43 protein-coding genes, 3 pseudogenes and 1 riboswitch are annotated in these 43,545 nt (G+C 46.4%); of the genes and pseudogenes, 29 read left to right on the top strand and 17 right to left on the bottom strand.

Annotation, left to right across the window (positions count from 1 at the left end; translation table 11 throughout):
- The first annotated feature begins 136 nt into the window (after positions 1 to 136).
- The 4 genes from OCV68_RS10495 (at position 137) to OCV68_RS10480 (ending at position 4,282) form a co-directional block, all read left to right on the top strand.
- A complete protein-coding gene (locus tag OCV68_RS10495; protein WP_262572496.1) occupies positions 137 to 502 on the top strand; it encodes a hypothetical protein in 366 nt (121 codons plus the stop codon).
- Positions 503 to 520: 18 nt separating this feature from the next.
- Complete coding sequence (locus OCV68_RS10490) at positions 521 to 1,108, top strand: alpha/beta fold hydrolase (RefSeq protein WP_262572494.1); 588 nt, start codon at positions 521 to 523, stop codon at positions 1,106 to 1,108.
- A gap of 12 nt (positions 1,109 to 1,120) precedes the next feature.
- Positions 1,121 to 1,717, top strand: coding sequence for a hypothetical protein (locus OCV68_RS10485; protein ID WP_262572492.1), 597 nt, complete (start codon positions 1,121 to 1,123; stop codon positions 1,715 to 1,717).
- 81 nt (positions 1,718 to 1,798) lie between these two features.
- A complete protein-coding gene (locus OCV68_RS10480) occupies positions 1,799 to 4,282 on the top strand; it encodes an excinuclease ABC subunit UvrA (protein ID WP_262572489.1) in 2,484 nt (827 codons plus the stop codon).
- A 43-nt stretch (positions 4,283 to 4,325) separates the two neighbouring features.
- Here OCV68_RS10480 and OCV68_RS10475 read toward each other — a convergent pair whose 3' ends face one another.
- Entirely contained in the window at positions 4,326 to 5,363 is a 1,038-nt protein-coding gene (locus tag OCV68_RS10475; RefSeq protein ID WP_262572487.1) for a hypothetical protein, read from the bottom strand.
- A 156-nt stretch (positions 5,364 to 5,519) separates the two neighbouring features.
- On the opposite strand from OCV68_RS10475, the gene OCV68_RS10470 reads away from it, so the two are divergent.
- From OCV68_RS10470 to OCV68_RS10455, 4 genes are all read left to right on the top strand, one after another.
- Positions 5,520 to 5,681, top strand: a complete 162-nt coding sequence (locus OCV68_RS10470) for a hypothetical protein (protein WP_022473884.1) — start codon at positions 5,520 to 5,522, stop codon at positions 5,679 to 5,681.
- Between the two features lie 155 nt (positions 5,682 to 5,836).
- The gene (locus tag OCV68_RS10465) at positions 5,837 to 6,829 is read left to right on the top strand and encodes a TAXI family TRAP transporter solute-binding subunit (RefSeq protein ID WP_262572485.1); all 993 of its coding nucleotides are present in this window, start codon (positions 5,837 to 5,839) and stop codon (positions 6,827 to 6,829) included.
- Positions 6,830 to 6,865: 36 nt separating this feature from the next.
- Positions 6,866 to 8,038 (top strand): sodium/glutamate symporter, encoded by a 1,173-nt coding sequence (gene gltS, locus OCV68_RS10460; RefSeq protein ID WP_262572508.1) that lies wholly within the window; start codon positions 6,866 to 6,868, stop codon positions 8,036 to 8,038.
- Between the two features lie 18 nt (positions 8,039 to 8,056).
- Positions 8,057 to 8,242, top strand: coding sequence for a hypothetical protein (locus OCV68_RS10455; protein ID WP_262572482.1), 186 nt, complete (start codon positions 8,057 to 8,059; stop codon positions 8,240 to 8,242).
- A gap of 51 nt (positions 8,243 to 8,293) precedes the next feature.
- Here OCV68_RS10455 and OCV68_RS10450 read toward each other — a convergent pair whose 3' ends face one another.
- A complete protein-coding gene (locus OCV68_RS10450) occupies positions 8,294 to 8,497 on the bottom strand; it encodes a hypothetical protein (protein WP_262572479.1) in 204 nt (67 codons plus the stop codon).
- Entirely contained in the window at positions 8,497 to 9,681 is a 1,185-nt protein-coding gene (locus tag OCV68_RS10445; protein ID WP_317259212.1) for a glycoside hydrolase family 27 protein, read from the bottom strand. The genes OCV68_RS10450 and OCV68_RS10445 overlap by 1 nt, the downstream gene beginning before the upstream one ends.
- Before the next feature lie 229 nt (positions 9,682 to 9,910).
- Between OCV68_RS10445 and OCV68_RS10440 the strand changes: the two genes are divergently transcribed.
- The gene (locus OCV68_RS10440; RefSeq protein ID WP_147621559.1) at positions 9,911 to 10,750 is read left to right on the top strand and encodes an AraC family transcriptional regulator; all 840 of its coding nucleotides are present in this window, start codon (positions 9,911 to 9,913) and stop codon (positions 10,748 to 10,750) included.
- Positions 10,751 to 10,799: 49 nt separating this feature from the next.
- On the opposite strand, the gene OCV68_RS10435 is transcribed toward OCV68_RS10440, so the two are convergent.
- The gene (locus OCV68_RS10435; protein ID WP_262572477.1) at positions 10,800 to 12,422 is read right to left on the bottom strand and encodes an EAL domain-containing protein; all 1,623 of its coding nucleotides are present in this window, start codon (positions 12,420 to 12,422) and stop codon (positions 10,800 to 10,802) included.
- A gap of 528 nt (positions 12,423 to 12,950) precedes the next feature.
- Positions 12,951 to 13,341, bottom strand: a pseudogene (locus OCV68_RS10430) (ABC transporter ATP-binding protein); the annotation flags it as partial.
- A gap of 86 nt (positions 13,342 to 13,427) precedes the next feature.
- Positions 13,428 to 13,624: riboswitch (cobalamin riboswitch) on the top strand.
- 98 nt (positions 13,625 to 13,722) lie between these two features.
- Here OCV68_RS10430 and OCV68_RS10425 point away from each other — a divergent pair.
- The 12 genes from OCV68_RS10425 to OCV68_RS10370 are packed head-to-tail and all read left to right on the top strand — an operon-like array spanning position 13,723 to position 24,750.
- Positions 13,723 to 14,394: a precorrin-8X methylmutase gene (locus OCV68_RS10425; protein WP_262572475.1), complete on the top strand. Its 672-nt coding sequence runs from the start codon at positions 13,723 to 13,725 to the stop codon at positions 14,392 to 14,394.
- Positions 14,387 to 15,526 (top strand): cobalt-precorrin-5B (C(1))-methyltransferase CbiD, encoded by a 1,140-nt coding sequence (gene cbiD / locus OCV68_RS10420; protein WP_147621562.1) that lies wholly within the window; start codon positions 14,387 to 14,389, stop codon positions 15,524 to 15,526. Before OCV68_RS10425 ends, cbiD begins: the two co-directional genes overlap by 8 nt.
- A complete protein-coding gene (gene cobM, locus OCV68_RS10415) occupies positions 15,519 to 16,274 on the top strand; it encodes a precorrin-4 C(11)-methyltransferase (protein ID WP_022473895.1) in 756 nt (251 codons plus the stop codon). The genes cbiD and cobM overlap by 8 nt, the downstream gene beginning before the upstream one ends.
- A gap of 31 nt (positions 16,275 to 16,305) precedes the next feature.
- Complete coding sequence (locus OCV68_RS10410; protein ID WP_262572471.1) at positions 16,306 to 17,325, top strand: cobalt-precorrin 5A hydrolase; 1,020 nt, start codon at positions 16,306 to 16,308, stop codon at positions 17,323 to 17,325.
- The gene (cobJ, locus tag OCV68_RS10405; RefSeq protein ID WP_178086033.1) at positions 17,322 to 18,050 is read left to right on the top strand and encodes a precorrin-3B C(17)-methyltransferase; all 729 of its coding nucleotides are present in this window, start codon (positions 17,322 to 17,324) and stop codon (positions 18,048 to 18,050) included. Before OCV68_RS10410 ends, cobJ begins: the two co-directional genes overlap by 4 nt.
- On the top strand, positions 18,043 to 18,801 hold the full coding sequence (gene cobK, locus OCV68_RS10400) for a precorrin-6A reductase (protein WP_022473898.1): 759 nt from the start codon (positions 18,043 to 18,045) through the stop codon (positions 18,799 to 18,801). The genes cobJ and cobK overlap by 8 nt, the downstream gene beginning before the upstream one ends.
- Positions 18,794 to 19,987 (top strand): precorrin-6y C5,15-methyltransferase (decarboxylating) subunit CbiE, encoded by a 1,194-nt coding sequence (gene cbiE / locus OCV68_RS10395; RefSeq protein WP_262572467.1) that lies wholly within the window; start codon positions 18,794 to 18,796, stop codon positions 19,985 to 19,987. The genes cobK and cbiE overlap by 8 nt, the downstream gene beginning before the upstream one ends.
- The gene (locus OCV68_RS10390; RefSeq protein WP_262572464.1) at positions 19,984 to 21,339 is read left to right on the top strand and encodes a cobyrinate a,c-diamide synthase; all 1,356 of its coding nucleotides are present in this window, start codon (positions 19,984 to 19,986) and stop codon (positions 21,337 to 21,339) included. Before cbiE ends, OCV68_RS10390 begins: the two co-directional genes overlap by 4 nt.
- Positions 21,336 to 22,226: an ABC transporter substrate-binding protein gene (locus tag OCV68_RS10385; protein WP_262572462.1), complete on the top strand. Its 891-nt coding sequence runs from the start codon at positions 21,336 to 21,338 to the stop codon at positions 22,224 to 22,226. Before OCV68_RS10390 ends, OCV68_RS10385 begins: the two co-directional genes overlap by 4 nt.
- A complete protein-coding gene (locus OCV68_RS10380) occupies positions 22,216 to 23,217 on the top strand; it encodes a FecCD family ABC transporter permease (RefSeq protein WP_262572460.1) in 1,002 nt (333 codons plus the stop codon). Before OCV68_RS10385 ends, OCV68_RS10380 begins: the two co-directional genes overlap by 11 nt.
- A 1-nt stretch (position 23,218) precedes the next feature.
- Positions 23,219 to 23,989 carry an ABC transporter ATP-binding protein gene (locus tag OCV68_RS10375; protein WP_262572505.1) on the top strand — a complete coding sequence of 257 codons (771 nt, stop codon included), beginning with the start codon at positions 23,219 to 23,221 and terminating at the stop codon, positions 23,987 to 23,989.
- A complete protein-coding gene (locus tag OCV68_RS10370; protein WP_262572458.1) occupies positions 23,986 to 24,750 on the top strand; it encodes a sirohydrochlorin cobaltochelatase in 765 nt (254 codons plus the stop codon). The genes OCV68_RS10375 and OCV68_RS10370 overlap by 4 nt, the downstream gene beginning before the upstream one ends.
- Positions 24,751 to 24,916: 166 nt before the next feature.
- Here the strand turns inward: OCV68_RS10370 and OCV68_RS10365 are convergent, their stop codons facing one another.
- From OCV68_RS10365 to OCV68_RS10350, 4 genes are all read right to left on the bottom strand, one after another.
- Complete coding sequence (locus OCV68_RS10365; protein WP_262572501.1) at positions 24,917 to 25,882, bottom strand: IS5 family transposase; 966 nt, start codon at positions 25,880 to 25,882, stop codon at positions 24,917 to 24,919.
- Between the two features lie 214 nt (positions 25,883 to 26,096).
- Entirely contained in the window at positions 26,097 to 27,446 is a 1,350-nt protein-coding gene (locus tag OCV68_RS10360) for an MATE family efflux transporter (protein WP_262572456.1), read from the bottom strand.
- A gap of 211 nt (positions 27,447 to 27,657) precedes the next feature.
- Positions 27,658 to 28,308, bottom strand: coding sequence for a cupin domain-containing protein (locus tag OCV68_RS10355; RefSeq protein WP_262572454.1), 651 nt, complete (start codon positions 28,306 to 28,308; stop codon positions 27,658 to 27,660).
- A gap of 120 nt (positions 28,309 to 28,428) precedes the next feature.
- A complete protein-coding gene (locus OCV68_RS10350) occupies positions 28,429 to 29,328 on the bottom strand; it encodes a Fic family protein (RefSeq protein ID WP_147621572.1) in 900 nt (299 codons plus the stop codon).
- Between the two features lie 267 nt (positions 29,329 to 29,595).
- Here OCV68_RS10350 and OCV68_RS10345 point away from each other — a divergent pair, with 267 nt between their 5' ends.
- Positions 29,596 to 31,128, top strand: coding sequence for a CoA-transferase (locus tag OCV68_RS10345; RefSeq protein ID WP_262572451.1), 1,533 nt, complete (start codon positions 29,596 to 29,598; stop codon positions 31,126 to 31,128).
- 223 nt (positions 31,129 to 31,351) lie between these two features.
- Here OCV68_RS10345 and OCV68_RS10340 read toward each other — a convergent pair whose 3' ends face one another.
- The 3 genes from OCV68_RS10340 to OCV68_RS10330 form a co-directional block, all read right to left on the bottom strand.
- Positions 31,352 to 31,996 (bottom strand): L-2-amino-thiazoline-4-carboxylic acid hydrolase, encoded by a 645-nt coding sequence (locus tag OCV68_RS10340; protein ID WP_022474591.1) that lies wholly within the window; start codon positions 31,994 to 31,996, stop codon positions 31,352 to 31,354.
- Between the two features lie 2 nt (positions 31,997 to 31,998).
- Positions 31,999 to 33,189, bottom strand: a complete 1,191-nt coding sequence (locus OCV68_RS10335) for an alpha/beta hydrolase (protein ID WP_262572448.1) — start codon at positions 33,187 to 33,189, stop codon at positions 31,999 to 32,001.
- Positions 33,190 to 33,257: 68 nt separating this feature from the next.
- Positions 33,258 to 33,980, bottom strand: a complete 723-nt coding sequence (locus OCV68_RS10330; RefSeq protein ID WP_262572446.1) for a helix-turn-helix domain-containing protein — start codon at positions 33,978 to 33,980, stop codon at positions 33,258 to 33,260.
- 175 nt (positions 33,981 to 34,155) lie between these two features.
- Between OCV68_RS10330 and OCV68_RS10325 the strand changes: the two genes are divergently transcribed.
- Positions 34,156 to 35,004, top strand: coding sequence for an AraC family transcriptional regulator (locus OCV68_RS10325; protein ID WP_262572443.1), 849 nt, complete (start codon positions 34,156 to 34,158; stop codon positions 35,002 to 35,004).
- Between the two features lie 105 nt (positions 35,005 to 35,109).
- Entirely contained in the window at positions 35,110 to 35,955 is an 846-nt protein-coding gene (locus OCV68_RS10320) for a hypothetical protein (protein ID WP_262572441.1), read from the top strand.
- A 76-nt stretch (positions 35,956 to 36,031) separates the two neighbouring features.
- On the opposite strand, the gene OCV68_RS10315 is transcribed toward OCV68_RS10320, so the two are convergent.
- From OCV68_RS10315 to OCV68_RS10305, 3 genes are all read right to left on the bottom strand, one after another.
- The gene (locus OCV68_RS10315; protein ID WP_022474585.1) at positions 36,032 to 36,301 is read right to left on the bottom strand and encodes an acylphosphatase; all 270 of its coding nucleotides are present in this window, start codon (positions 36,299 to 36,301) and stop codon (positions 36,032 to 36,034) included.
- A 16-nt stretch (positions 36,302 to 36,317) separates the two neighbouring features.
- Positions 36,318 to 37,388 (bottom strand): HipA domain-containing protein, encoded by a 1,071-nt coding sequence (locus OCV68_RS10310; protein WP_262572439.1) that lies wholly within the window; start codon positions 37,386 to 37,388, stop codon positions 36,318 to 36,320.
- A gap of 92 nt (positions 37,389 to 37,480) precedes the next feature.
- The gene (locus tag OCV68_RS10305) at positions 37,481 to 37,867 is read right to left on the bottom strand and encodes a VOC family protein (RefSeq protein ID WP_022474583.1); all 387 of its coding nucleotides are present in this window, start codon (positions 37,865 to 37,867) and stop codon (positions 37,481 to 37,483) included.
- A 125-nt stretch (positions 37,868 to 37,992) separates the two neighbouring features.
- Here OCV68_RS10305 and OCV68_RS10300 point away from each other — a divergent pair, with 125 nt between their 5' ends.
- Complete coding sequence (locus OCV68_RS10300) at positions 37,993 to 39,297, top strand: glycoside hydrolase family 32 protein (RefSeq protein WP_262572435.1); 1,305 nt, start codon at positions 37,993 to 37,995, stop codon at positions 39,295 to 39,297.
- A 44-nt stretch (positions 39,298 to 39,341) separates the two neighbouring features.
- Here the strand turns inward: OCV68_RS10300 and OCV68_RS10295 are convergent, their stop codons facing one another.
- Positions 39,342 to 41,318, bottom strand: coding sequence for a glycoside hydrolase family 31 protein (locus tag OCV68_RS10295; protein WP_262572433.1), 1,977 nt, complete (start codon positions 41,316 to 41,318; stop codon positions 39,342 to 39,344).
- Positions 41,319 to 41,447: 129 nt separating this feature from the next.
- Between OCV68_RS10295 and OCV68_RS10290 the strand changes: the two genes are divergently transcribed.
- Entirely contained in the window at positions 41,448 to 42,317 is an 870-nt protein-coding gene (locus OCV68_RS10290) for a helix-turn-helix domain-containing protein (protein ID WP_262572431.1), read from the top strand.
- Positions 42,318 to 42,344: 27 nt separating this feature from the next.
- Here OCV68_RS10290 and OCV68_RS10285 read toward each other — a convergent pair.
- Positions 42,345 to 42,482, bottom strand: a pseudogene (locus OCV68_RS10285) (sporulation transcriptional regulator SpoIIID); the annotation flags it as partial.
- A 191-nt stretch (positions 42,483 to 42,673) separates the two neighbouring features.
- On the opposite strand from OCV68_RS10285, the gene OCV68_RS10280 reads away from it, so the two are divergent.
- The 3 genes and pseudogenes from OCV68_RS10280 to OCV68_RS10270 form a co-directional block, all read left to right on the top strand.
- On the top strand, positions 42,674 to 42,877 hold the full coding sequence (locus OCV68_RS10280) for a hypothetical protein (protein WP_262572429.1): 204 nt from the start codon (positions 42,674 to 42,676) through the stop codon (positions 42,875 to 42,877).
- 4 nt (positions 42,878 to 42,881) lie between these two features.
- Complete coding sequence (locus tag OCV68_RS10275; protein WP_262572427.1) at positions 42,882 to 43,196, top strand: hypothetical protein; 315 nt, start codon at positions 42,882 to 42,884, stop codon at positions 43,194 to 43,196.
- Positions 43,197 to 43,357: 161 nt separating this feature from the next.
- A pseudogene (locus OCV68_RS10270) lies at positions 43,358 to 43,545 on the top strand (ABC transporter ATP-binding protein); the annotation flags it as partial.

Raw genomic sequence — 43,545 nt, 5'->3', positions numbered from 1 at the left:
GTGGAAAGGGAAAGCGGTATAGTACGCAACATACTATACCGCAAAACCTAAATCTTAAAAACATCCTTACCAAACCCTCACATTCCCTCTCTATAGGAAGTATGTCGAAAAGCTTAAATTTGAAAAGCTGAAAAGTATGCTTATCACATCAGTGCAGAGGTATTTCAGAAATGAGACCGAAGAGGAAAAAGCCTACGGAACATCGTTCCTTGAATGTGTGGGTTCTGACGAGAAATTCCGCTGTTCGTTTATTCGTGCATTGAAAGCAACTATGGATATTTTCAGCATGAAGCACTTTGATAAAAAGGATTTTGCTTATCTTAACGGAAAGGTTCTTGTGCTTATCCCCGAAAACGATATGTTTGAAAAGGAAGATTCAAAGAAGCTTGTGGATATATTCACATCTCCCACAGTAAAAACCACCTACGGCGGACATCTGGGACTTGTTATGCGTCCCGAGCCTTACATAAACGATATGAAAGAATTTCTCAAAACTCTTTGATCTGAAAGGCGAACTGCTATGGAAAAATATGATATCACTAAGCCTATCAAACTGCCTGTGGGAATGCACAAGCTCAATGATGATGCAGGCATCAGCTTCCAGCTGAACCGTCTGGTTAACCTTGACGGATGCGACCCTGAGGTTGCCCGTGAAATAGGCCCTACAATTAAAAACACAGGCGAATTTTACAGCGTTCTGAAAAATCGTGCTGACAAGGAGTTAGCCGAGGGTCACTTAAAGAATGCGTCTGCACTTTATCGTATGGCTGAGTTTTACACCGACTGGGAAGACCCTGACGGACTTGCAGCATGGAAAAAGGCAAGAGAGCTTTTTCATCAGTATTATGCAGATTTTTTCAGCGCCGACTCCCCTCATGTAGAGCTTATAAACGTGCCGTATGAGGGCTATACCATGCCCACGCTTAAATTCAATCCCGAAAATTCTAAGGGTGTTATCGTTATGCACGGCGGATTTGACTCAAGCTATGAGGAATTTTTCGCCGAATGTGAGTATCTCCGTGAGCATGGATATACGGTATATCTTTTTGAAGGCCCAGGACAGGGCGAATGCCTGAGAATAAACGGCGCTCCCCTGATAGTTGAGTGAGAAAAGCCTGTTATGGCAATAACAAAGTATTTTGATCTTCACGATGTTATCCTTGTAGGTCAGTCCCTCGGTGGATTTTTCGCTCCCAGAGCTTCTGCTTTTGATGACAGGGTGACAAAATGTGTCAGCATGGCACAGTTCGGTGCGCTAAAAATGAACTTTGCGGATAACGGTGCTGTGAACGGACTTATTATCGGGCTGCTGAATGTAATACTGTACGGCTTCGGCTGGCTCATAAACATTATCTATGCGGCCAAAAAAGGCAAGGAAATGGCTTTCTTCCGCACATATTTTCACAGAATGGGAACCACAAATACCTGTAAGCTGGCAAAATTTCTGTGGAGAATTGATCTTCGTCCTGTTGCCGACAAGCTTACAAAGGATTATCTTATCATAGGCGGCAGCAAGGACACCATGGCGTGCCGTGCGGCAATAGGCAGGCATATGCTCGTGCTGAAAAATGCAAAATCTGTTGCTGCCCGTGAGATAACCGAAAAGGAGCAGGTCGCTGACCATTGCAGCTGCGGCAATCAGAAGCTTGCTATGGACACTATCCTGCTGTGGCTCGAAAGCCTGAAGCTCAGAGACGAAACCCTGGAGGAATTATAAAAATTCACCCGTATGCACTTGAATTTCATATTCATTTGTATTATGCTGTACTGTGTAACTACAATACAGTAAGGTGATCTTATGACTGATAAAATTCTTGTGAGAGGCGCAAGGGTACATAATCTTAAAAATGTAGATGTTGATGTGCCTCTCAATAAAATAGTTGCGGTGGCGGGCGTTTCGGGCTCGGGCAAATCCTCTCTTGCGCTGGGCGTGCTGTATTCGGAGGGGTCAAGGCGGTATCTTGATGCGCTTTCCACCTACACACGGCGGCGTATGACGCAGGCGGCAAAGGCTCAGGTCGATGAAGTGTTATATGTTCCTGCGGCACTGGCTCTTCATCAGCGTCCGGGCGTTCCGGGGATACGTTCCACCTTCGGAACGGGAACAGAGCTGCTTAACAGTCTGAGGCTCATGTTTTCTCGTCTGGCGGAGCACTGCTGTCCCAACGGGCATTATCATGCGCCTACTCTTGACGTTGCAGCGGGGCATGACCTTGTATGCCCGCAGTGCGGCGAGCATTTCTATGCTCCCTCTGCCGAGGAGCTGGCATTCAACAGTCAGGGTGCCTGCCGAAGATGCGGCGGAACGGGAATGGTTCGCACAGTGGATATCACAACGCTGGTTCCCGATGACTCTCTTTCCATTGATGAGGGTGCGGTAGCTCCGTGGAACAGCCTGATGTGGTCGCTTATGACAGATGTATGCCGTGAAATGGGCGTGCGGACAGATGTTCCTTTCCGTGAGCTTACCGACAGGGAAAAGGACATAGTATATAACGGCCCTGCGGAAAAGAAGCATATACTTTACAAGGCGAAAAAGTCAAATCAGGCGGGAGAGCTGGATTTTACCTATTACAATGCAGTTTATACTGTAGAAAATGCTCTTGCCAAGGTCAAGGACGAAAAGGGCATGAAGCGTGTGGAAAAATTCCTGAAAGAAGAGGTCTGCCCCGAATGTCATGGCACAAGGCTTTCGGAAAAGGCAAGAAAGCCGAAGCTTTGCAATATAACGCTGGACGAAGCCTGCAAAATGAGCCTTGAAGAGCTGGTTGACTGGGTGGCAGCTGTCCCCTGTTCGCTTCCCGCTGAAATGAGACCGATGGCGGAAAGCATCTGCGAGTCATTTGAAACTGCCGCAAAGCGCCTTATGGATCTGGGACTGGGGTATCTCACCCTTGACAGAGCCGCTTCCACCCTGTCAACAGGTGAACGCCAGCGTATGCAGCTTGCCCGTGCAGTGAGAAACCGCACAACAGGCGTGCTGTATGTGCTTGATGAGCCGTCCATCGGGCTTCACCCCTCAAATATCACGGGACTTAACGGTGTTATGCACGACCTTATAGCTGACGGAAATTCCGTTCTGCTGGTAGATCATGACACACAGATACTTAAAGAAGCGGACTGGCTTATAGAAATGGGGCCAAGGGCAGGCAAAAACGGCGGATATGTCATCGCCGAGGGAACGCTTGAAGATATCTGTAAAAACGAAAAGTCGCAGATAGGGCCGTTTATTTCGGGAAAGGCAAAGTCTGTAATTCGCCCTCAGGCGGAAAGCGGCGAAATGTTTGATATTGGCAGGATACATCTTGCCACATCGCAGGTACACACGGTAAAGCCCCTTGAAACCGATATACCAAAGGGACGGCTCACAGTTGTTACGGGAGTATCGGGTTCGGGAAAGACCACGCTTGTGCTTGAAAGTCTTGTGCCTGCCCTGCAGGCTCTGACTGAGGGAAAAGCGATGCCGGTGCATATAAAAGACATTACAGCGGAGGGCATCAGCCACGTTAAGCTCATAGACGCAACGCCTATCGGAATAAATGTCCGCTCCACTATTGCCACTTATGCCAATGTGCATGATGAGCTGCGAAAGATATTTGCTGCCACTGCCGATGCAAAAAGCCGAAAGCTCAAAGCAGGCGAATTTTCCTATAATACAGGCAGTCTGCGGTGCCCTGTATGCGACGGAACGGGAACTATCAGCCTTGATGTTCAGTTTCTGCCCGATGTAACAGTCCCCTGTACCGAATGTCACGGTTCACGCTACAGCAAGGACGCATTGGCTGTAAAGCTTACGACTGCAGCAGGTGTTACAATATCGCTGCCTGAGCTTATGGATATGGACGTGGATTCAGCCCTTGATGTTTGCAAAGATATGAAGACAGTATATCAGCGGCTGAAAGTACTGCAGGAGCTGGGACTTGGCTACCTTACACTTGGCGAGGAAACTCCCAGCCTTTCGGGCGGAGAGGCTCAGAGACTGAAGCTTGCCAGCGAAATGGGCAGATTGCAGTCCGACTCGGTATTTGTGTTCGATGAGCCTACCATCGGACTGCACCCGCTGGACGTCCGCACTCTTCTTGGTGTGTTCCAAACTCTTATTGACAACGGTGCGACTGTTGTTGTTATTGAGCATGATCTTGACGTTATCCGCAATGCTGACTACATCATTGACATGGGCCCGGGCGGCGGAGAAGCGGGCGGCAGGATAGTAGCATCGGGCACGCCTTCTGAGATAATAAATGACAAAAACAGCATTACGGGAAAATATATAAGCCTATAACAAAACAGGAGTTGTTCCGATATGGAGCACTCCTGTTTTTATGTTATTCGTTTGTATCGTGGGAATAATCAAGCAGAGACTGACAATAGGGGCAGCGCTTGTCCCTGCCCGGTACATAGCTGCCGCCGCAGTATGGGCAGCTTTCTTCATGAGCGGCAGGTGCGGGGGGCTGAACAGTTTGTTCAGTCTGTACAGAACGTGACTGAGCTCCGACAGGTGCATTTTCGGGGCAAACCTCTGCATTTCTGTACTTTCTTGACGGATCGTGAAATACCATAAAATAAGCATGGATAAGGATAAATCCGCCGAAAAACAGGAACGGAAACAGCATTGACGTATCCACCGATTTTTTCATTATCTTAGGTGTCAGGTTATCAAAAGCACGGCTTATGGCATCGGCAACGGATATGGATTTATCCGTAAGATATCGCTGCAGGTCGGAATTGAACCCGTCTGCCTTGGCGGAGGTGAGTATGTCCGATGTGTCATCGCCCTGCATACCCTCCCAGTACCAGTCGTTAAAGTTCTCATCAGGCTCTTGGGGCTGGGAATATACTATCAGCCAGTGCTTTTCATCGTCAAAAGCGTTTACATAAAGGTCGTATGAATAGTTCTCCAGCGAGCTGTAATTATCCTGCCAGTCCTCGTTATAAACGGTGAAAACTGCGGGCGTTATGCCTGTTTCATCATAAAAAGCCATCATTGAATTTTCGAGAGCTTTCGTGTCGCCGAGCACATTTATGTAGTCTGATATGACGAGCGATGTATCATAATCTGTTGAAAGCCTTTGGGGCACTCTGAACGTTTCGCTTGCCATGCCTACAATGGCAATGAAAAACGGGATATAAAATAGCAACATAAGCAGGCGCAGAGGGCTGCGGCCTTTCCTGATATCATAATTGGCATAGACATATCTTGGCTTATGCCTGTGGTAATACCTGTAGCGTGTTGCACCGGGAAAATATCCTGTGCGTATGCGTCTTGATGGGCCTGATCCTGATGATCTGTGTGACGATCTGTGTGATGAACTGCTGTGGTGAGATCCTCCGCCGTGGGAGCCTCCTCCTGATGAATGTGGCATATCTGCACTTCCTTTTCATGTTATAATAAGATAGTAACACAAAAGGAAATAAATTGCAAGAAGAATTTGAGAAGCAGAGTTTGACCGCATAATATCCGTCAGCAGGGAATATATATGAAATGCTTTCAAAAATATATTCCGCAAAAGGAGACTCCTATGGATATGAGGCTTGACATTACCTTTCACGACCCCAACACTCCGGAAGATACATACAAAATGGTGACAAAAGTATTCAGCGAGGCGTGGGTGAAACGGCTGATCGATGATATGAAAAGCGGAAAAGAACAGGATTTGAGCGACCGGCAAACAGATACATAATTGTGGCTGACTTATCGATCTGATAGGTCAGTTTTTTTGTGATATCTCCCCTGCATCACAAAATTAATAGCCATTTGACAGTTTATTTAATTATATCCGCTATAAAGTCTGATAAAATATATGTATGGGCAAAATGAACCGAAGGGCGGAATTTAATGAATATCAGGAAATTATTATCAGCCGCTGCTGCCTCAGTCATGGCAATGTCACTGCTGTGCTCCTGCGGGCAGTCAGGAGTGCTGAGACTTGGAACAGGCAACACGGGCGGCAACTACTATTCTTACGGAACTTTGCTGCATGAGCTTGATGAAAACGGCATTGAAGTCAAGAAAACCGCAGGCTCTCAGGCAAATCTGCGCCTGATGAATGAGGGCTTTATTGATATGGCAATAGTTCAGAGCGATGTGCTTTCCGAAGCGGTCAACGGCGTGGGTGACTTTGAAAATGAGCCTGTTTCGGGCGTGAGAGCTGTTGCGGGACTTTATGACGAGGCTTTTCAGATAGTCGTCCGCAGTAAGTCGGATATAAACAGCATAGCTGACCTTAAAGGCAAGAAGATATCTGTCGGCGATGAAGGCTCAGGCGTTGCGAAGAATGCCGAATATCTGCTGCTGTCGGCAGGTGTGGCTTTTTCATCGGTGGAGCCTGTTTATATGTCCTACAGCGACTCGGCTGCGGCACTTGAAAGCGGCGATATAGATGCCTTTTTCGCTATAATCGGCACTCCTGCCACTGTTGTGAGTGAGCTTGCCGAAAGCACAGATATACGCATTATTGCTCCCGACAGCCGCACTATTGAATATATGCTGAACATATACAAGGGTTACAGCGAGATAACCATACCTGCGGGAACATATCACGGTCAGGACGAGGATATCCCAACTATTGGCGTAAAAGCTGTGCTTGTTGCCGACTCCGACACTGACCGTCAGCAGATAAAGGACATAACTGCTCTGCTCTTTGGCAAAAGCAGCAGCATAAAATATTCCGTAGCCGTTCCCGAGCCTGATACCGAATTTGCTGTGTCGGATATCCCCTGCAGCTTTCATCAGGGGGCTGCCGATTACTACGCATCTGTCGGCATAACGGTAAGCACCGATCCCGAAAATGACGGAAACAGCTTTATTTTCGGTGCTCAGGATAATTAAGGGAGGCTCATTGTATTGCACACACTGAATATTGATATGTACCAAACTCTTGCGGTCGCCGTGGGAGTGCTGTATCTGGGCGGATTTCTAAAAAAGAAGGTCCGCTTTCTGGAGACATTCTGTATCCCTGCTCCTGTTGTGGGCGGAATAATATTTGCGGTTGTCTCCTGTTTGCTGTATGTTTTCGGCATAGTGGAATTTACATTTGATGAAACGCTGAAAAATGTCTGCATGGTAATGTTCTTTACATCTGTTGGTTTTCAGGCAAATATAAAGGTGCTGCGTGCAGGCGGAGTAAGTCTGGTGGTCTTTCTGTTCTGCCTTTGCGTGCTGATAATCACGCAAAATCTGGCGGCTGTGGGACTGTCCGAGCTGCTGGGTATCAGTCCGCTGATCGGTATGTGTACAGGCTCTATCCCCATGGTGGGCGGTCACGGAACATCGGGCGCATTCGGCGGAGTGCTGGAAGATTTCGGCATCGGGGGAGCTACCACCTTCTGCACCGCAGCAGCCACATTCGGACTTATCATCGGTTCTCTTATGGGCGGCCCTGTTGCACGCAGGCTTATAATAAAGCATGACCTGCTCAAGGGAGTTTCCGCTGAGGACGCTTCCATTCTTGAGGAAGAGGAGCACAAGCATCACCGTTCAGTAAGTATGTACGCTCCTGCGGCTTATCAGATTGCTATTGCAATGGGAATAGGCACTGTAGTTTCATGGGCGCTTTCTCTTACGGGAATGACATTCCCCGTGTATATCGGCTCAATGATCGTCGCAGCGTTTATGAGAAACATTGACGAATTTACAGGCAAGCTCCATATCCATATGGGCGAGATAAACGACATCGGCGGCATATGCCTGTCGCTGTTTCTGGGAATTGCCATGATAACCCTGAAGTTATGGCAGCTGGCAGAGCTGGCGCTTCCGCTTATAGTCCTGCTGCTGGCGCAGGTGATACTAATGGCACTGTTTTCCTACTTTGTGGTGTTCAACGCCATGGGACGTGACTATGACGCAGCGGTGCTGTCCGCAGGAGTATGCGGCTTCGGAATGGGCGCTACGCCAAATGCCATGGCAAATATGCAGGCGATAACCGAAAAATATGCGCCGTCAGTCAAGGCATATCTGCTTGTTCCCATAGTGGGCAGTATGTTTGCAGACTTTATAAACAGCCTTGTGATCACATTTTTTATCAATATAATCAACTGATAAAACGGGGGTAATTGTATGAAAGATAAGAAGCATAAGATCGATTATTTTTCCGAAAATCTGGCAGTGCCCGAAATTCATGTGGACTCTGCCGATGAAGCATCGGATAACAACATTGATGATAATGACAGCGGTGATGAAATGGTGTTTGATAATCTTGCGATACCCGAAATAAAGATCAGGCACAAGAAAAATAAGCAGTAACACTGTTAACGAAAACGAGCAGGCATTAAGTATTGCCTGCTCGTTTCTATTTTATCTGAATAATGTGCATTTCCCGCTTTCACGGTAATATGCTATAAGCTCTTCAACATCTTTTCTGGTGCAGCCGAAATGCTCCGCAAGGCAGTCGATGCAGAGAAATTCTTCTGCATTCCTGCTTATAAGCTTGCAGTGAATAGCAATATCGTCTGCCAGAAGCTCCGAGCCGCATTTTTTGCACGTCTTGTAGTTTGCCATTAAAGCTTTACTACCTTTGCACGGAACATCAGGCAGTCATGTGACTCGATCTGTGCCGCATATCTTTCGGAAAATGTGCCAATGACGGAATGGGAGTAGCAGTCGTAAAGCTCCAGTCCCCTGCCCGATGCCGCAGGCAGACCGATATCATAGAACTGGAGAGACATCTCGTTTTTCTTGTCGCTGAAATTGAACATACCTACGGCATAATCACCTCCGCTGAGAGGCTTTATAAGCGAGAACACGTTCTCGGGATTGTTCCACTGCCTGATGCAGTAAGGGCCTCTGCACTCAATATCCTGATTGATGGCGATAACGTCCTTGTTGGTGAGTATCCCCTTAGCAGCTTCGGACATCTTTCTTACATCGCAGCCTATCATAAGAGGAGAGTTCATTATCGACCAGAGGGCAAAATGGGTCTTGTACTCGGTGTCGGTGCAGCCGCCTACTACCTTGCCCAGCACCTCGGCGTTGTCACCGCAGCCGTGCATACCGACTACCAGCATATCCATATCGTTATGGCAGTAAACTCCGCCATATGCTTCCCTGCCTATCTGAGATTCTGCAATGCTCTTTATTGACTGCCAGTTATCCTGGATATCGCCTGTGGAGCGGAACATTTGTGCGCCGGATTCCCTTATCCAGCTGTAAACATCGTCATTTCCCCAGTTGCAGGCGGAGAAAAGGATATCTCTGCCGCAGTTTCTCAGAGCCATTGCCATACGTTTGTAGAGGTTCTCGCCGTCAGCGGATTTGGGCTTGTAGCAGTAGTCGTACTTTAAGTAATCAACGCCCCACTCCGCAAAGGTCTCAGCGTCCTGAAATTCATGCTCAAAGCTGCCCGGGTGACCTGCACAGGTGTGTGTGCCCGCACAGGAGTACATACCGAATTTCAGTCCCTTGGAATGGATATAGTCGGCAACGGGCTTGATACCGTTGGGGAACTTATACTTGTCGGGAACCAGCCTGCCGTTTTCGTCACGCTGCTTTTCGCTCCAGCAGTCGTCGATAACGATATACTCGTAGCCTGCGTCTTTCAGTCCGCTTTCAACGAAAAAGTCAGCGGTGGTCTTTATAAGTTCCTCGCTGATATTCCAGCCGAAAGTGTTCCAGGAGTTCCAGCCCATGGGCGGTGTATGTGCAAGAGGTGTGTTCATAATATCTTCCTTTCGATAAACACTCAGTGTTCATGTTTGATGATTATATATTATCACTGTTTACAGCTCACGTCAATTTAAGATTATGAATATCTTTAAAGAGATAATGTTCAAAATGTTAAAGTGCAGGCTGATACACATTTCACATAATGGCATATGCAGAAGATTTTATATTCAAAAAGTAAAATACACTCTTGACATCTTCGCAATACGGAGCTATAATAAATCAGATGTTTTTATCGAAAGGAACAGCATTATGGCAGTAAACCAGAGCATATACCCTACATTTGCACAGGTAAAGGAGCTTCCCTTTTATCTTACGGGAATAGGCGGCAGCGAATATCAGGGGCAGATATCACGCCCTGAGGGATATCTGTGGCACCAGATACTTTACAGCGCAAAGGGCACGGGAGAGCTGCGCTTTAATGACCAGACCCTTACCGTATCCGAGGGCAGATGGTTCTTCCTGCCTGCGGACTATCCCCATGAGTATTATCCCCTGACCGCCTGCTGGGACGTAAGGTGGGCAGCCTTTGACGGAAGCGCCTGCAAGGCTCTGCTTGAAGAGCTGGAAATGACAAAGCCCTGCGTTATCCGTCCCGAAAGCACCGAAAGCCTGTGCAATCTATATAACAAGATGTTCATTGAGCAGAAATCGGATAAGATATACGGAAATTACATCTGTTCGGGGCTGATATATCAGTATATCCTTGAATTTTACCACACTGCCAAATCAACGGAAGAGGGCAAGGACAGAAGCAGCCTGCTCATGCCTGTGCTGAACTACATCGACGATAATTACAGCAAGGATTTCCCCATGACCGTGCTTGCGGAGCTGGCAGGCATAACGCCACAGCACCTGTGTCGGGTGTTCAAGGAAACCATGCATATGCGCCCAAACGAATATCTTATGATGTGCAGGCTAAGCGAGGCAAAGCGTCTGCTTAAATTTTCGGATATCCCCGTGGCGGAGATAGGCAGGCAGATGGGCTTTTCCGATGCTGGCTATTTCAGCACGGTTTTCAGGCGGCATGAAAAAATATCCCCTGCTGAGTACAGAAAAAGAAACAGGGAGTTTTATACCAATAAAACATAATAATACCTGCATGGCTCTTGCATTTGTAAAAGCCATGCAGGTATTTGTTTTATTTCTCCGTCGGCATATCGACGACCTGAGTTGCGGAACCGTAAGCTTTGTATGGATGGCCGTTTTCGTCAAATTCGGCGGTGTAACGGACATGGAAAGGTATCCTGTTGACTGTCAGAGGGATTATGGCTTCAAGATGCTCTGCTCCCTCTGCCAGCTGCTTGTGCCAGTCACGGTACATATCGGCGTAATCGGGCGGGAAAAGTCCTGATTCGATTACAGGCTCGGGATAATTTTCCAGCAGAGGCGGAAGCCCCAGGTCACGCATACATCTGAAGCATGGGCGCATTTCCTTGGTATCGATGGTGTATTCCCAGCAGTAGATGTTTGCCTGCTCGCCTGCTGTTCTGAACTTTTTCTCGCTGTCATACAGCTTCATGTACATTTTCTTTTCATGGGTAATGTTGCGGATAAGCACATACAGCAGATACTGACCCTCGGCACGGCCTATCACACGCATAGTGCTTTCGATGCACAGGGAATCCTCGCCGCAGCACTGGGAAAACACCTCACGCCAGGTCTCACAGGTCTCATAATCGTTGGAAACTATGGCACGGTTGATGGTATCTATGTATATCTGCTTGTTTTTCTCGTCAAAATTAAGATTTTTCTGGTTGAGAATGATATCCTGCTGGTTCATATTCATGCCCAGCTCTTTAAGATACCTTTCGTTCACTCGGAGGGTCTCTATCTCGTCATCTTTGAATGAAATGACCGCAGCTCCGCCTACAAAGTTATTGAACACAAGGGTCTCAAAGCTTTCGGGGCTCCAGAATTTTTCGGCATCAAGCTTGTCTATAAGCTTCATTCCGGGAGCAAGCACATCGGATTTTAAGTTTCTCAGCATATTCACATATTCATTTTCGGGGACAGGCTTTGAGAACAGGAAGCCCTGGATATATATGCAGCCGATGCTTTTGAGATATTCCGCCTGCTCGGGAGTTTCCACGCCCTCGGCAATAACAGGAGTGCCCAGCCAGTTTGCCATTCGGATAATGGAGCTTATGATTATACCCCCACGCTTGGTGAGATTTCCACGCATGAACGCCATATCCAGTTTGATGATATCCACTTCGATATCCTTGAGGACATTGAGGGAAGAATATCCGCTGCCGAAATCGTCCATTTCAACCACGTAGCCCAGAGACTGAAACTTATTCACTATCTTAGCCATATGGTCATTTCCGCCGATCATGGAGCTTTCGGTTATCTCGGTACGCAGATTTGTGACAGGAATATCGTATTTTTTGCGGATCTCCTCTATACGCTCAATAAAATCGCCGCTGATAACATCATATCTTGATACGTTGAATGAAATGGGAACTATTTTTATATCAGTACCTCTGCACCTGCTGATAAAGCTGCATATCTCCTCAAAGACGTAAAGGTCAAGACGGGTAATAAGTCCGTTTTCCTCAAAAACAGGGATAAAATCCCCGGGAGACTGCATTCCGTATTCTGGGTGTATCCACCTGATCAGTGCCTCTGCACCTACTATTCTGCCGCTCATATAGTTGTACTGCGGCTGATAATATACGCAGAACTGCTTTTCCTCAAATGCTTTTTCGGCATTGGCGAGAAGCTCGTTCTTATTCATAAAGTACCTGTTATTTTCGCTCATATACACCATCCTTTGCAAGCTTATTGTTTGTTACAGTTAATTATAGCACATTTATACAAATAAATCAATAATCAGTAAATGATTTTATTTTGCTTTAACAAATTAACTGCCTTTTCCATATACAAAAGGCTCCTGCGACCGAAAAAGCCGCAGGAGCGATATAATACTAATCACCAATAAAACTATAGACAAAAAATCATCGCATAATCCATATACGCAAGATTATGCTCAATTTTTTGTATAGTTTTTAATTGGTGCTTAGTATAAGTGATCGTTATTCGGTTCTGAGTGCCTCAACGGGGTCCTTTTTGGAAGCAACTCTTGAGGGGATAAGGCCTGCAATAAGTGTAAGCACCATGCTGATAGCTACAAGCACCGCTGCTGCCTGAGGAGGCAGGAATGCTTTAAGTCCCTCAATGCCTGTAAGGTTATAAACTATTGCATTGATGGGGATTATTGCAAGGTAGGATATTCCTACGCCGATAAGTCCCGATGCGGGAGTGTAGGGATTACTGTCCCCTGTCAGCGTTCCGTCCTTTATCCTGACTATACGGTTGGCATACTGCTCCGCAAGCTCGGGGTTGTGAGTTACCATTATAACAAGCTTGTCCTTGGCAATTTCCTTGAGCAGCTCCATTACCTGAATGCTGGTCTCACTGTCAAGTGCGCCTGTAGGCTCATCGGCAAGGAGTATATCCGGGTTATTGATAAGGGCACGGGCAATGGCAACTCGCTGCATCTGACCGCCTGACATCTGGTTGGGCTTTTTGTGTAGCTGATTTCCCAGCCCCACCTTTTCCAGAGCTTCCACGGCTCTCTTCCTGCGCTCCGACTTGGAAACGCCTGAGATGGTCAGTGCAAGCTCAACGTTGGCAAGAACTGTCTGGTGAGGAATAAGGTTATAGCTCTGGAATATGAATAATATTTTCATATATCATGCAAGCAAAACAATTCCATACAATTTATTCATTGACAACAGCATACAGCAATGATATAATAAAGAAAATGAATATAAAAACATCAGGTGTCGGACGTTGGCGTTTATGTTAACGGGTCCGATAAAAAGGGAAACAGGTGAAAATCCTGTACGATCTCGTCACCGTGATAAATGAGCAGAGGAAAATATGCCACTGAGAAATCGGGAAGGCTCCTTTCTGTGATGAAGTTTAAGTCGGGAGACCTGCCTGCTGTTTGTACAAGGAAAGCCACGAGGAATTGGCAGGTACGTTTTTGATATACACCCTTACCATATCTGTCCGTCTCGGCACATTATGGCAAGGATGTATTTTTTTGAGGTATTATGAATATTGAGAACGTAAGCCCTGCGGATATTGAGCGCAGGAGCATGGAAATAATCGAAAGCGAGCTTGGCAGCACAGAGGGTTTATCCGAGACCGAAAAGCTGATAGTTAAGCGTGTGATACACACCACCGCTGATTTTGACTACAAGCAGAATATGAAATTCTCCGAAAATGCCGTTCAGAATGGGCTTGAAGCACTTAAAAACGGCACTGTTATCGTAACGGACACCCACATGGCTGAATCGGGCATAAGCAAGCCTGCCATGAAAGCGCTGGGCTGCCGTGCCTGCTGCTTTATGTCTGACAGTGATGTTGCGGAAAGGGCAAAGCGTGACGGAACTACAAGGGCTGTAGCTTCCATGGATAAGGCTGCGGAGCTTTTCGGTCATGAAAATGTGATATTCGCAGTGGGCAATGCCCCAACAGCGCTTATCCGCCTGGACGAGCTTATAAGGGTTGGAAAGGTAGAACCTGCGCTGATAATCGGCGTGCCTGTGGGCTTTGTAAATGTTGTGCAGTCAAAGGAGATAATCATGGGCGGAAGTGTGCCGTATATCGTTGCAGCAGGCAGAAAGGGCGGCAGCGGTGTGGCGGCTGCCATTTGCAATGCTCTGCTTTACAGGCTGTACGACAGGAAAACAGGCAAAATAACGGAGAACATAAATGCTTGACGAATACATATACCACGGAAAAGAAAAGCTCCGCTGCGGATATACTACAGGCTCATGTGCGGCAGCGGCTTCAAAGGCAGCTGCGGAAATGCTGCTGACAGGCGAATCTGTACACGAAACTCAGCTTATGACGCCCAAGGGCATTGAGCTTCACCTTTCCACAGAAAATGCTGAGATATCCGAAGCCTGCGCTTCCTGCGCTGTGCGCAAGGACAGCGGCGATGACCCCGACATCACCAACGGCATTCTTGTTTATGCCAAGGCGGAAAAGATACCTTTCGGCATTGAAATTGACGGCGGCAAGGGCATCGGACGGGTCACAAAGGCAGGACTTGACCAGCCTGTGGGAAATGCCGCCATAAACAGCGTTCCTCGCAAGATGATATCGGCGGCGATCACGGAGATATGCGAAAAATACGACTATCACGGCGGGATAAGGATAACGATATCCGTTCCCGACGGCGAGCAGATTGCCTTTAAAACCTATAATCCCCGAATGGGCATTGAGGGCGGCATATCCATAATCGGTACCAGCGGCATAGTTGAGCCAATGAGCAGCCGTGCACTTATAGACACGATTAAAGTGGAGGAGCGCATGAGGCGTTCCGAGGGCAGAAAAAATCTGCTGCTGACCATAGGTAACTACAGCCAAAACTTTCTTGCTGAAAATATGCCTATGATAATGAATTACGGAGTTAAATGCAGCAATTACATCGGCGACGCCATTGATATTGCGCTGGAGCTGGGATTTGAAAGCGTGCTTATAGTGGGGCATATCGGCAAGCTTGTAAAGCTGGGGGCAGGCATAATGAACACCCATTCGGCTCAGGCTGACGGTCGCATGGACGTGCTTGTTACCTGTGGAGTTATGGCCGATGTTGACCCTAAGATATTAAAAAAGCTCCCCTCCTGCGCAACGGTAGATGCCGCTCTTGATGAGCTTGACAAGGCAAATGCAGTTGACAGCGTGGCGGCTGTGCTTATGGAAAAGGCTCAGTATTATCTTGATGCAAAGGTCAAGGGAGAGATACCTATAGGCGCTGTAATGTTTTCGGACAAGCGTGGAATTATCGGCATGACAAGCTCTGCAGACGGGATAATCAAAACGCTTATGGAGGAGTACAATGGTTAATTTTGTGGGCGCAGGCTGCGGTGCGGCAGACCTTATAACCGTGCGTGGAAAATCGCTTATTGAACGGGCTGATGTTATTATTTACGCAGGCTCGCTTGTAAATCCGCAGCTGTTGGAATATGCAAAAAAAGACTGCGAGATACACAACAGCGCTTATATGACGCTGGAGCAGGTAATTGACGTGATAAAATCGGCAGAGCATGAGGGAAAAATGACCGTGCGGCTCCACACAGGTGACCCGTCGCTTTACGGTGCAATTCGTGAGCAGATGGACAGGCTGGACGAGCTGGGGATAAAATACGCCATCTGCCCCGGAGTAAGCTCTTTCTGTGGGGCGGCAGCAGCTCTTAGGGCGGAATATACTCTCCCCGATGTGTCCCAAACGGTGATAATCACACGAATGGCAGGCAGAACGCCTGTTCCCGAAAAGGAGAGCATTGCTGCTCTGGCTGCTCATAATGCTACCATGGTCATCTTTCTCAGCACGGGGCTTCTAAAGGAGCTTTCGGCTGAGCTTATCAGGGGCGGATACAAGCCCGACACCCCTGCTGCCATAGTTTACAAGGCAAGCTGGGCTGACCAGAAGGTTTGCCGCTGTACTGTGGAGGATCTTGCTCAGACTGCGTCGGATAACGGCATTACCAAAACAGCACTTATCTGCGTGGGGTATTTCCTGGGCAATGATTATTCCCTTTCAAAGCTTTATGACAAGAGCTTTGAGACTGAGTTCAGAAAGGCTGAGATTTAAAAGCTATAGTCACAAAAAGGAATGTTCAGGTATGAAAATAGCGGTTATATCCGTCACCGAGAACGGAAACAAAATATCACGCAGGATAGCTGCGGGTATTGGCATAGCCTGCGACAGATTTGCTTTTTCAAAGCACTGTGACGGTTCTGCTGTGCCTTTTGATGATATGAAGCAGATGACCGCAAAATGCTTTGGGGAATATGACGGGATCATTTTCATATGCGCCTGCGGGATAGCTGTGAGAATGATTGCTCCCCATGTGGTCTCAAAGCTCAGCGACCCTGCGGTTGTGGTCATAGACGAAAGCGGGAAATTTGCTATATCGCTGTTATCGGGGCATATCGGAAAAGCAAACGCCCTTACCGAAAAAGTTGCGGAGATCATCGGTGCGGAGCCTGTTATAACCACTGCTACGGACGTCGGCGGCAAATTCTCCCCTGACAGCTTTGCAGCTGCAAATGACCTGTACATCTGCGAATATGACATTGCAAAGGAAATTGCGGCAGAGACAGCAAACGGCGGAAATGTGGGATTTTACAGCGATACAGGCTGCTTGAACACTCCCCCTTTTTGTGACAATAAAAGGCTTGGCATCTGCATTTCCTCTGACGCAGCAAAAATGCCGTTTGAACACACTCTGCACCTTATCCCTAAGGATATCATTATCGGGGCAGGGTGCAAAAAGGGCACATCGGCAGAAAAGTTTGAGCTATTTTTATTATCACAGCTTGCGGAAAATAAGCTTGATATACGCCGTGTGAAAGCCTTGTGCACCATTGACATCAAGCGGGAGGAAAACGCTATACTTACATTCTGCCACAATCATCACATTCCGCCGCAGTTTTATTCGGCTGCGGAGCTTATGGCGGTAAAAGGACAGTTCACATCATCTGAATTTGTTTTGAAAACAACGGGAGCAGACAATATCTGCGAGCGCAGTGCTATGGTCATGGGAAAAAGTCTGCTTGTAAAAAAGCAGGCTATGAACGGAATGACCTTTGCGGCGGCGGAAGCTCCCGTAAAAATTGATTTTAACAGGCGGGTATTATGAAATTATATGTTATTGGCTTTGGCCCGGGAAACAAGGAGGGCATGACCCTTGAAGCCGAGAGGGCTTTGCAGGAAAGTGACCTTATCGTGGGCTACACGGTATATGTTGAGCTTTTAAAAGAGATGTTCCCCTGCAAGGAATTTGCTTCAACTGCCATGAAGCAGGAAAAGGACAGGGTAATATTTGCACTTGAACAGGCTGATAGCGGCAAAATCGTTTCGCTGGTATGCAGCGGCGACAGCTCGGTCTATGGCATGGCAGGGCTGGCACTGGAGCTTTCGGCAAATTACCCCAACACGGATATTGAGATAGTGGCAGGTGTTACGGCGGCACTCAGCGGAGGGGCAGTGCTGGGTGCTCCCCTAACTCATGATTTTGCTGTGATAAGCCTCTCCGACCTGCTGACCCCGTGGGAAAAGATTGAAAAGCGCCTTGCCTGCGCCGCTATGGGGGATTTTACCACGGCGATATACAATCCGTCGTCCAAAAAGCGTGCTGATTACCTGGCAAAAGCCTGTGACATAACGCTTAAATATAAGTCCCCCGAAACGGTATGCGGATATGTGCGCAACATCGGCAGAATCGGCATGGAAAGCGGTGTGATGACCCTTGCCGAGCTTCGTGATTTTAAGGCGGATATGTTCACAACCGTTTTCATCGGCAACAGCGAAACCAAGAATATAAACGGAAAAATGGTCACTCCACGAGGATATAAAAATGTGTGATATACTTATTTTCGGCGGAACTACCGAGGGCAGGCAGCTGGCGGAGTTCTGCGCAGGTCACGGGATAAATGCCTGCATAAGCGTGGCTACGGAATACGGCGCTGAGCTGCTCCCTCAGTCGGAATATGTGCATATCAATATTGGCAGAGAAGATGCAAGCGGTATTGCAGGTATGATAGAAAAGCTTGGAGTATCGGCAGTAATAGATGCTACTCACCCTTATGCAAAAGAGGTCACAAAGAACATAACTGCCGCCTGCACCGAAAAAAATGTCACTTTATATAGGATAAAACGTGCGGACGACGCAATATGCGAAAGCGCCATTTATTTTGACGATGTTACGGCTGCGGCGGAGTATCTTGACACTGTAAACGGCAATGCGCTTATAACCACAGGAAGCAAGGAGCTTGCGGCGTTCACGGCTGTGCATGACTATGCGAAGCGTTTTACCGCCCGTGTGCTTGATTTACCGAAGGTCATAGCCGAGTGCAGAGCGTTGGGATTTCCCAATGAAAAGATAATTGCGGAAAAAGGTCCTTTTACGCTGGAGCAGAACATTGAGCATATTAAAAGAAGCAGTGCAGAATTTCTGGTAACAAAGGACAGCGGAAACGCAGGCGGTTTTGCAGAAAAAGTCAATGCGGCTCAGGTATGCGGTGCAGGGCTTATTATTATAAAGCGCCCCGATGAAAATGGAATTTCATTGGAAGAGGCGGAAAATATCCTGCTGGGGAGGTGCAGAAGTGAATAAGGACATAGCTGTTATAGGCATTGGAATGGACGGCGATAAAACTCTCACCGCCGAGGCAAAGGAAGCGATAGAAAGCGCAGAGCTTATAATAGGCGCAAGGCGCATGGTCAAACCATTTGAACACCTTAACAGGCAGATGTTTATTTCCTATGACCCGAAAGAGATAGCCGAGCGCATAAGGGCTTCGGAATTCACCAAAATCGCAGTGCTTATGTCAGGCGACTGCGGCTTTTACAGCGGCACGGAAAAGCTATTGCCGCTTATAGGTGACTGCCGTGTTATAAGCGGCATATCCTCCCCTGTTTATTTTTTTGACAGGATAGGCATTCCATGGCAGGACTGCAAATTTGTGAGCCTTCACGGTGCGGAAGCCAATATTGTGCGGAATGTATTCTCAAATGAAAAGGTATTTTTTCTCCTTGGTGGGAAGGTCAAGGTATCGGAAATATGCCAAAGGCTGTGTGAATACAGTCTGAACGATACAGAGGTTTATATCGGTGAAGACCTTGCGGCTGAAAATGAAAAGATATCCTCAGGCAGGGCTACTGACTTTACAGGATATGAAAATGCGAACCTTTGCGTAATGGTTGTCATAAACCATAATTACGAGAGATTTACGCCTGTGGGGATATCCGATGACTGCTTTATCCGTGGGAAAATCCCCATGACCAAATCAGAGGTGCGTGCGGTTTGCATATCAAAGCTGGCGGCTGAGCGTGACGGCATCTGCTGGGATATTGGCTGCGGAACAGGCTCCGTTACGGTGGAGATGGCTCTGCAATGTGCTGACGGCAGGGTGTATGCGGTAGATAAGTCGCCCGAAGCGGAGGAGCTTACTCGGCAGAATGCAATAAAGTTCGGGTGCGATAATATTTCAGTTTTTTGTGGTCAGGCAGAGGAAGAGGCATTAAGCTTCCCTGCTCCTCAAAGCGTTTTTATCGGCGGGTCGGGCGGAAAGCTCAGCGAGATAATGAACATTGTTCTCAGCAAAAATCCCTATGCCAATATTGTTATAACCGCCGTGACACTTGAGACCCTGAACAGGGCTGTTGATTTTTTTGATAAAGCGGATATCCCCTGCGAAATATCGCAGATAGCCGTTACACGTACACGAAAAGTTGGCAACAGCACTATGCTGAACGCCGAAAATCCCATATTTATCATAAGCGGAGCGAGGCGGACATGAAAAGGATAATGATATCTGGCACGAACAGCGGCTGCGGAAAGACGACTGTTGTTTGCGCCTTGCTGAAAGCTCTTTCGGAGCGCAGTGTTGACGTGGGTGCGTTCAAGTGCGGCCCCGATTACATCGACCCTATGTTTCACAGCAAGATAATCGGCACCAAGTCCTATAATCTTGACAGCTACTTCTGCCCCGCAGGCACGCTGAATTACCTGCTGAAGAAAAATTCAGCGGATATGAACATTATAGAGGGAGCTATGGGCTATTACGACGGCATTGGCGAAAGTCATTCCGCCTGCCGCACTGCCGTTGAAACGGGAACGCCTGCGGTCATCGTCATCGACTGCAAGGGAATGGGTGCGTCAATGGGTGCGGTGATGAAAGGCTTTCTCACATTCCGCACGCCTAACAACATCGCTGGATTTATCTTCAACCGTCTGCCTGAAAGCATGGAAAAGACTGCTGTGAGCCTTTGCGATGAAATGGGCGTGACATATTTCGGCAGGCTGCCTTTTTCAAAGGATAATTCCATTGAAAGCAGGCATCTGGGGCTTGTTACGGCTGACGAGATTACAGGGCTTAAAGAAAAGCTGCTGCGGCTGTCTCAGCTGGCGGAAAGGTACATACTTATCGACAAGCTCCTTGAAGCAGCCGAAAATGCTGTGGATATGCCATGCACCGAGCCTGATATTCCAAAGGACATTGCTCGGAATGTAAGGATAGCCCTTGCATATGACAGTGCTTTCTGCTTTTATTATGCGGACAATATTTCTCTGCTTGAAGAGCTTGGCTGCGAGATAGTTTCCTTTTCGCCACTCAGTGACAAGGCTCTGCCCGAGAATATCGGCGGGCTTATCCTTGGCGGAGGATATCCCGAGCTTTATGCAGAAAAGCTTTCGGAAAACATTCCGCTTCTGCATGAGATAAAGGAGAGCATTTCAGGCGGACTGCCTGTTATTGCCGAATGCGGCGGATTTATGTACCTGAACGAGAGCGTTGAAGATGTGAATGGTATCCGCCGCAAAATGGCTGGCGTTATAAACGGGCAGGCTTACAGGACTGACAGGCTCCAGCGCTTCGGCTATGTCAGCCTTACCGCCAAAAAAAACTGTATGCTCCTTGACAAAGGAAGATCGGTCAGGGCGCACGAGTTCCACTACTGGAACAGCACCGCCTGCGGAAGCGACCTGCACGCAAAGAAAGCAAGCAGTGGAGCTGAATATGACTGTGCATATGCAGATGATAATATGTACGCAGGTTACCCACATCTGCATTTTTATGCGGACACCGAAATGGCGGTGCGTTTTGCAAAGAAATGCTGCGAATACAGCAAAAATAAGAGAGGTTTGGTATGAAAAGAATAATTTGCCTTATGCTGACAGTTGTACTTGTTTTAACAGGCTGCTCAGCAAACAAAGCCGACAGCTCATCCGAGGCTGCTAAGGCTTCGGAGCCGCAGAAGGTGGCTGCGTGTACGGGAAGCCTTGCGGAAATATGGCTTCTGTCAGGAGGAAAGCTGTCATACGTAACGCAGGACGCTTATGACGAACACCAGTTTGAGGTGGCTGACGATGTGGTGTGCATCGGCGAAATGAAGTCCCCCTCCGTGGAAATGATAATATCCGAGGGCGTTGACTTTGTTATAATGTCATCAAAAATAGCCGAGCACACAAAGCTCAAAGATACTCTGACAAATGCGGGCATTGATGTGCACTACTACAGCGTTGAAAGCTTTGACGACTATCTTGGCGTTCTGAAAGAATTTACAGAGATCACAGGACGTGATGATCTGTATGAGCAGAACGGAACGAATATAAAGGCAACTGTTGACAAGGTGGTAAGTGATGCTAAGGAGCATGAGTCTCCCACAGTGCTGCTGCTGAGGGCATCTTCTCAAAAAGTCCATGCAAAGGGCGCTGACACCACGGCAGGCGCAATGCTAAAAGACCTTAACTGCACAAACATTGCCGATACCGATGAATCCCTGCTGGATAACCTCAGCCTTGAAGAGATAATCAAGGACGACCCCGATTTTATTTTCGTCACCACCATGGGAAAGGACGAGGACAAGGCGATACAGACCCTTAATGACACTCTTACATCAAGCCCCGCATGGTCAGAGCTTGATGCCGTAAAGAACGGCAGATTTTACATACTTCCGAAAGCACTTTACCACTACAAGCCCAACGCAAAATGGGGCGAGGCTTACGAAAATTTAGCGGAGATACTGTATGGTGAATGATAAAAAACACCCCGCAGCAATCCTCCTGTGCTGTTTTTCGGCTCTGGCAGCAGCAGCGTTTATGGGCATTGCTTTCGGAGCGGTAAGCCTTTCGCCAAAAGAAGTGCTTGACGGCATAATGGACGGCGAAGCCACCGCAAACGGCAGAATAATCTACTGCGTAAGGCTCCCCCGTGTGCTTGGAGGCTTTCTGGCAGGGGCTGCTCTGGCTGTATCGGGCGCTGTTATACAGGCGGTTCTCGGCAATCCCCTTGCCTCGCCGAATATTATCGGCGTTAACGCAGGCGCAGGCTTTGCGGTAGTTCTAAGTCTGGCGATATTTCCGACAACCTTTGGAGTAAGGTCGCTGGCAGCCTTTATCGGAGCGCTGGCGGCGGTGATGCTGGTATATTTCATTGCCAGGAAAACCGGGGCATCGAAGATAACCCTTGTTCTTGCGGGAGTTGCCATTTCAAGCCTATTTAATGCGGGAACCGATACTGTTACGACCTTTGTGCCCGATACTCTTTCGGGTCTTTCTGATTTCAGGATAGGCGGACTTGAGGGAATTTCTCTTGGCGCACTTTCCCCTGCGTGGATGCTGATAATTGCGGGCATAGCTGCCGTAATTCTGCTGGGGCACGATATAGATGTGCTTGCCCTTGGAGACAGCACTGCATTTACCCTTGGAATGAACGTAAGGCTGCTGAGATTTGTTCTGCTTACACTGGCGGCGCTTCTTGCTGGAGCTGCGGTGAGCTTTTCGGGGCTTCTCGGTTTTATCGGGTTGATAATCCCGCACATAGCCGAAAAGCTGACGGGAAGCAGTCACACGCTGAAAATACCTGTGTGCGCACTTATGGGGGCGGTTTTCACATCAATGTGCGACCTGCTGGCAAGGACGCTTTTTGCTCCCCATGAGATAGCGCTGGGCATAGTTGTTTCATACATCGGCGTGCCTTTCTTTATCTATCTGCTTCTCAGAAAGAAGGGAGGAAAGCACGGTGCTTGAAATGAAAAACGTCAGCGGCGGATATGGCAGAAAGCAGGTGCTTTATAACATTGACGCTGCCTTTGAAAGCGGCAGGATAACTTCTATAATCGGGAAAAACGGCTGCGGAAAAAGCACTCTTTTGCAGATGTGCTGCGGGCTGTTGACCCCATCTGAGGGCAGCATTACCATTGACGGCGTGAATATTGCAAGCATAAAGCACGCTGACCTTGCAAAGAAAATATCATATCTCTCCCAGTCACACTCAGCGGGAAGCATAACGGTGCGCTCGCTGGTCTCCCACGGGCGTTTTCCCTATCTTGGGTATCCGAGAAAATATTCTTCTGAAGATAAGCGAAAAATTGCCGATGCAATGGAGCTTGCAGAGGTGACGGATATTGCGGATAAGTACGCAAACGAGCTTTCCGGCGGTCAGCTCCAAAGGGCATATATCGCCATGCTTCTGGCGCAGGATACGGATATCATGCTCCTTGATGAGCCTGCTACATATCTTGATATGAGCAGTCAGCTGGAGCTTATGGATCTGGCTGTGAAGCTAAAAAATGCGGGAAAGACCATTGTTATGGTAGTTCACGACATAAACACTGCACTGATATATTCCGACAATATCATTGCAATGGACAGCGGCAGTATAATCGAAACAGGTTCCCCACGGCACATATCCCAAAGTGTAGCCGTGCAGGATTCCCTTGGCATTGAGATAATATATGATGAAAATGTAAAGCAGTATTTTTTCAGAAAAGCTGCAAAGGAAGGAATGACCGTAAAATGAAAAAAGCAATAATCGCCGCAAGCTTCGGCACTACCTATGAGCAGGCGGCAGAAAAGTCCATCTCAGCCGTGGAAGAAAAGCTGAGGCAGGAATTTGATGGCTTTGAAGTCCGCAGGGCTTACACCAGCCGAATGGTGATAGCTGCCCTTAAAAAGCGTGACGAACAGATTGACACTGTTGAAGAAGCTCTTGAAAAGCTGGCAGATCAGGGCTATACTCACGTGTATATTCAGCCCACACACATAATAAACGGCTTTGAATACAATAAGATCACTGCGGCGGCAGAAAAATATAAGGACAAATTCACTGTGCTTGAAACAAGCACACCTCTTCTTGATTCCGATGAAGATATCGGAAAGGTATGCGACCTTTTTGAAAATGAGCTTGGCTCCGAAAATGCTGTGGCAGTTATGGGTCACGGCACAGAACACAGCGCCAATGCCATTTATACCCGCTTTGCCGAAAAATGCAAAGAAAAGGGATATAAAAACATTTTTGCGGCAACAGTTGAGGGAACACTCACTCTTGAAGACATTATCCCGCAGATAAAGGCGGCAGGCTTCAAAAAAGTCATCATTACGCCCTTTCTTCTGGTTGCGGGCGACCATGCCAACAACGATATGGCTGGAGATGAACCTGACAGCTGGAAGTCAACGCTAGCTTCTCAGGGCTTTGAGGTCGTTCCCGTTGTAAAGGGGCTGGGCGAATATGCGGAAGTAAGAGAAATGTATGCTGAACATCTGAGAAGAATTATAAAGTAAAAAAACAGCCGTTCCCGAAAAGCTTGGGAACGGCTGTGATATTATCAGCCCTTATTTAAGGCAACACCGTACAATGCCGCCAATAAATTCTCACAAATCAAGTTAAACGCATAAAGCTCTGTAACGGGCATACTGCCTCTGTAAACCTGATTGCAGGCGCACTTTATCAAGCCGTCAGAGATTTTCTGTCAGCCGGATAAAGGTTTGCCGGGGCAAACATAATATTCAATTTGGCGGTCTGTTTTCGCAGACCCCGGTATCGTGTTTTACGATACCCGAACAGCCGTTTAACGACTGCAAAAACGTGTTCTACCTTTGCTCTGACCGATGATTTTTTATGTTCTGCTTTCTTTGCTGCATATTGTCCGCTTTTTGAAAGCTTTTTCATTGTTGAAGGTTTTCTGTTTATCTTGTATTTGATTTTTCGACCATTTTTATTTTTAACAACTGCATTTTCTCGCTTTTCTGCACCGATATATCCACTGTCACCGTATAATTCTTCCTCTTCTCCATGCATAAGATCAGGCGTTGCTGTTACATCGTGTTCATTAGCACCTGTTACTTTCAGATGATGTACAAGTCCGCTGTCCTTATCTACTCCGATATGAGCCTTATATCCAAAGTGCCATTGGTTTCCTTTCTTCACGGAATGAGCGTCCTTATCACGCTTTTTATCCTTGTTCTTTGTCGATGACGGCGCAGCAATAAGAGTGGAATCCACTATCGTTCCACGCTTTAATATCAAGCCTTTTTCGCTGAGAATGTCTATTACCTGATGAAACAGTTTTTCCTGCAATCCATTTTCAACAAGTATATTTCTGAATCTTCCGATAGTATCTCCATCGGGAACCTGATCGGGTGAATCTACTCCGCAGAAATCTGAAAATGCACGGCTGTCTATTAACTCGTTCATTACTTTCATATCGGAAAGGTCATAAAGGTTCTGAAGAAGAAATATGCGAAGCATCAGCTCAAGGTCGTAGGGCTTGTTTCCGTGCTCTCCTTTGTAATAGCACGGTCTGATTATCCCTATCCACTCGTCAAATGGTATTATCCACTCTATCTTTTCAAGAAATTCTTTTTTGCTTGTTCTGGCTTGTGCCAGTTCATCGCTTATAAGCGAGAATGTCAGTTATTTATTCATAACTATATTATACCATTTTTCTTCCTGATTTTCAATAGTTTGAGCGGTATTGCCTATATCACAAACTAACGCCGCTTGCAAGACTGTTAAGCTATATTATATCCAAACGGACAGAAAAAAATTATCCTTTATCTTTGTCAGCGAAAAATAGCAGCGTCCTTCTCTCCGATAAAAGAGAACAGAACGCCTGGTGTTTTTGTAATCAGCTGCTGCTTATTTTCCTCATATGATGAAGATAAACAATGAGCAGCGATACTCCCGTGAACACCCACGAAGCCACATATACGTTCATAAGCATATCGTAGGTGGGAACCATCTTGAATATGGTAGCAAGCCATATCAGTCGGAATACTACCGTTCCGAGTATGGTAAATATTGCAGGCTCCAGAGATTTGCCCATGCCTCTGAGAGCTGCACTTTCGACTTCATATGTAGTGGTAAGGCCTTCCAGTGAGCATACGTGATACATTCTGCTGAGAGCAAATGCCGCAACCATTTCGCTGGTGGTATATATGCTTACAAAGAAGTCGCCCCATGCAATGAATATGATGCTCAGCGCCTCGGTAAAAACAAATCCGAAAAGCATACACTGCCAAAAAATCCTTTTGCATCTTTTGATATTTCCTGCACCGTAATTCTGGCTGGTAAAGGTGACAGCCGCCTGAGCAAAGGCATTGGCAATGTCATAGGTGAAATACTCGAAATTCAGTGCCAGCGATGAGCCTGCAATGGCGTATTCGCCGAATGAGTTTATTCCGCTCTGAATGAACACATTTGATATGGAAAATATAGCACCCTGTATTCCCGCAGGAATGCCTATTTTCAGCACTCTTATAAGGGGCTGCTTTTTTATCCTCATCTTTTCAAAGCGGAAAGCAAATTCGTCCTGCCGCCTGTAAAGGTGTATAAGCACCAAGGCGGTGCTTAAAACATTTGATATTACTGTTGAAATGGCAACGCCCGCTACTCCCAGCTTAAATACTATAACGAGCACAAGATTCAGCACTACATTCACTATGCCCGATATCAGCAGGTAGTACATAGGCCGCTGACTGTCGCCATAGCTTCGCAGAATGGCTGCTCCGAAATTGTATATCACCATAAACGGGATACTGATAAAATATATGTTTATGTACAGCAGAGCTTCATCAAGAACGCTTTCGGGTGTGCCTGAAAGCTCAAGTATGGGCCTTGCAGTGAGCCAGCCGATAAGCATAAGACCTATGCCAAGGAATACGCCGAAGGTAATGACGGTGTGAAGCGTCTCGCTTATTTTTCCTCTGTCCTTCTGACCGATGAGCATTGCAAGAACCGCATTGGGGCCTACCGAAAGCCCCACGATAAGATTAACGAATATGCCCACCAGAGCCACGCAACTGCCCACAGCTGCCAGTGCATTATCCCCTGCAAAACGTCCCACAACAGCCACGTCCGCCGAGTTGAACAGCTGCTGCAGGATACTGCTGAAAGCCAGCGGCATTGCAAACAGGATAAGCTTTCCCGCAAGACCGCCGTTAAGCATGTCCATTTCTTTTGATTTTACAGAATCCACACTATTTTCCTCCCGATAAATACATCAAGCAACGCCGTCTCTGTGGCTTCCTGCTTTAACGTATTACATTTTATCACAACAGGAAAAATATTACAAGCATGATTTTGTGAAAGCAATCAGCATTATTCATGCTCAAAGCTTTATTTCAGATACTTATAGCAAAAAAAGCCCTGCATCGTTAAATGCAGAGCTTTTGAGGCATACTCAAATGTTATTCAAGCACAAGAAGCAGAGCCATCTTGAACTTTCCGTCAGCTGTTACACTGTGGAGACCGTTTTTCTCAAAACGGAAGTTCTCACCTGCTTCAATGGGATAATCCTTACCCTCATAGCCGATAACTGCCTTGCCCTCAAGAGCGAAAATGATCGCATTTCCGGGAGCACGGTGGGGCTGCAGACCTGTGCCCTCATCAAATGACATAAGCACGAACTTCATGCTGCTGTTGCTTGCAATATCAAGGTTTGCGATGCTTCCCTCTTCATAGGGAATAAGGTGCTTGAGCTTCATAACTTCTCCTGCTTTAACTGCACTGTTCATAACTATCTCCTTATCTGTGATTATTTCGGTATAAATAATTCCTTCGCCGCTTTCCATTCCGCACAGAGTGGCAGGCGGAACTATCAGCACGCTTCCCTCGATCATTTCACACCGAACGGAAGGTTCTCCGACGATAAAATCGCCCTTTCCCTCAGCTGCAATGTATATTGCTGTGCTGTCATAGCTTTCACGGCTTATGGACGTATTTTTTCCAAGCGAGAAAAATGATACGCCTGTTTTAGTGCCGAGACCCGTATTTCTTGAAATGGTCATGCCATCTCTTGCAGGTCTTTTATCGGCAATTCTGAAAACGCCTTCTGACATTGGATATCTCCTTATTTTTCATTGTACTCAGTGTACATATGATATTATACACCGTTTTACTCTAAATTTCAAGCAGATACATAGGTGAACATATAAACCTTTTATAACAGAGGTCTGTTCTCAGTTTTGGTCATATGGTATCCTGAAATAGTCAAGTATCTTCTTGAAATTATCCTGTGCCGACAGACAGGTATCAATCAGATAACCTTTTTCATAAGTCCACTCTTTAAGCCCACGGTAATAGAACATTTTCAGTTCATCTGTTATAATAAACGGAACAATGTTATTGCAAAGACATTCCTTGAACATGATAAGTCTGCCCACACGACCGTTTCCGTCCTGAAAAGGGTGGATCTTTTCAAATTTCTGATGAAAGCCAATGATATCCTCAATACTTTTGGATCTTATCAGATCATATTCACTTATAAGCTTTTTCATTTCCAATGAAACATTTTCAGGCGCAGTTGTTTCCATACCGCCGACCTCATTTGGGAATCGTTTGTAATCGCCGACTGCAAACCAATCTTTGCGGCTGTCTGCCGTGCCGTTTTTCAGCGTTCCGTGAAGCTGTTTTATAAACTTCTCCGTAAGCTTTTTATCTGCACTGTCGATTATCATATCAATACACTTGAAATGATTGACTGTCTCGACGATATCGTCCACATTCACTGCCTCATTTTCAAAACCGATAGTATTGGTTTCAAAAATATAGCGTGTCTGGTCGTGGGTAAGCCTGCTTCCCTCAATATGATTTGAATTATAGGTAAGGTCGATCTGTATTTTATGATATATGCCGCCTGAATATTTACTTGCTTTTTCGTTCCTGAGTATTTCAAGAAGTGTTTCGGGAGCCTTTTCCTTAGTATTTTTACGGGCTGGTTTTACAGCATCTTCGGGGATATTCCATGTTTTACCCGTAAGAAACGCACCATCAATACGTCCCGCTGAGCAATAGTTCCTTACGCTTCTTTCGGAAATTCCCCATTTTTCGGCTGTTTGTGAAACTGAAAGATATGCCATATCATCACCTACCGATATTATTATAACACATTATCGGCAAAATATCAACAGCAAAATACCGAAATTCCTGCAGTTTTTGCCGATAGCGGCATAAAAATAATCCGCAAAAAATGAGAATATCCCCACAAATTCTATGCAAATCCAAAATATTAACCCAAAAGTTACATTTAAATACACCTGTATTCCTGCAAATTTATTGACAAAGCAGTGAAAAACCTTTAAAATAGAAGAAGTGTTTATATTGAATCGAAAAGAGGAAATCAGGGAATGTTTAAAATAATGGATTCGGACGAAGCAGTAAAGCTCATACATGACGGTGATGTTATCTGCCTGAATTCGTTTGTGGGAATAGAAAATCCCGTAGAGCTTCACGAGGCACTGTACCGCCGATACAAGGCAACAGGCTCGCCTGCTCACCTTACAATAGTATCAAGCGCAGGCTTAGGTGTATGGGACGAGAACCGCAATGCGGAAAGCTACATAAGAGAGGGGGCTGTGGATAAGCTTATCTGCGGCCATTTCGGAGCTATGCTCAGCACAAAGAAGCTGGTGCTGGAGGATAGGTTTGAATCATATAATCTTCCTCTGGGCTGCATTTCCCACGCTATCAGAGCGCAGGCGGGAGGTCTGCCCGGAGCATTATCAAAGGTCGGTCTGGATATTTTCGTTGACCCTCGCCTTGATGGTCCCGGAATCAACAATATATCAAAGGACACATCGCTTGTAAAGCGTGTTGAGGTAGATAACGAGGAATTTCTCTACTATACTCTTCCGAAGCTGAATGTTGCCCTTATCAAGGGAACTGCTGCTGACCGCAAGGGAAACATTTCATTCGATGATATGTATATGTCTGGCGATGCGCTGTCCATCTGCCAGGCGGTAAAAGCAAACCATGGCAAGGTCATAGTTCAGGTTGACAGGATAGTCAGCACACCTGCCCGTCCCCGTAATACCATTATCCCCGGCTGTATGGTCGATGCTATTGTTATGGTCGAGCCTGAGCCTCGTCATGCGGCATATGAGTCCCTTACGGGAAGCTTTGAGATCCCTTATGCCCAGTGGCATGACTGGTACGAGATGCTTGCAGAGCGCACATACACCAAGCATGCAGAAAATCCTGCGGGAAATATTATCGGTAAGCGTGCTTCCATGGAGCTTAAACCCGATGATATAGTAAATATCGGCATAGGTCTCCCCGAAAATGTGGCTCGCTATGCAAGACAGAGCGGAATGCTGGACAGGATAACCCTTACCGTTGAATCTGGAGGCGTAGGCGGCTTCCCTGCTTCGGGAACAGTGTTCGGAGCAATGATAGGCGCTGCTTCCATGAACGATATGGCAAACCAGTTCGACCTTTACGATAACGGAGGTCTTGACATCTGCTTCATGGGCGCTCTTGAAGTGGATCGTTTCGGAAACGTTAATTCTCACCGTGGTCCCGGCGCATTTTCGGGCATAGGCGGATTTGCCAACATCACTGCCAAAACTCCCACGGTAGTTTTCTGCCTCACATTCAACACCAAGGGACTTGATGTTACCGAAAACGGCGAAGAAGTAAAGATAAACAAGAACGGCTCTATTGCAAAGTTTGTGAATAAGATAGATAACATCAGCTTTTCAGCCAAGCGTGCTCATGTCAATAACCAGAATGTTCTGTATGTTACCGAGCGCTGTGTTTTCCGTCTTGAAGATAACGGTCTGAAGCTCATTGAGGTTTACCCCGGCATTGATATGCAGAAGGATATCCTTGATCTGCTGGATTTTGATATTGAGATAGATGAAAAACTTTTGATTAAGTAAAACAAAAATCCATTGTTCGGTTTAAGAACCTGTCTTCATAAGAAATGTGTGCGGATTTTCGAGCATAATTTTGTTGCAGAGTAGGCAAAAATCCGCAGGCGGGCTTTCGCCCGGCAAGGATTTTTAACGCAGTCTGCGGCAAAATTTGCCGAAAACACGTGCGCATATGCTTGTGAAGACGGGTTCTAAATATCCGACCAATGGATTTTTTATGTAATCTATATTATTTCATGCCGTCCTGAGGGTGAAGAGGGCATTTGCCTGTAAGCTCATAATGGCAGTTGCAGCAGCTGTCGCCGTAGCCAAGAGTGGTAGTGCGCTTGAAGCCGTTACCCATGTAGTAGGATATCATATAATCCACACTGCATATTCCCGGGAGCATTCCCTCTGCACCGAATTTCTTTGCAAAGGCGATGAAGCCGCATTTTGTAATGTCGATCTCGAAGCTGTTGCTGTCGATGTTGCGGTAGCTTATCTCCCAGTCAAAGGGGTGAAGTCCGTTTTTCTGGCGCTCCATATGCTTTGCCGCTTTTTTGCGGAAGCCGTTCAGATACGTCTTTCCTGCCATGTGCAGAAATGGCTTTGGAACGGTCAGCAGCATTTTCTCATTCATGAGCCACATAAGCTCGTCCGCCTGCTCGGCTGTCAGCGAAAGCTCCCGCATGGTCTTATACCACGCCACATAAGACGGTGCATAGGCATAATTAAATGAAAACACGCTTTCCCCTATATCGGGAGTTTCTTTCAGCACTTCACGGAAAAGCTTATCCGAGCCGCTTTTGAATTTATCCCAGAAATCCCTGCCATATTTTTCGATTATCATTTTACGGCTTCTCGACATAGTGAGCCAATAAATAAATTTCATCATTTTCAGTTTACCTCGCTGCTTATCTGCTCTATCCAGCTGCAAATGTTATCAAGCACAAGCTTTCCGTTTCCCACATTGCAGTGATTCTGAGCGTCCTCCTTGTCGGTGAAAAGACGGAAAGTCAGGCTTTTTACATTTTTCAGCATATTTATCTCTCGTCCCACCATGCGGTAATCAATGAAATGATCCTGATTTGCGCCCACGATGAGCATATCCTGTGTTATCCTGTCGGCAATGGGGGCAATATTGTAAAGCTTCAGCTTTTTGGCATATCCGTATGCGTCCTTTGCCTCGTAGGCGTACATTCCATGCTTTAAGCCCCAGTCGATAACAGGCTCCTTTTTAGCCTTGATGCCGAAAACAAGGTTTATGAGCGGTCTTGCGTGAAGCGCCATAAATATGCGGAAGAGCTTTTGAACAGCAGGCTTCTGCATTCCTACGATAACGTCCTGAAAACATGGGAATACCGACCACGCCACTACCCGCTTTATGCGCTTGTCAAATGCCGCCGCTCTTGGCGCCAGATATCCGCCAAGGGATATGCCGATTATGGTAACGTCGTCAAGCTTGAAATAGTCCAGCACTGCCTTGATGGGCTTTTCCCACTCATGGGTGAAGTGCATTCCCTGTACCCTCATAACTCCGCCCTGTCCGGGACCCTCAAACATATAGACCTCAAAGCCTTTTTCACGAAGATAAAGTACGGTGAAAAGAAATTCTTCAAAATAGCTGTCGTTTCCGCCGTGGATAAGTATTGTACCCTTGCTTTTGCCTGTAGGAACGGTGTGCATAACAGGAAGCTTTACATTTTCAAAGGGCACGTCAAATTTTTCTATAACAGCATTTTCACCCTCAAAGAAATCCGCATAATACTTATAAAAAAGCTTGGTGGCTTTAAGATAGTATTTTTTCTTGTCAGGGTCGCCGTCATACATAAAAAACTCGCTCATACGGTAATATGCAATGGCATTTTCGGTGCGTTCCTCGCTCATCGCCTTGTCGCCGAGAGCAATAAGCTCACGCTTCCAGTCTGCGCTTACCTTTATCTTTGATGCTATTGGAGCCACGTCCTCAAGCCTGCCGCCGTCCCAGTTGATTACACGGTTCAGCTGATAGTTGAAGTTGCTCTCGCTGTTAAGCTCATATACGCCTTTTTTCAGTTTTACGGGCTGTGTGATATCATATTTTTTCATCGGAACTCCTCCTTAAACTATACCTATGATATCATACTTCCGATGAAAATACTTTCAATTATCTGCTGTTATTCGCTGCCTTTCACAAATTCCGAAAAGGAGATGCCGAACATTCTTTTGCAGGTGGCGGCAAAATGGGATGGAGAATCAAATCCCGCACGCATGGAGGCTTCGGTGATATTTCCATACTTTTGGAAATGGATATACCCCTTGCGCATCTTATCCATGGCAAGATAGCGATGTAGGGATATGCCCACATTTTCCTTGAAAAGATGTGACAGTCTGCTGGGAGAAAGGCAGACCTTTGCGCAAAGCTGGGCTGTTATATCCTCGGGCACTTCGTCAAGCGAGCGCAGATATTCCAGCACCTGGTATATCCTCTCATCACGGAGGGTATTCCCCACGGTGTCAAGCCCCAGAAGCTGAGTTATAAGGCTGTCAGCCTGTGCAGGAGGATTGTTTTTCCATATCTTGCGGAGCTTTTCGACAGTTTCTTTGTCACCACAGAAGTACGGTCTGCCGCACAGATACTGCTTCTGCGCCTCTTCGGCAATGCTGCCTGCGGTATCAAACAGAAAGACCAGCATATCACCCGTTTCGGCATATGCTGTGTGGACTACATCTGAGGCTATGAAAACAGCGTCCGCATCAAAGCTGTCACCCGATACGACACAATGAACAGGGCCGTCCAGACCTGCGATAAAATGGACTGCCAGATGGCTGTGCGGGTCGGGAGTGCGATACTCCGCACGCATCATTATGTGATCGTATCCGAAAACTGTGCTTGTCATCTGTGACCGCCCTTTCATTTTAGTAGTGATTAGCGTTTGCTAATTTTATTATATCACATTTTATTGGATTTGGGAAGATGCAGGCATAAATTTACAGTATTGACAATCTATCCTATACTTGCTATAATCAAATCAGGCAAAATGTCGCATATTCTAAATTTACCGAGGAACAGCCATGAATTTTTTCAGCAATATTGATATACAGTTTGACATTGGCGAGTGCAGGCTCCATGCGGTCAATCTTATCTCGACCCATATTATCCACGACTTTCCCATGCACAGCCACGGCATCGGCTGCTATGAGATACACTACATTTCCGAGGGACACGGCACCCTTATCGCTGACGGCAGGGAGTTTGATATTACCCCCAACACCCTGTTCATCACAGGCCCGCTGGTGCCCCATGCACAGATAACCGATAAAAGCGATCCCATGCTTGAATGGTGTATCTACCTGAGGGCTGACGATGGGAACGAAAAAGACTATGACAGTCTGATACGGCAATTCCTGGCGCAGAAATTCTGGATAGGTCAGGACAATCAGGAGCTTCTCCCACTGTTCCGCAAGCTTTTTTCCGAGCTTGAAAGCCGTCAGACAGGCTACACCGACATGGTGAAGCTGCTGATATCCGAGGCAGTCATCGACATCACAAGAAATTACATAAGCAGCTCTGCGGAAAACGGAGTTTCCCCCACAAACAGCTTTGAGCGCACAAGCCTTACCATAGAGGAATACTTTCTTTACGAATATCGCACTGCCAGCCTTGAAGAGCTGTCTGAACGGCTGAGGCTCAGCACAAGGCAGACTCAGCGGCTTATAGAAAAATATTATGGCAGCAGCTTCAGCGAAAAGAAAACTCAGGCAAGAATGTCCGCCGCACAGCTGCTTCTTGCAGATGAATGTTTAAGTCTTACGGATATTTCGGAACGGCTGGGCTATTCATCTCAGGAATATTTCACTGCCGCTTTTAAAAAATATTACAAAATCTCCCCTGGACGGTTCAGGAAAAGCATGAAATTATAAAAATGTGACATCTGCAATGCTATAAGGTCATCATATACTCTTACTTTAATATTCCGATATCGGTATAATTAAAAGGTAAATCGCTTATTAAGGAGAAGTCACGCTATGATACTTATGGTACTTGTAGTAATATGCTACACCATCACGTCCCTGAACGACAAATACGCCGTCAGCAAGGCGGGAATGAACGGCAGCCAGATGACCTTTGTTATGGCAGCCGCCACATCGTTCTTTATGATATTCACCCTGCCCTTTCTGAACAGAACTTTTGAGATAACTCCCCTTTCTTTTGTGTTCATCTTTCTGCTGCTCATATCAAAGCTGCTGGAATTTCAGATGTCCGCAAGGATACTTGTGGAAATGTCCGCATTTGAGCTGAAAGCATGGCTTGGAATATGTATGTTCATGTCATATTTCACGGATATTATCCTCGGCAATGCAACATTTACAGCCCTGAAAATCCTCTGCGTGGCAATAACCGCCGCAGGTCTTATAATGATAGCCAAAACGGGCAAAAAGAATGTTAACTACAAAAAAATAGTTGTACCCCTGATACTTTATCTCCTTTCCAGATACGGCTACGGCATTGCAGTTACATGGATAAACAAGGTGGGCTGCATTTCGTCGGATATGGCGCTTTTTGCGGCGCTGATAATCCTTGCTGTAATACTTTTCCCCAAGTCAGATATTATCAGCCTTGCAAAAAGAAAGCCCAAGGAAGTAAGCATCGTTGCCCTTGCAAAGATTCCCAACGTTCTGGGACTTATACTTGAAAACGCTGTTATAGCCATAAGCCTGACAAACGACTCATTTATCCAGCCCATGATACTGATAACCATTCTTATTATCGGTATGTTCCAAAAGACAGAGCGTCCCACAGGCTGGAACTTAGCGGGAAGCATCATCTGTGCTGTGGGCATACTGGGATTCCAGTTTGCAGGGCTTGTATGATATAACGCAGTAAGATAACAAAGACCTCATCACAAAGCCCGGATAAGCAGGCTGAATGATGAGGTCTGTTTTTGTATTATACTATTTCAAAATCATAATCGCCGTGTATGGGAATGAGCTTTGAGTCTATCCGCTCAACATAGCCCCACCTGAGCTGTTCCAGAGAATGCACAAGAGCGTCAATATCCGCAGACCGTCCTTCTGCTTCCATTTCAACGGAGCCGTCATCCAGATTTTTCACCCAGCCAGATATTCCGTAATTTCTTGCGGTGTAGCACGCTGTGTATCTGAAACCCACGCCCTGAACATTGCCGTGAAATATGAAGTGCTTCCGTATTTTTTCCAATTCTGATTTCCTTTCGTTACGCAAGTATTTCTCTTATTTGTCTGTTCACTATACCGCTGAGCAGATCAAGCCTTTTCTGATCTACGGATATTCCGGGGTGCTGCCTGAAAGCAAATCCTTTAAGATTTTTCAGCTCTGTGCGAATATCATCAGTCAGCAGTCCCCTTGCGGTCGCTATAAAGTCAGAACCGACAGACGGTCTGAGCTTTTTCAAATACCAGTCAACATTTTTGAGCTGGTCATTATCCAGATCAAAGCACAAAGAACGGTTGTTATCAAACACCGGAGCCATTTCGATGATATTCATTGTATCATTGTCCGCAAGCACTCCGAAATTTCCGAGATGCCTGTCAATATTCAGGATAAGACTGTCAAATATGCACATTCGTCTGAAATCATCACCGCTGCCGATATTTTCAAAAAATCCAAGCAGAGACGCAATGCTTTTTCCGCCTGTGATAACTCTGCCTGCCTTTACAAGGCCCATATGTTCATCGGTGAACAGCCTGCACTTGCTGACAAGCCTGCCATGCAGAAAATCCATATCATATGGCACATATTTTTTGCAGATGATCTCAGCCAGCTGTGACGCAAGATATTCCGACAGCGGCTCGATCACAAAGGCAGAACTTCCGCTTTTGCATAGAAATATTTCGTCCGCTTCACGTACCCAACACTTGGCATATGAACCGTCTGTGCCGAATTCGGGTGAAATCGATGAAAAGTCGGTATCGCTTATAGCACCGTCAAATGCGGCATTTGCTATAATTTCATCAAAAGGATTGCTGTACAGCGAAACATCTGCCCATTTAAGGGTGCTGGTCTCTTCCCTGACCCAAAAGGTGTCATTTAGAGAGACCGCATGGGTCACACGGATAAATCCATCTAACTCGGTACATCCGTACCTTTCGAGCAGCTGTTCTATGTGCTTTCTGTGCTTGGGCGCTTTTCTTCTGTCAAGAAAGCTGAAAAGATCGGCATAGCCCAAGGGACGCAGCTCTGTAAACCATTCAAGCTCTTTAAGCCGGATTTCGCCAAACTCATCATGTTCACAGCTGAACAAAAGCCACGGAGTGTCCTTATTCATAAGGAGATATGTCATCTTTTCACTTCCTTTTGCGATTTTAATATGATTATAGCATATACGGTAATGGCTGTCAAATGCAGATAAATCTGTCTTTATTTCACCTGAAAGAACTCTATCTGCTCGCCAAGAGGGCCAAAGCAAAAGGCTATCCTTGCACTAAGAGGCTTTTCAGATGGTATTACAATGTCCTTTGGCTCAATAAATACCTCATACCCAGCCTCTCTTACAGCAGCTGCGCACCTGTCAGTATCATTTACGGAGAAAGCAAAGTGACGTATCACACCTGTATCTGCATCGTCTTCCCTGTTTGTGAAAATCTCTATTACTCCGTTTCCCGTGTCAAACATTATGCCGTCTTCCCACACTCGGGTTGTTTCAAGTCCCAGCACATTGCCGTAAAAATCCACTGCCTTGTCATATTCCTGCCCTTTTCTGCATTTGAGCGATACATGATGTATTCCGTTCACAAGATTTTTCATCTGCTTACCTCCAAACATTTGATGTATATAATTATACACCATATGCGCAGAAATTTCAATTACCGATTGACGTTCATCTGCCAGATATGCTATAATGTCAGTGAATATTAACACGGAGGTTTGCTATGTCTGATTTTGTTAGATTAAAAGCCCCAAGAGGCTGGATAAATGACCCCAACGGATTTATTTATTACAAGGGCGAATATCACCTGTTCTATCAGCATTTTCCCTATGCGCCGATATGGGGCAGAATGCACTGGGGACACGCTGTAAGCAAGGAGCTGATGCACTGGGAGCACAAGGATATCGCACTTTACCCATCAAAGCCCGATGACCGAAGCGGCTGCTTTTCGGGAAGCGCTGTTGAGCATAACGGCAGGCTGCACATTTTCTACACTGGTGTGAGCTACAAAGAGGAAAATCCGCAGAACATCAACACCTGCATCAATGATGAATTTACTGCCGCACAGATGACCATAACCTCGGAAAACGGCTATGATTTTGATAATTTGGCGGACAAGTTCACTGTAATACCGCCTATTGAGGATAAAACTGTAGGCTGCAAAAATCATACCCGTGACCCCAAGGTATGGCGTGGCAAGTACGCATGGTACATGGTTCTGGGCAGCACCGCTGACAGAAAAGGACGTCTGCTTTTCTACAAAAGCTCCGATCTTGTTAACTGGGAATACGTGAACTTTGCCGAAAAGGACGGCATGGGCTGGATGTGGGAATGTCCCGATTATTTTGAGACTGACGGAACGGGAGTTATCGTTATATCCCCTCTTGGTTTTCTGAAAGACGAAAAGCTTTATGATGCTGTTACGATATGCACTCTTGCCGATTTTGACGAAGCAAGCTGCAAAATGGATATTGCGGACAAATGGCAGCTTTTTGACTGCGGCGAGGATCTTTATGCCCCGCAAAGCACTGCTGACGAAAACGGCCGCCGTGTTATCATAGCATGGGCACGTATGCCCGAGCCTTTTGCCAAAAACCGCAGAGGAATGTTCTGTATCCCTCGCATTGTTGAAGTGCGGAACGGTCACATATATTTCCGTCCCCACCCCAATGCCGAAAGGCTTTTCACCAAAAAGATAACCTCTCCCTCAGAAGCAGGTGCGGACGGATATAAGCTCAGCCTTGATATGGATAACGGCGAAGAGGTAAACATCGGCGGATACAAGCTATCACGGAAAAATGACATTATTACCGCTGACCGCTCCGATGTTTTTGCAGGTCACAGTGAGATAAAATGCGTATTTCACACTCCTGAGATCAAGGAGGGCTGTCATCTTGATATTTACGTTGACCCAAATCTTATCGAAGTGTATGTAAACAATGGCGAATACGTGCTGACAAACACTGTTTACGGTTTATCGGACGAAATATCCGCCCAAAGCTATGAGCTGTACGCTGCCGCAGATTAAAAAATACAAAGCCCGCCAAAATATCTTGACGGGCTTTGCTGTTATTATAATGTGGTTATTTTAAGACTGTCCTCAGGCTCGGGAGAATAGCCGTTGTCGGAATAAAGCTCATATGTGCTGCCGTCATAGCCCAGCAGTCTGAGAGCTGACATATCAATCTGAGAGGTATTGTCTGCCGCAGCTCCGAAAGGTATTGCCTTTCCCTTGCGTATAAAGAAAACAAGGGTATCAAGAGGAGCTTCAACATAATGATGACCTGCGGGAAGTACAGCGGCGGTATAGTCGCTTACGGACTTCATGCTTATCATCATCATCTCTTCAGGAAGATATACATATCTGCCCTGTGCGTTCTGCTTGTAAATGGGTGCTATCATAAGCTCATTGCCAAGGAACAGCTGATCTTCTGCCTGCTTTGCCGTGTTATCCTCGGGGAAATCGAATGCCAAAGGTCTGAACATCATTTCATCATTCAGCGCTGCCTTTAAAAACTCGCTGTAAAGGTATGGGATAAGTGCATATCTTATCTTTATCATTTCGGCAGCGGAAGCGATGTTATCGAACTGATAAAGCTCCTGCAAGCGTGTTCCGTCTGCTGAGTGATTGCGGAAAAGCGGTGTGAACAGCGAATACTGGAGCCAGCGGAGCATAAGGTCTTCGGTGGTATCGCAGCCAAATCCGCCTGTATCGGAGCCTGTGAAAAGGAAGCCTGCCATATTGAGTGCAGGAAGCTGCTGCATTGACTGGAGAATATGCGACCACCAAGACTTGTTATCGCCCTGCCATATTCCGCCGTAGCGGTGTGCGCCGATGTAGGAGGAACGGGAGAAGAACAGTGTACGCTTATGGGGGCATATCTTTCTGAGAGCTTCGTTGGCGGAGCGTGTCATATTCATGCCGTAAAGGTTATGTACCTCGCTGTGCTTTACCATTTTGCCATTAACATTATGGTAGAATTTGTCATAATCACCCTTGTTGCCGTTAAGTCCCGCAACCATTCCTGTGAATGCAAAATACTCGTTGATGCCCATGTTGCCCGAAGTAAGCTTTTTTATCTCATTGCAGGTATCGGCAAGCCTGTCCTCGGTGTAGAAGATGGCAGGCTCGTTCATATCGTTCCAGAAGCCCTCTATGCCAAGGTCTGTGAGAGCCGCATATTTTCTGCCGAACCAGTCTCTTGCCTCAGGCTGGAGGAAATCGGGAAAATGAACTCTTCCGGGCCATACTGCACCCACAAAGTCCTTACCCTCGGCGTTCTTGCAGAAATAGTTGTTTTTCACACCCTCCTCGTAAACGTCATAGCCGTCCTCTATCTTAACGCCTGCGTCGATTATGGGAACAAGATGTATGCCCTGCAACTTCATATCGTCGGAAAGCTTTTTAAGGTCAGGGAAGCGCTCCTTATCAACGGTGAAATCCTTGTAGCGCTCCATATAGTCGATATCCAGATAAATGCTGTCGAGGGGAACGCCTGCTTCCTTGCATTTTTCGGCAACGGTGCGGATACCCTGCTCATTCCTGTAGCCCCAGCGGCTCTGACCGTATCCGAAAGCCCAGAAAGGCGGGATATAGCTCCTGCCGATAAGCTGCCTGAACTGCTTTACGATGTCCTTTTCGTTTTCGCCTGTGATGATATATACGGCAATGTCATTCTTTTCGGGCTTTATCTGCATAAGGCTTCTTTTGGTGTAGCCGATGTCAAACTCCATTCTGCCGGCATAATCGAAAAATGCACCGAAGGTCTGCTTTCCGCAGATGATTATAAAGTTGTGAGAGCCGTAAAGCGAACGGGTATCCTCGTGATGATTGGGATTATCGTAGTTCCAGCTCACATACTGCCAGCCTCTTTTGTTGATGCCACGTATCTGCTCGCCCAGACCATATACGATATCGTCCTCGGAAAGAGCGTATGTGAACACTCCGTCTTTGACATCAAAATAAGGGAGCTTATCCTCTGATTTTTCTATATCCTTAACAACAGCGTCAGTGAAAAAGGGGTTTCCGTAAACATATTTTTTTATCATTTCAGCACTTCCTTTAAAATTTACGTTGATGTTTTATTCTTCTTATGATATAATACTATAAAACAGCTTTGTAATCTATTGATATTCTACCATTTACTGATACTATCCTACTTTTTCGGAGGCGGCAGCATGAATAATATAAGCTCAAAGGAAAATCGGATACACTCTTCCGATATAAAGCCGTTCAGCTACTACAAATGTTCTATTCCCGATTATTTCAACTGCGTTCCCATGCACTGGCACAGCGAGTTTGAGCTGAGCTTTGTCCGTGAAGGCTCGGCACAGTTTATCTGCGGGGAGGAAAAATTCACATCGCAGGCTGGAGATATAATCATAACCCTGCCGAATGTGCTCCACTCCATTTATCCATGTCCCCACATCACACAGGTGTATGATACTATCGTATTCAGCAGCGACATTTTCGGCAGCTCCGACTCCGACAGATATGTCACAGATTGTATAAAGCCGCTGATAAACGGAAGTATGCGGATACAGACTCACATTACCCCCGAGCATCATTATTACAGCGAGCTTGAAAAAATAACAGGCAACATTTTTTCCTGTGCTGTGGGCGACACACCATCGCTGGATATGCTGCTGAGAAGTGAGCTTATACGGCTTTTCTGGCTGCTGGAGACTGAGGCGGAAAGCGACCCCGATTACAGCGAATCGGGAAGCGTTATCCGTCCCGCCCTCGAATATATCGCAAAGAATTACAACGATGTTATCACCATAAAGCAGCTTGCCGCCACGGTTCACCTGAGCGAAAGCTATTTTATGAATCGCTTTCATGACCATGTGGGACTGAGCGCAATGGAATACATCTCGCATTTCAGGATAGACAAGGCGTGCAAGGCGCTCCGCAGCAGCGATAAGGACGTTCTGGAGATCGCCTTTGACTGCGGCTTCCGCAACATATCCAACTTCAACAGGCAATTCAGGAGGATAATCGGCTGTTCCCCTACAGAATTCAGGAACAAAATTACGGAATTTCCGTAACAGATTATTTTATAGTCACATCATTTTCCGCTTTGTTACTTCCGTATGTACAGTCGATTTGCTTATGCCGAATTTTTTTGCGGCAGCACGCACCGTTGACCTTGTTTCTATTATGTACTCCCCTAATATTACAGGACGTTCCTTTTGTTCATCGTAGCTTATCATGCTGACAACAGCCCCCATTCAAATTTTGGCGTTATAACATATTTATGCGCTTTTAAGAGGGGTAATGACATTTTATGTTATCTGCGTGTCATTCTCTGTCCAAAAGCTGTACATTGACAAGATGGGACAAAAAAGCTATAATGCTAGTTAGCAAAAACTAATTGATCGTAAAATTGCGGAATGGAGTAAATATGTTTGATAAACGCCTGATGAAAATTTGTCCCGAAAGCAGAAAATATATCATAGGAAACATCGTGCTTCAATGGCTGGAGCTGATGTGCAATGCCCTGATGATATATACTGTTGCTCAAATGATCGAACAGAAATATAAGCTTTTCCACGAGCTGCCCATGGGTGCCTTTGCTGCTCCCATTGCTGTGATTGCAAGGAAGTGATGGCATGAAAAAGCGCAGCAAAGCAGGTACACTTTTCAGAATGCTGGGGCTTGTAAAGCCGTTGGCAGGATTTATGGTTCTGGCTGTAGTCACAGGCACACTGGGCTTTCTGGCGGTGCAGTTCATACCAGTTCTCGGCGGATATGCCGTGCTGAACGGTCCGGGATATGATGCTCCACTGGCGCTGAAAACTATCTGGATACTGCTGGCGGTATTTGCTCTTCTCCGTGCAGTGCTGATACTAATCACCAATAAAACTATAGACAAAAAATCATCGCATAATCCATATACGCAAGATTATGCTCAATTTTTTGTATAGTTTTTAATTGGTGCTTAGTATGAGATATACCGAGCAGAAAACCAATCATTACATAGCCTTCACGCTCCTTGCAATAGTCAGGGACAAAGTGTTCAAATCGCTGAGGAGTCTTTGCCCACACCATCTCCCCCATATGTATCGCAATAGTTACCGAGATTGTAATGTGCCTTTTCATCGGCAGCTTTCACCCTTATATGGGCCTGCTGGCGGCAGCGGCATTCCTTTGCGTGGGTGTGGTAGTTCCGCTGATAATATCAAAGGTCAGCGGCAATACAGACGATGAGATAAGAGGTCAGTCGGGCGAGCTGGCGGCTCTGGTGCTTGAAAATATCCGTGGACTGAACGAGAC

Source organism: Huintestinicola butyrica (genome assembly GCF_025567215.1).
Classification (GTDB): domain Bacteria; phylum Bacillota; class Clostridia; order Oscillospirales; family Ruminococcaceae; genus Huintestinicola; species Huintestinicola butyrica.
This window is presented reverse-complemented; position numbering and strand designations above follow the sequence as displayed.

Coding starts and splice junctions, on each gene's coding strand:
- OCV68_RS10490 (WP_262572494.1), top strand. CDS start 521: ATGGAAAAATATGATATCACTAAGCCTATCAAACTGCCTGTGGGAATG.
- cobJ (WP_178086033.1), top strand. CDS start 17,322: ATGAAATTATATGTTATTGGCTTTGGCCCGGGAAACAAGGAGGGCATG.
- OCV68_RS10300 (WP_262572435.1), top strand. CDS start 37,993: ATGTCTGATTTTGTTAGATTAAAAGCCCCAAGAGGCTGGATAAATGAC.
- OCV68_RS10470 (WP_022473884.1), top strand. CDS start 5,520: ATGGATATGAGGCTTGACATTACCTTTCACGACCCCAACACTCCGGAA.
- OCV68_RS10450 (WP_262572479.1), bottom strand. CDS start 8,497: ATGGCAAACTACAAGACGTGCAAAAAATGCGGCTCGGAGCTTCTGGCA.
- OCV68_RS10390 (WP_262572464.1), top strand. CDS start 19,984: ATGAAAAGGATAATGATATCTGGCACGAACAGCGGCTGCGGAAAGACG.
- OCV68_RS10335 (WP_262572448.1), bottom strand. CDS start 33,189: ATGAAAAAATATGATATCACACAGCCCGTAAAACTGAAAAAAGGCGTA.
- OCV68_RS10320 (WP_262572441.1), top strand. CDS start 35,110: ATGATACTTATGGTACTTGTAGTAATATGCTACACCATCACGTCCCTG.
- OCV68_RS10280 (WP_262572429.1), top strand. CDS start 42,674: ATGTTTGATAAACGCCTGATGAAAATTTGTCCCGAAAGCAGAAAATAT.
- OCV68_RS10410 (WP_262572471.1), top strand. CDS start 16,306: ATGAAAATAGCGGTTATATCCGTCACCGAGAACGGAAACAAAATATCA.
- OCV68_RS10340 (WP_022474591.1), bottom strand. CDS start 31,996: ATGATGAAATTTATTTATTGGCTCACTATGTCGAGAAGCCGTAAAATG.
- OCV68_RS10385 (WP_262572462.1), top strand. CDS start 21,336: ATGAAAAGAATAATTTGCCTTATGCTGACAGTTGTACTTGTTTTAACA.
- OCV68_RS10295 (WP_262572433.1), bottom strand. CDS start 41,318: ATGATAAAAAAATATGTTTACGGAAACCCCTTTTTCACTGACGCTGTT.
- OCV68_RS10435 (WP_262572477.1), bottom strand. CDS start 12,422: ATGAGCGAAAATAACAGGTACTTTATGAATAAGAACGAGCTTCTCGCC.
- cobK (WP_022473898.1), top strand. CDS start 18,043: ATGTGTGATATACTTATTTTCGGCGGAACTACCGAGGGCAGGCAGCTG.
- OCV68_RS10495 (WP_262572496.1), top strand. CDS start 137: ATGCTTATCACATCAGTGCAGAGGTATTTCAGAAATGAGACCGAAGAG.
- cbiD (WP_147621562.1), top strand. CDS start 14,387: ATGCTTGACGAATACATATACCACGGAAAAGAAAAGCTCCGCTGCGGA.
- OCV68_RS10370 (WP_262572458.1), top strand. CDS start 23,986: ATGAAAAAAGCAATAATCGCCGCAAGCTTCGGCACTACCTATGAGCAG.
- OCV68_RS10310 (WP_262572439.1), bottom strand. CDS start 37,388: ATGAATAAGGACACTCCGTGGCTTTTGTTCAGCTGTGAACATGATGAG.
- OCV68_RS10275 (WP_262572427.1), top strand. CDS start 42,882: ATGAAAAAGCGCAGCAAAGCAGGTACACTTTTCAGAATGCTGGGGCTT.
- OCV68_RS10325 (WP_262572443.1), top strand. CDS start 34,156: ATGAATTTTTTCAGCAATATTGATATACAGTTTGACATTGGCGAGTGC.
- OCV68_RS10290 (WP_262572431.1), top strand. CDS start 41,448: ATGAATAATATAAGCTCAAAGGAAAATCGGATACACTCTTCCGATATA.
- OCV68_RS10305 (WP_022474583.1), bottom strand. CDS start 37,867: ATGAAAAATCTTGTGAACGGAATACATCATGTATCGCTCAAATGCAGA.
- OCV68_RS10465 (WP_262572485.1), top strand. CDS start 5,837: ATGAATATCAGGAAATTATTATCAGCCGCTGCTGCCTCAGTCATGGCA.
- OCV68_RS10485 (WP_262572492.1), top strand. CDS start 1,121: ATGGCAATAACAAAGTATTTTGATCTTCACGATGTTATCCTTGTAGGT.
- OCV68_RS10440 (WP_147621559.1), top strand. CDS start 9,911: ATGGCAGTAAACCAGAGCATATACCCTACATTTGCACAGGTAAAGGAG.
- cobM (WP_022473895.1), top strand. CDS start 15,519: ATGGTTAATTTTGTGGGCGCAGGCTGCGGTGCGGCAGACCTTATAACC.
- OCV68_RS10350 (WP_147621572.1), bottom strand. CDS start 29,328: ATGGCATATCTTTCAGTTTCACAAACAGCCGAAAAATGGGGAATTTCC.
- OCV68_RS10330 (WP_262572446.1), bottom strand. CDS start 33,980: ATGACAAGCACAGTTTTCGGATACGATCACATAATGATGCGTGCGGAG.
- OCV68_RS10475 (WP_262572487.1), bottom strand. CDS start 5,363: ATGCCACATTCATCAGGAGGAGGCTCCCACGGCGGAGGATCTCACCAC.
- OCV68_RS10380 (WP_262572460.1), top strand. CDS start 22,216: ATGGTGAATGATAAAAAACACCCCGCAGCAATCCTCCTGTGCTGTTTT.
- gltS (WP_262572508.1), top strand. CDS start 6,866: ATGTACCAAACTCTTGCGGTCGCCGTGGGAGTGCTGTATCTGGGCGGA.
- OCV68_RS10455 (WP_262572482.1), top strand. CDS start 8,057: ATGAAAGATAAGAAGCATAAGATCGATTATTTTTCCGAAAATCTGGCA.
- OCV68_RS10425 (WP_262572475.1), top strand. CDS start 13,723: ATGAATATTGAGAACGTAAGCCCTGCGGATATTGAGCGCAGGAGCATG.
- OCV68_RS10345 (WP_262572451.1), top strand. CDS start 29,596: ATGTTTAAAATAATGGATTCGGACGAAGCAGTAAAGCTCATACATGAC.
- OCV68_RS10355 (WP_262572454.1), bottom strand. CDS start 28,308: ATGTCAGAAGGCGTTTTCAGAATTGCCGATAAAAGACCTGCAAGAGAT.
- OCV68_RS10375 (WP_262572505.1), top strand. CDS start 23,219: ATGAAAAACGTCAGCGGCGGATATGGCAGAAAGCAGGTGCTTTATAAC.
- OCV68_RS10480 (WP_262572489.1), top strand. CDS start 1,799: ATGACTGATAAAATTCTTGTGAGAGGCGCAAGGGTACATAATCTTAAA.